The sequence below is a fragment of the Azospirillum sp. Sh1 genome (assembly GCF_008365135.1).
GTDB classification, from domain to species: domain Bacteria; phylum Pseudomonadota; class Alphaproteobacteria; order Azospirillales; family Azospirillaceae; genus Azospirillum; species Azospirillum oryzae.
In genome coordinates this window covers 1-56,392 of record NZ_VTTK01000044.1, presented here as the reverse complement: position 1 = coordinate 56,392, position 56,392 = coordinate 1, and the positions used below count along the sequence as shown (strand labels likewise).

Here is a 56,392-nt window from a genome sequence, read left to right as displayed (position 1 = left end):
CCACGCCATCGCCGCCATGGCCGGCCTGACCGTCCCGCACGCCACCAAGGTGCTGATCGCCGAGGTCACCGACATCGCCGACAGCGAACCCTTCGCCCACGAAAAGCTCTCCCCCACCCTGGCGCTCTACCGCGCCAAGGATTTCCTCGAGGCCTGCGACAAGGCTGCCGCCCTGGTCGCTCTCGGCGGCATCGGCCACACCTCCGCCCTCTACACCGACCAGGACCAGCAGGCCGACCGCATCCGCCATTTCGGCGACAGGATGAAGACCGCCCGCATCCTGATCAACACGCCGTCGTCCCATGGCGGCATCGGTGACCTCTACAACTTCCGCCTCGCGCCGTCGCTGACGCTGGGCTGCGGGTCGTGGGGCGGCAACTCGATCTCCGAGAATGTCGGGCCGCAGCACCTGATCAACAAGAAGACGGTGGCGAAGAGGGCGGAGAACATGCTGTGGCACAAGCTGCCCAAGTCGATCTATTTCCGCCGCGGCTGCCTGCCCTTCGCCCTTGAGGAACTGCGCGGCAAGAAGCGCTGCCTGATCGTCACCGACCGCTTCCTGTTCGAGAACGGCCATGTCAACGACAGCGTCCGCGTCCTGAAATCGCTGGGGCTGGAGGTGGAGACCTTCTTCGAGGTCAGCGCCGACCCGACGCTGGCGGTGGTGCGCAAGGGCGTGGCGCTGGCCAACGCCTTCCAGCCCGACGTGATCCTGGCGCTGGGCGGCGGCTCGCCGATGGATGCGGCCAAGATCATCTGGGTGATGTACGAGGCGCCGGAGGTGGCGTTCGAGGACCTCGCCCTGCGCTTCATGGACATCCGCAAGCGCATCTACACCTTCCCCAAGCTGGGCGTGAAGGCGCAGCTGGTGGCGGTGCCGACCACGTCCGGCACCGGATCGGAGGTGACGCCCTTCGCGGTGGTGACCGACGAGCGCACCGGCACCAAATACCCGATCGCCGACTATGAGCTGACGCCGACGCTGGCCATTGTGGACGCCAACCTCGTCATGGACATGCCCAAGGGTCTGACGGCGGCCGGCGGCATCGACGCGGTGACCCACGCGCTGGAGGCCTATGTCTCGGTGGTGGCGAACGAGTACAGCGACGGTCAGGCCTTGCAGGCGCTGAAGCTGTTGAAGGAGAACCTGCCCTCGGCCTACCGCAACGGGGCGCAGGACCCGAAGGCGCGGGAGTTGGTGCACAATGCGGCGACGCTGGCCGGCATCGCCTTCGCCAACGCCTTCCTCGGGGTCTGTCATTCGATGGCGCACAAGCTGGGGGCGGAGTTCCACATCCCGCACGGCATCGCCAACGCGCTGCTGATCGCCAACGTGATCCGCTACAACGCGGCGGACATCCCGACCAAGCAGACGGCGTTCAGCCAGTATGACCGTCCCAAGGGCGTGGCGCGCTACGCGCAGATCGCCCGGCATCTGGACCTCGGCGGCAGCCGCGACCATGAGCGGGTGGAGAAGCTGATCCAATGGGTCGAGGAGATGAAGCGGGCGCTGGAGATCCCGGCCTCGATCCAGGCGGCGGGGGTGCCGGAGGCGGCGTTCCTGGCGCGGGTCGATGCGATTGCCGAGGCGGCGTTCGACGACCAGTGCACCGGCGCCAACCCGCGCTATCCGCTGGTCGCCGAGATCAGGCAGCTGCTGGTCGACAGCTATTACGGCCGTGCCTATGTCGAGGCGTCCGCCCAGGACGCGGCGCCGGTCGAGGCAAAGCCTGCCACGAAATCAGCCGCTCGCAAGGACGCGGTGCCGGCCAAGTAAACAACTCCACATGCCAGGACAGAGACCATGAGCAAAGCGATCATGTGGGCCGAAACCGATGCCCGCGGCTTCGAAACCGAATGCCTGTTCAACGAGGACAACCGCAGCTACGAGGTGCTGGTCTGCGCCAAGGGTTTGGGTCTTGACCGCGCGGAGAGCTTCCCGGTGGTCGAGGACCCCGGCCTGGGCATGAGCCCGGCCGACCTGCAGCGGTCGATCCGCACGGCCGACCGGCTGGTGTCGGAGATGGACCGGTCGCTGGGCGACTATTGAGCGACGCGGACCCAGTCGAAGGGCCGCCCGCAGCAGTCCGATGCTGCGGGCGGCCCTTGCGTCTTCAGTGCTTCACCCGCCGCAGGATCAGGGCCAGCGGCACCGCCGAGGCGGAGATCAGCATCAGGGCGAAGAACACGTCGATGTAGGACCAGTAGGCGGTCTGCATCTGCACCTGCTGCCCGATATAGGCGATGGCCCGTTCATGTGCCCCAGCCTGTCCGCCAGCGGTGGAGAAATAGGTCGTCGCCTGCTCCAGTGTGCGCTGATAGGCCGGGTTGGACGGCACGATGGTCTCGACCAGCCGGCTGTGGTGGAACTGCTCGCGCATCGCCAGCACATTCTGGGCGATGGACACGCCGATGGAGCCGCCGACATTGCGCGCGACATTGATGAGGGCGGAGGCTTGGTCCGTCTTGTCGCGCGGGATGCCGTCATAGGACGCCGTGGTGATCGGAATGAAGATCAGCGGCAGGCCGATGCCGATATAGATGCGCGACCACGCGAAGAACCAGAAGGTCGAGTCCGGGTTCAGCCGCGTCAGGTCCCACATCGCCAGCGCGACGATGGTGGCGCCGGTGGCGATCAGGTATTTCGGCTGGACGCGCCCGGACAGCCGGCCGACGACGATCATCATCACCATCGTCACCATGCCGCCCGGCGACAGCGCCAGACCGGCCCAGGTGGCGGTGAAGCCGTAATAGGCCTGCAGAAGCTCCGGCAGGAACTGGGTCGTCGCGATCAGGATGGCGCCGGTCGCCAGCATCACCAGGAAGCAGGACCCGAACTGCCGCGTCGCCACCATCCGCAGGTCGAGCATCGGGTTCTCCCGCGTCATCTCCCACGGGATCATCAGGCAGAAGGCGGCGATGCAGATGATGGTGAAGGTGATGATGAAGCCGGACGCGAACCAGTCGTCGGTCTGCCCGCGGTCGAGGATCACCTCCAGCGAGCCGAGGAAGGTCGCCACCAGCAGGAAGCCGACCACGTCCATGCGGATACCCTGGCGCTTCATCCGCCGGCGCTCCTCGATGGCGGATTTCGGCTCCTGCACCAGGAAGCCGACCAGCGCGAAGGCGAACAGCCCGACCGGTCCGTTGATCAGGAAACACCAATGCCAGGACAGATTGTCGGACAGCCAGCCGCCCAGCGTCGGCCCGACCACCGGCGCCACCACCACGGCGATGCCGAAGATGGCGAAGGCCTGCCCGCGCTTGGCCGGCGGGAAGCTGTCGGCCAGGATCGACTGCGAGATCGGCACCATGCCGCCGCCGGCGAAACCCTGCAATACCCGGAACAGCAGCAGCGATTCCAGATTCCAGGCGAAGCCGCAGGCGATCGAACTGGCGGTGAACAGCCCCAGGCAGGTCAGATAGAAGCGCTTGCGGCCATAGCGTTTGGCGATGAAGCTGCTGGCCGTCAGCACGATGGCGTTGGCCACCAGATAGGAGGTGACGACCCACGACGCCTCGTCGGCGCTGACCGCCAGCGTGCCGGAGATGTAGCGCAAGGCGACATTGGCGATGGTGGTGTCCAGCACCTCCATGAAGGTGGCGATGGAGACCACCACGGCGATCAGCCAGGGATTGCGGCCGCCTGCGGCACTCTGCGACGCATCGAATCCGCCGGCATCGGCACCTTCCGCAGTGGCGCTCATCGCACCGTCACCCGCGGCACCACCGACATGCCGGGGCCGATGGACACGCCGTCCGGCCATTGGTCGACGACGATCTTCACCGGGATGCGCTGCACCACCTTCACATAATTGCCCGTCGCGTTCTGGGCCGGCAGCAGCGAGAAGGCGGTGCCGGAGCCGGGCTGCACGCTGTCGACATGGCCGGTGACCTTGCGGTCGGGATAGGCGTCGATGCGGATGTCCACCGGCTGGCCCGGCCGCATGTCGGTGATCTGGGTTTCCTTGAAGTTGGCGGTGACCCAGATGTCGTCGGGCACGAAGATGGCAAGGCTCTGGCCGGCCTGGGCGAACTGGCCGACCGCCCCGCTCAGCTGCACCACCCGGCCCGGCTGCGCCGCGGTGATGGTGGTGTAGGACAGGTTCAGCTTCGCCTGATCCAGCTGCGCCCTGGCGCGCGCCAGATCGGCCTCGGCACTGGTGCGCTGGGCCTGGAGCGCGCCGACCTGCCGTTCGGCGGCGATCACCGCGGCGTTGGCGCTGGTCAGCTTCGCCTGCTGTTCCTGCAGGTTGGCGGTCGACTGCTGCGCCTGCTGCACCGTTCCGGCGCCGCGGGCCTGAAGGTCGCGATAGCGCGCCGCATCCTCCTTGGCGAAGCCGACCGACGCCTCGGCCTGGGCGACCTCCGCCTTGGCCTGATCGATCTGGGCGCGCTGGGCGGCGATCTGGGCGTCATAGCCGGTGATCGCCGCCTGGGCGGAGTCGATCTGGGCCTGCGCCTGCTCCAGCGCGGTCTGGTAATCGCGCGGGTCGATGCGGAACAGCAGGTCCCCGGTCTTCACATGCTGGTTGTCGCCGATGGCCACCTCCGTCACATATCCGGATACCTTGGGCGCGATGGAGAACTGGCGGGTGTCGATGAAGGCGTCGTCGGTCGATTCATAGGGATGGATGTTGCGCTGCCAATAGATGTAGCCGGCCACCGCCAGCAGGGCGACGACCACCAGCCCGACGATGATCCCCAGCGGATGGCGCCGGATGAATCCGGGCTTCTTGCGGCCGGCTTCTGCCGCCGGCTGTCCGCGTTCGCTGCGGCCGGCATCCTGATCCGCAAGTGTGACGACGTCCCTGTGCTGCTGGTCGTCCGGCATGGTGTGACGCTCCTGACCGAATTGCCGGGCGATCGGTAAAGGCCCGGTCGTTGTCGCGCGGGAGCGGTGCGGCTCCCCAGCGCGAAACACCGCGAACCCCCATCGCGTTGCACCAACGCGGCAGAAAGCCGGCCGAAACAGCCGCAGAACAGCCATGCCAAGGGTGGGTATTCGATCCGGCAAACACCCGGCACGGCGGGGCGGGGCATGAGGCGGCCGGACACCGGGATCGCGGCCTGTGCTTCACCGCCTGAATACAGGAAGCCACCGGTGACGGCTAATCATCAGTCCGCCGGAATACTCCATAAATATATTTTGGAGAATGCCACCGGAGCCGTCCCGATCCAGCCGCTGTTTTCCGCCCCGCCCGCCAGTTCCCTCTGTCACCGTGGTCCCGGCCGTCTGGCAGCACGACATGCGACATTTTGGCGCCCACGGGATCCGGTCTCTGTTCACGTCATGCAGGCCGGCTTTAATATATCTGCATTACTTTTCAGAGAGTTCGGAACAGGCTGCTCGGGAAGAGCCGCCCAAGCCGCCATCGGACCGGGGAACCGACCATGAAGCCCATCGGCAAGCTGTTGGCCTCCAAAGCCGTGGCGATCCTGGGCGGTGCTGCTGGTGCGAACCTGCTGTGGGCACCGCCTGCCCTGGCCGATGCCGGTCACTTCGCCTATTCGACGGACGGCGGCGCCCGGGTCGCCGTCGGGCTGCTGCTGGCGGCGCTGTTCGCCACGCTGATCGCCGAAACCTTCCACAAGACGCTGGCGGCCGGCGCCGTCGTCGCCGTCATGCTGATGGTCTCGGCGGCGACGCCATTGCACATCATGGATTTCGACACGGCGGTGCGCGCGGTCGACTGGAACGTCATCTTCCTGCTGGGCAGCATGATGGCGATCGTGTCGGTCCTGATCGGCACGCGGGTCTTCGACTGGCTGAACGCCCGCATGGTGGCCTGGGCGCGCGGCCGGTCGAAGCTGCTGGCGAACACGGTCATCGTGGCGACGGCGGTGCTGTCGGCCTTCGCCGACAACGTCACCACCGTGCTGTTCATGGCGCCGGTGGTGTCGAAGGCGGCGCGCAGCCTGCGGGTGTCGGTGTGGGCGCTGGCGATGCCGATGGTGATGGCCGCCAACATCGGCGGCACGGCGACGCTGATCGGCGACCCGCCCAACGTCATCGTCGGCGTGGCGGCCGGCCTGCCCTTCATGGACTTCCTCTATTTCCTGGCCGTGCCGGTGATCTTCATGATCGTCGCGCTCTGCGCCTTCAGCGCCTTCTGGTACCGCAAGGATCTGGCCGGCGCCCATGCCCAGACCGACGGCGACGCCGAAACGGTGGAGTTGCAGGACCCGAAGGTGCTGTCCTGGACCCTGGGCGTGGTCGGGCTGACCTTCCTCGGCTTCTTCACCCACAGCATCACCCATCTGCCGGTCGGCGTCGTCGCCTTCGCCGGGGCGGTGCTGACCATGGCCGGGCGGCACATCATCCTGCGGGGCCCCATGGGGCCGAAGAAGGCGGAGCATCTGTTCACCCACGGCTTCGAGCATGGGATCGAGTGGCTGACGCTGGGCTTCTTCGTCTTCCTGTTCATGGCCATCAGCTCGGCCGAGCATACCGGCCTGATCGCCGGTGCGGCGGCGAAGCTGCAGGATCTGGTGCAGGCGGTCTCCGTCGGCTTCGGCATGGGGCTGCAGGCGAAGCTGCTGACCGCGGCGCTGCTGATCCTGGTGTTCAGCGCAGTGGTGTCGGCGGTGGTCGACAACATCCCCTACACCATCGCCGCCGCCGCCATCGTGCGGGTCCTGGCTGCCTCCTTCGCCACGGAGTTCACGGCGGCCGGGCTGGGCGGCGCGGAACTGCAGATGACCACCAACGTGCTGTGGTGGTCGCTGGCGCTGGGCGCCTGCCTGGGCGGCAACGGCACGCTGATCGGCGCCAGCGCCAACGTCACCACCATCGGGCTGCTGGAAAAGGACGGCCACCACATGCCCTTCGTCTCGTTCCTGCGTTTCGGCGTGCCGGTCACCGCCATGACGATCGGCATCGCGGCGCTGTACCTCACCAGCTATGTCTATGGAGGGGCGGTCGAGACCAATCTGGTGGGGGCGATGGTGCTGCTGGCGCTGGGCGTCGCCGCCCTTCTGCGCGGCATGAACTGGCGGCTGCCCAAGACGGCGGATGAAACGGCGGATGGGGCGCTGTCCCCGCCGGCGGGGGAATAGCGCGGGCTGCCCGCCTGCAAGGATGGACGGACAAGGGGCCGGCCCGATCCGACAGGGGGCCGGCCGGCTTTTTCTTCGTTCGGTGACATGACTGCGCGGCAGCAAAAAATTCCCAGCCGGCAAATCCAAAACTGCGCCCAAACGTAGAAGGAAGGCAGCCCCAACCATCGCAATGCGGAGCCCCAGCCCATGACATTTCTGACGGAGACCGGCGCGAGCGGCACCGCCCGGGAGGTTTCTCCCGGCACCATCCCGCGCGGCGCGGTCCCCATCGACGACGAGGCGGCAAGGCTGGAGGCGCTGCGGCGCACGGGGCTGCTGGACAGCGATCCGGAGCCGGCCTTCGACGATCTTGTCTTCTGGGCCTGCGACCATTTCCGCGTGCCCATCGCGCTGGTGTCGCTGCTGGATGCCGACCGCCAGTGGTTCAAGGCCCGCCGCGGTCTGGCCGTGCAGGAGACCCCGCGCGACATCGCCTTCTGCCGCTTCACCATCCGCCAGAGCCTGCCGATGGTGGTGGAGGATGCCGCCGGCGACCCGCGTTTCCAGAACAACCCGCTGGTGCTGGGCGAACCGCACATCCGCTTCTATGCCGGCGCGCCGATCATCAACCGGCAGGGGCTGGCGCTTGGCTCCGTCTGCCTGATCGACACGGTGCCGCGCAGCTTCGGCACGGTGGACCGCATGGTGCTGGCCCAGCTGACGGTGACGGCGCTGGCCGCCATCGAGCGACGCCGGCACGAAAAATTGCAGAGCGAAAATCGGCGGAGTTGAGGACGGCGGGTTGTTTTCATGCTGCGTTGCACCATTCTCACTGGCTCATTGACGGATTTGACGGCAGGATCGTTGCCGGAATTGCCTGAAGACGATAGTGCCCGGAATAGGATGACCATCCCCATGATGCCCGCGTCGGCCTTGCCGCCGATCCCGGCCCGCGAGGACGACCGCCTTGCGGCGTTGCAGCGGTACGAACTGCTCGACACGCCGGCGGAACCGGCCTTCGACCAGATCACCCGCCTGGCGGCCAAGCTGCTGAAGGTGCCGGTCGCGCTGATCTCGCTTGTCGACCGCGACCGGCAATGGTTCAAGTCGCGGATCGGCCTGCCGATGGCGGAGACGCCGCGCAACCACGCCTTCTGCGCCCATGCGCTGGAGTCGGACGCCCTGCTGGTGGTCGCCGACGCCCGGCAGGACGAGCGCTTCGCCAACAACCCGCTTGTCACCGGCGACACCAATTTCCGCTTCTACGCCGGGGCGCCGTTGCGGACGGCCGACGGGCTGGCGCTGGGCACCATCTGCGTGATCGACGACCAGCCGCGCGCCGCCCTGACCCCGGAAGAGGAGGAGGCGCTGCGCGACCTGTCGGCGATGACGATGGCGCATATCGAGGCGCGGCGCGCGGTCGGCTATCTGCATCCCGTCACCTCGCTGTCGAACCGCTTCCGCTTCCTCGCCGATGTCGATGCCATGACGGCCGAACCGGCGGAGTCCACGGAAACGGCGGTGGTGATCGACACCGCGGCGTCCCAGCAATATGCCGAGCTGACCCGCGTGCTGGGGCAGACCTGCGCCGATGCGTTCGAGGTGGATTGCGCCCGCCGCATCCTCGCCTGCCTGCCGGAACGGACGCGGCTCTACCATGTGTCGCCGGCCCGCTTCGCCTTCATCCTGGAGGGCCATGACGCGCCGGACGGCGAGCTTGTTTCCACGCTGGGTCGCATCGGTTCGGCGATCCGCAGCCCCTTCCAGTATCAGGGCGTGCCGATCGCCACCTCAACCGGCATCGGCTTCGTCCACCGGTCGAACAGTCGGCCGGGAGGCGTCGAACTGCTGCGCGCGGCCACCAGCGCCGCCCACCAGTCGCTGGAGGAGCAGAAGCCCTGGTGCGCCTATGACGAGGAACAGGACCGCGCCGCCCATCGCGCCTTCCTGCTGCTGCGCAGCCTGACCGAGGCGATGGGCGCGCAGGACCAGCTGCACATCGCCTATCAGCCCAAGGTCGATCTGCGCACCGACCGCTGCATCGGCGCGGAAGCGCTCCTGCGCTGGACCCATCCGGAGCTGGGGCCGATCTCGCCGGCCGAATTCGTGCCGCTGGCCGAACGCACGGCGCTGGTTCGGCCGCTGACCGAATGGGTGATCGCGGCGGTGCTGGGGCAGGTGGCGCACTGGCGTCGGCGCGGCATCGCCCTGCCGGTGTCGATCAACATCTCGATGCTGGATCTCGGCACCGGCGATTTCGCCGACCGGGTGGCGGCGATGCTGGACCGCCATGGGGTGCGGGCGGACTGGATCGATTTCGAGGTGACGGAAAGCGCCCTGATGACCGACCGGGCGGAGGTCGACCGCCAGCTCCGCCGGCTGCGCCACCTGGGCATCGCCGTCGAGATCGACGATTTCGGCACGGGGCAGAGCGCCCTGTCCTACCTGAAGGACATCCCGGCGACGGCGGTGAAGATCGACCAGCGCTTCATCCGCTCCATCGCCGTGGAGCGCAGCGACCAGATCATGGTGCGCTCGACCATCGAGCTTGCTCATGACCTGGGCTATCTCGTCATCGCCGAGGGGGTGGAAACCGACGAGGCTTACGACTGGCTGCGCCTGCACGGCTGCGATTTCGGCCAGGGCTATCTGATTTCCCGTCCGCTGGCACCGACGGCGTTCGAGGACTGGCTGGCGGCGGGCGCCTTCCGCCCCGCCGCCATGTCGGCCTGACCTACTTCGCCGCGACGCAGGCGGCGATGGAGGCCCGTTCGATCTCGGCATAGAGGTCGAACGGGTTCAGCACCGGGGCGCCGAGATCCGCTTCGAAGCGCTGCTGGTTCGGGCTGGCGGTGAAGTCCTGCTGCGCATCGTCGCCCAGGTTGGACTGGAAGATTCCGGCGGCGCTGACCGGCAGGAAATCCTCGTAGACCACCGGGTCGAAGCGGACGAGGCCGCGTCCGATCGACGTTTCCAGATCGGTGCCCGGCGCCGGCGGGTTGCTGCGGCCGGCCTCGGTCAGCGAATAGGTGAAATAGCCGAGCCCGTCGCGGCGGATTTCGTCCCAACTGTCGGGGAAGGGAGCGAACACCTCCTGCAGCGCCGCCATATACTGCGCGGCGTTGGAGCCGTCGGCGGCCGGGGCGACGAGGCGGCGGGAATCCTGCAGCAGCGTGTCGTACAGCGCCCGCCCCTTCGGCGTCAGGGCGATGCCGCGCTGTTCGATCTCGCCGAAGCGGGCGGTGTGGACACCCGAACGCCAGCCGCCGCCATCACCGTCGCGGAAATCGACCGGCTCGCTGAGCGCCTTGAAGGAGGTCTGGCGCAGCAGGATCGGGCAGCGGCGGGTCGGCGGACCTTCCACCACCGCCTTCGGCGCGATGCCCTTTTCCGGCATCATCCGCTGGACCGCGTCGATGTCCAGCGTGCGCGGCGTTAGGTGGTTGATGTGCGGCCCCTTGAAGGAGACCACGTCGGCGATCAGCCGGTGGGCGTCGTGCAGGCGGTTGTAGAGATCCAGCGGCACGTTGGCCCGGCTGTGCCAGCGGAAGGTCTCCAGCGCCTCGGCGACGAAGCGGTCGGCATCCTCCTCGTCAAGCCCGCCCTCGGTCTCGGCCTTTTCGATCAGGGCGAGGCAGCCGGGGGTGAAGATGTTGCGGCCCGCCAGCACCTGCTCCGCCTCCCGCCGCAGATCGGCATCGGCGATCAGGTCGAGCCGCAGCAGGGAGGTGAAGACGCGGAAAGGGTTGCGGCTCAGCGCCTCCCCATCCACCGGGCGGAAGGCGGTGGAATGGACGGGGACGCCGGCCTCCGACAGGTCGTAATAGCCGACCGGCCGCATGCCCATCACCGCGAACAGCCGGCGCATGGTCGACAGCTCCTGCGCAGTGCCGAGGCGGATGGCGCCGTGGCGCTCCTCCGTGATGCGGGCAAGGCCGCCGGCAGCCTCCAGCCGGTGGCGTTCGGCCGGGTCGGCGGCCAGCACCGCCGCGTTCACCTCCTCCACCAGTTCGACGAGCGTCTGATAGGCCGGAACCTCGGTCCGATACATCTCCGACATGGCGGTGGAGAACAGGGTGCGGATCGCATCGGCACTGGTGATCGTCTGGACGCTCATTCCAAATCTCGCTCGCATTGGCTTACCGGACCTGTGCGGTCCCTTCCAAGCCTCTGCTATAGCAACGATTTACCGCGCTGGATTGCGATTGTTTTTCCCGACTTCATGACCAAAGCTCATGACCCTGCAGTGCTGCGGCAGTCCGCCGTCTCCGCCAGGATCCAGTCGCGGAAGGCGGCGAGCGGCGGATAGCCCGCCCGTTCCGCCGGCCAGACGACGTAATAGGCGTTCTCGCTCTCCATCGGCAGGTCGAGCGCCGGCACCAGCTGTCCCGACCGCAATTCCTCCTCGATCAGGAACAACGGCAGCAGGGCGACGCCCAGCCCGGCGATGGCCGCCTGGGACGCCGTGGCAAACTGGTCGAACAGCATGCCGTGCACGCCGTCGGCGGGGGTACCGTGCAGGGTCAGCCAGCGCTCCCACGCGTCGGGGCGGCTGGTCAGGTGCAGCAGCGGGGCGAGCCGCAGGTCGGCCGGCTTCCGGAAGTCGAAGCGGTCGCGCAAGCTCCGGCTGCAGGCGGGGATGACGGTCTCGCGGCGCAGCAGTGCCATCTCCCCGCCGGGCCAGTCCGGCCGGCCGAAGTGGATCGCCGCATCCACCGGGTCCAGCCGGAAATCGAAGGGCGCCATGCGCGTCACCAGATTGATTGTGATGCCGGGATTGTCGGCCAGGAAGTTCGGCAGGCGCGGCGCCAGCCAGCGTGTGCCGAAGGTCGGCAGGATGGCGATGCTGAGCGTGCCGCCGAACGGGTTGGCGCGCAGGTTCAGCGACGCGGTGCTGATCTTGCGCAGGGCATCGCGGACCTCGCGCACGTAATACTCGCCGCCGGCGGTCAGGCGGATGGTCTGCCGTTCGCGGTGGAACAGCTCGACCTCCAGCAGGTCCTCCAGCGCCTTGATCTGGCGGCTGACCGCGCTCTGGGTCAGGGACAGTTCCCTGGCCGCCGCGGTGATGCTGCCGGTGCGCGCCGCCGCCTCGAACGCCGAGAGCAGGGCAAGGGAGGGAAGGAAGCGGCGCGGGCTCTGCATCTCAGTCTCGGGGCATCTCAGTCTCGGGGCATCTCATTCCTGGGCGGAATGACTGGTTGAGCAAACATCACTTGGCCGAAGGAGGTAGACAAGTCAATCTTCCCAACTGTCATGGGGCTGCGGTGGCCCGCGCCGCCCATGGATGCGGTGGGGACGGTGTTTCCCGCCCGGAATGACGGGCGCACAAAAGCAAAAGCAACTCGCACAAAGAGGACCACAGGGGATGCAGAACGATCCACGGTCGCACGGGCTTTGGGAACGCACCGCACCGGCGGCACCGCCGACCACGGCGCTGGCCGGCAGCGTCCGGGCCGACGTGGTCATCGTCGGCGCCGGCTACACCGGCCTGTCTGCCGCGCTGCATCTGGCCGAAAGCGGTGTCGACGCCGTGGTGGTGGAGGCGGTGGAGATCGGCTTCGGCGGCGCCGGCCGCAATGTCGGGCTGGTCAATGCCGGCATGTGGGTGATGCCGGACCAGCTGGTCGCCACCCTGGGCCCGGTCTATGGCGAGCGGCTGATCGAACTGTTGGGCAATGCGCCCCGCACCGTCTTCGACCTCATCACCAAGCACGGCATCGCCTGCGAGGACGAACGCGCCGGCACGCTCCATTGCGGCGTCGGCGCGGCGGGCCTGCGCGAGCTGGAGCAGCGGGCGGCGATCTGGCAGAAGCGCGGCGCCCCCGTCCGTTTGCTGGACGCGAAGGAAACGGCGGAGAAGGTCGGCACCGGGGCCTACACCGGCTCGCTGCTGGATCTCCGTGCCGGCACCATCCAGCCGCTGGCCTATGCGCGCGGGCTGGCGACGGCGGCGATCGCGGCGGGTGCCCGCATCTTCACCGGCAGCCCCGTCCAATCGGCAAGCCGGACCGGGGCCAAGTGGGAGGTGAAGACGCCGAACGGGTCGGTCAGCGCCGACTGGGTGCTGGTCGCCACCGACGCCTACAGCACCGGCCCATGGGCGCAACTGCGCACCGAACAGGTCCACCTGCCATATTTCAATCTGGCGACGGAGCCGCTGTCCGACGCCATGCGGAAGGCCATCCTGCCGGAGCGCCAGGGGGTGTGGGACACCAAATCGGTGCTGAGTTCCTACCGCTTCGACCGGCAGGGCCGGCTGGTGTTCGGCAGCGTCGGCGCGCTGCGCGGGACCGGGACGGCGGTGCACCGGGCCTGGGCGCAGCGGTCGCTGGCGGCGTTGTTCCCGCAGCTCGGGCCCGTGCGGTTCGAGGCGGAATGGTACGGCCAGATCGGCATGACCAGCGACAACCTGCCCCGTTTCCACCGGCTGGACCGCAACGTCATCGCCTTCAGCGGCTACAACGGCCGCGGCATCGCCCCCGGCACGGTGCTCGGCCGCTGTTTGGCCGAGCACATCACCGGCAAGCTGCCGGAGGCGGAGATGCCACTTCCCAACACGCCGCCCGAAACGGTATCGGGCCGCGCCATGCGGGAAGCCGTCTATGAGTATGGCGCGCAGGCGACCCATCTGGTCGGGGCGAGGCTGCCGGGGCGGATCTGAACGCCGGAAACCCGCCCCGGCATTTGGATCAGAGCCCCCAGGCGCCGCTTTCCGCCGCGTCGACGACCTGGATATTGTTCTCCACCGCCTTGACGCCGGGGACGCTTTCCGCCGCGACGCGGACGGCGTCGCGCTGGGATCCGCTGCTGGCGAAGCCCCACAGCTGGACCACCCCGTTGCGGACGACGATGGCGTCGTGCGAGCGCGAATCCCAGGACAGCTCCTTGACGGCGGCGGCGACCCGCTCCTTCAGCGCGCGGTCGTCGGGGGCGGCGGGCGGGGTGTCCGGCGCGACGCTGGCCAGCGCGCGCAGCAGGTTGGCGCGGCTGACGATGCCGACCAGGGCGCCCTGGCGCACCACCGGCACGCGCTTGATCCGGCGGGTTTCCATCAGCCGGACGACGTCCTCCGGCGTGGCGTTCTCGTCCACCGTGGTGACGTGGCTGGTCATCACGTCGGCGACCTTGCGGGCGTGGGACTTGATGAAGTCCTCCGCCGGCAGGGTGCCGCCGGACACCATGCCAAGCCACCAGGAGCGATGACGCTCCGTCCCCAGCTCCACCCGGCGCAGCAGGTCGCCTTCGCTGATGATCCCCACCACCTTGCCGGCCGCATCGACCACGGGCATGCCGCTGATGTTGTTTTCCAGCATCTTGCGGGCGGCATCGGCGATGGTCGCATCCGGGCCGATGGTGATGACGCGCGGCGTCATAAGATCGACTGCCTTCATCGTTTCTCTCCCCTTCGAAGTCGTTGGCCGTGATGTCGTTTGACAAGCACAGCCTAGGAGATCGACAGATGAGACCGATTGATCTGCAGCAATTCGCCACCCAGCTTTCCGCATGGTGGAAAATACGTCGAACTTATCCGCAATTTCAGGCAGTTGCCGGAGATGCGGGAACTCTTGAAATGGCGGTTCCTTACTCCACATCGACCGGCCCGCCCACTTGCGACCAGAAGCCTCCGATCCGTTATTCGCTGATTTCCGCCACCAGCGTGCCGATCGGGTCCGCAGGCGTGTTGGTGGGCGCATCGGCCGGCGGCGGCGGATAGCGGTAGAAGGCATGGCCGCCGATGGAGGTGGTGTGCAGCCGCGCCTCCGCCCAATCCGGCTTGTGGCGGCGGAGCGCCACCTGCGTCGGCGGGCTGTAGAACAGCGACGCGCGGGCGGTGGGATCGGGCAGGTCGTCGTCGTTGAGATTCCAGGCCAGGCCCCGCGCGATGTGCAGCGCCTCCTGGTCGGCGGCGAGGCGGGGCTTCGGCCAGGACGGCATGCCGCCGGCCCGGATGACACCGGCTTGCCGGCGGATCTCCGCCAGGATGCGCCGCGCCTCCACACGCGGATCGGCGGCGAGTTTCGCCTGTTCGGCGGCCTTCTCCCGCTGGTTGGCCCGCTGCTTCGCCGATTTGCCGTGCTTCTCCCGCGTCTTCGGCTCGACGGGTTGCACGGCGAAGGGTTCGAACTGGCCGGCGGCGACGATGACCCGGCAGGGCAGCGACGGCTCATCGGCCGAAGCGGCGCGGTTGGCGACCACCCACATCACGGCCGCCATGGCGTCGGCCCCCTCCCCGCGCGCTTCGGCCCAGCCGGCCAGCGCCAGACAGCGGCGCTCCCGTTCGGCCTGCCAGGGCGTCAGCATATAGACCGACGTGCCGATGATGACCGGCTGCTTTGCGCCGCCCCGCTTCGGGACGCTCCCTTTCAGGTCACCGACGAACCGCGCGCACCCGCTGTCGCCCGGCCGGCAGGCGGCATCGCCGGCATCGATGACCTGCGCGCCGGCCGAGGCGGGCAGCAGGACGGTCGCGAGCATCAGGGCTGGAAGGAGATTGCGCATCCCGGTCTCTCCGGCTTCGGAAGGGGACTTCCTTCGACAGGAGGGCGGACGGCAAGTTCCCTGACTCGTCCACCTCTCAGACAGCGTAAGCCTGAGGGCGGAGGATGTACGCCGTTCGGGTCCGGGAAGGGTCCGCCCCCCTGCCGTTCACGCCGGAGAGCGGCCGGACCCTTCCGGCTTTCCGCCGTCACCGGTCCAATCGTCGGTCAGATACTCCTGCGAGCGGCTGATCTCCTCGACCTCGGCGCGCGAGGGCGGCTTCGGCACCTGGGCCTGACCGGACTTGCGGTCTTCGGTGCGGTCGGGGGTGGATTCGGGGGTGCTGGGCATGGATGCCTCCTTGTCGGTCTGGGTGGAGACCCAGCAAACAGGAGGTGGAGGGCAAAATTGCGCCGTTCTGGATTGCGGCGGCACGGCACTGTCGAGCGATCGCGTCGCATCGTTGATGGGGAAGGCCATGGCCTCACCCACGACTTCCGCCACGCGGTGATCGTCCGCATGAATGAGGAGCATACCGTGGCCGACCTGAAAAAATTGAGACCGATCTGGAGATCGGCGACCATGCGCGCGTCTTGCCTGACCACGTGTGCGTGGCTGGACGACGACGTGCTAAGCCCGATGAACCTACCGTTTGGCTAGGCTTCCAGACCAGCTTCCTGCGTAGGCTGAGTCGACGAAGAGGTCGCTGCGAGAGTTGGCACCAGGATATTCGGCGGCGTGCATTCGAGATGACGCGGAGTATGAGGACTTCGCCCTAATTGTCGAAGCCCTCACGCTCAAGCATTTCAGCTTTTGGACGTGGCTGAACATAACGTCAGCGGTGCTAATGCCAATAGATGTTATGATAACAAAAATATCTAAAGCATCACTTTAGAAAATTCCTGAAGACTTCTTCCGCATATCTATTACGCCGTTTAATGCCACAGAAAGATCTGCTGTCCAGTTGGAGGAGTATAGCGCCGGAAATTGAGGAACCAACTGCATAATCGCAATCAGACTAGGTGCGAAGGGGCGCGATTGAAGAGCATACGTAGGTATATACAGAAAGCTATGCCATTGCCTCTCCGATGGCTCCATACAAACAGCAAGAACATCAAACTCGCTAAAGCTATATGGACGGGTAGAAACGCCCTCACCGCTTCGGCCATTACGTGTTCTTTGAACCTCCACTACAAAATGGTCTTTCTGCCCACCTCGCAGAGGGCTCCGCATCAATGGAACACCTCGCTCTCTGCGCTGCATCTTAACTTGAACTCGAATTTGATGCAGTCCCTGGACCATAAGAACATCATATGCCTCGTCGCCAGCCGGGTCGTATGCCGACCAGCCGGGAGTGTTAGGAGCAATTTCGGTGGCAAAGACTGTTTCAGCAATGACGCCGCGCACTCCCCGCTTTGTTAAATCGCTACCACGGCTAATAGCATCGAGAATTCTTTCAGCTCTAATACCAAATTCCTGCTCCAGTTTATGGAACGATATATTTTCTCTCAGGTGATCGAACAATTTCCTCTTTTCATCCGCATCACAAATGGAAATCTTGCGGATAATATCTCTAATATTATCGTTCATGCCTTGGCCTGCCTGCCTTCATGGGTTCGTAATGTAGCACATCTGCGCGGGCAACAAGGAGCCGACCGGCAACCGCGGTAGTCCGAAGGCGGCCAGCTTGAACTAGCTTCGAGATAGCTTGTCGGCTCACGCCACGGATCCGAGCGGCTTCGGCTTGAGAAATCCAATCGGTCGGCACAAAATCGGTTGACATTGTCAACCCGCCCCTCTATCGTTCCCGCTAGTGTACAGTTGCTATACACCTTCATTGCGTTTACCACGGCTTGCCTGCCGATGTAAGACGCTTCGAAGTTGCGATAGGTTTGTCCAAGGATTGCGAAGGAGCAAATAGACGGTGCTTGGAACGGAACGGAAAGTTGGAACAGGTGGTCGGTTGCTCCCCTGGACTCCGGCATATCAAACGGCATTCGGAGAGGCACATGTCGTGGATAGCATCGATGCCTTGAAGCTGTTGCCTGACAACTCCGTCAATTTGACCCTCACATCGCCCCCGTACGCTCTTCACTTCAAGAAGGCGTATGGAAATGCTTCAAAAGAAAATTACGCCGATTGGTTCATACCTTTTGCCAAAGAAATATTTCGAGTCCTTACAGATAATGGAAGCTTTGTGCTTAACATTGGCGGAAGCTATAATCCAAAAGTTCCGACAAGATCCTTGTATCATTACAAACTACTCATCCGCCTTGTCGACGAAGTTGGATTTCACTTGGCTCAGGAATGCTACTGGTATAATCCAGCAAAGATGCCCCTGCCAGCCGAATGGGTAACTGTGCGAAAAATTCGGATCAAAGACTCTGTCGAACATGTTTGGTGGCTATCTAAAACCCCCTGGCCGAAAGCGTCGAACCAGAAGGTTCTCAAAGACTCCCTAAGCCCGGATATGCATAGGCTGAACGCCCGCGGCCTCAAAGAAACAACCAGGCCAGGCGGTTACAAAATAAATGAAAGCTGGGCTCAAATCAAAAAGAAAGGCGCTATACCATCGAATTTTGTCCAAGCAGAATTTTTCGAGGAAGCATACATCTCTCCAGAAAATGTTTTAATTATGGGAAACAATGCAGCAAACGATCAGTATACAACGAAGTGCAAGGAGCAGGGTGTAACGATACACCCAGCACGCTTTCCGCGGCAACTGCCAGAATTCTTTATTAAGATGCTAACGGACGAAAACGACCTCGTTCTTGATCCATTCTCTGGATCAAATACAACTGGAGCAGTAGCGGAGTCCCTCTCACGCCGGTGGATTGCCTTTGATGAGGTTGAGGAATACGTAGCAGGCAGTAGATTCCGTTTCGGTATCGAGTAGGCAGGAAATTATCAAGAGCGAAGACGTCTAATACTTATCGATGTCTTCGCTAAATTTAGTGAAGATCGCTTTTTCTCGAACTGAGATCTCCCTCCGCAGCGGAGCCAAAATGATCCGGCCCCTCACCCCCTCCGCACCGCCTCGATCGCCGCCACGTCGATCTTCGTCATCCCCATCATCGCCTCGAACGCGCGCTTGGCCTCGTCCCCACCCGCCGCCAGCGCATCGGTCAGCACGCGCGGCGTGATCTGCCAGGAGATGCCCCAGCGGTCCTTGCACCAGCCGCAGGCGCTCTCCTGGCCGCCGTTACCGACGATGGCGGTCCAATAGCGGTCGGTCTCTTCCTGGTCGTCGGTGGCGATCTGGAACGAGAAGGCCTCGCTGTGGGTGAAGGCCGGGCCGCCGTTCAGGCCGAGGCAGGGGATGCCGGCGACGGTGAACTCGACCGTCAGGACGTCGCCCGCCTTGCCGGACGGGTAGTCGGCCGGGGCGCGGTGGACGGCGTGCACAACGCTGTCGGGGAAGGTCTCGGCGTAGAAGCGGGCGGCGGACTCGGCGTCCTTGTCGTACCAGAGGCAGATCGTGGTCTTGGCGACGGCCATGGCTTGTCCTTTCGCGCTGGAATCCTCCCGATCCGACACCATACCGTGTTCAATAGGGCTTCACCACCACCAGCGTGACGATGGCGATGACCCCGGCGATCACCGCCAGCGGGGAGAAGCGCAGCAGCGGGGAAACCGGGCGGACACCCGAAGCCGGCGCAGGTTCGGCCAGCCGGCGCAGCGCGGCGGCGAGCTTGCCGTGCAGGGCGGACAGGGCGATGACGATGACGACCTTCGCCACCAGCCACGGCTCGAAGCCCCAGCCGCCGACCACCACCAGCGTGGGCCCGAGAATCCAGGCGAGCCCCATCGCCGGCGAGGTCACGCGGCGGTCCCAACGCAAGGCCGCGCGCAGGATACGGGTCGGTCCCGGCTCGGCGGCGGTCATGGGGTCGAGGGCGCTGATCAGGATGGCGGCGACGGACATGCCCGCGATCCACACCGTCACCGCGGCGACGTGCAGACCGATCAGCCAGATATACACAACGACCGCCCCCCAATAGCCCCACGCAAGCCTCTTGCGGGCGTCAGGCGCCCACTTGGAGGATGATCTTACCGCGACCGTGGCCGGAATCGAGCCGTTCATGCGCCTTGCCGACCTGCTCCAGCGGCAGGACTTCGTCGACGATCACCCTGGCCTGCCCGCGCTCGAACAACGGCGCCATCTCGCGCAGGCGGGCGCCCTCGCGGGTCAGGAAGGTGCCGTAGAGGGTCTGGTTCTTCACATAGAGCGCGTCGAGGTCGCCGGTCGGCGGCAGGATGGTGGCGATACGGCCGAAGGGGCGGGTAACCTGCGTGCTCATCGGCACATTGCCGCCGGCGGTGTCGAAGGAGGCATCCACCCCCGCCCCGCCCGCCTCGCGCAGGATCTGGTCCATCACGTCGGTGTCGCGGTAATCGAGCGTCACGTCGGCGCCGAGATCGCGCATCGCCTCGTGGTTGGCCTTGCTGGCGGTGGCGAGCACGCGGGCGCCGGCCGCCTTGGCGAACTGGATGGCGAAGCTGCCGACGCCGCCGGCCCCGCCATGGATCAGCACCGTCTCGCCCGGCCGCACCGCCAGACGGCGGACGATGGCCTCCCACGCCGTGCCGCCGGCCAACGGGATGCCCGCCGCCTCGACATGGCTGAGGCCGGGCGGCTTGTGCGCGACGATGGACGCGGCGGTGACGGTGTATTCGGCATAGCTGCCGTTGGGATTGCCGAAGATCTCCGGCGTGTAGAACACCTCGTCGCCGGCCTTGAAGCCGGTCACGCCGGGGCCGACCTCCTCCACCACGCCGGAGACGTCATAGCCCAGCACCGCCGGGAAGGGGATGCCGGCCCAGCTTCCGGCCTGCCGGATCTTGGCGTCCACCGGGTTGGTGCCGGACGCGACCACCCGCACCAGCAACTCGCCCGGCCCCGCGACCGGACGCGGCCGGTCCTGGAGTTCGAACACGTCGGGACCGCCGAACCGCGAAATCACCATCGCACGCATGCCGTCATCCTCCGTTCCGGGCGTTGCCTCTCAGGCCGAAGCGTCGCAAGCAGGCTTCCGCCTGTCCAGCGGGGGAAAGGGGAATGCACGGCGTGGCTTTGGTCGCGGCCGGGACTGCGCGATGCTTGCGGATCCTCGCCACGCGCCCCCCTCACCCTAACCCTCTCCCCGGGGGGGAGAGGGGATTTTCCTTGGGGAGAGGGGACTTTCCCGTCGGAGTGTCAGCCGATGCGGAACTCCTCGCGGTGGATCGCCGTCATCGCCAGCCCCTCCACCCCAATGGCGCCGCGATACATGCCGGAACAGTTGAAGGGCAGAGCCACCCGGCCGTCGCGGTCGATGGCGATCAGGCCGCCGGAGCCGCCGATCACGCCCAGCTCGTCCACCACGTCGCCGGCGGCGCGCTCCAGGCTCTGGCCGGCCCAGCGCATGCGGGCGTCGATCTCGTGGGCGGTGCAGCGGCGGATGAAATGCTCGCCGTGGCCGGTGGCGGAGACGGCGCAGGTGATGTTGTCGGCGAAGGTGCCGGCGCCGATCACCGGGCTGTCGCCGACGCGGCCCTTGGCCTTGGCGGTCATGCCGCCGGTGGAGGTGGCGGCGGCGAGGTTGCCGTCGCAGTCGCGGGCGACGGCGCCCACCGTGCCGTGGCGGCGCTGCTCATCCCCGTCATCCGGGACGCCGGAGCGGCGGCGTTCAAGTTCGGCCTGCAGGGCGTCCCAGCGCGGCTGGGTGAAGAAATAGGAGGCTTCCTCCATCGCCAGACCCTGGCGGCGGCAGAGATCGAGCGCGCCCTCGCCGATCAGCAGGACGTGTTCGCTGTGCTCCATCACCGCGCGGGCGGCGAGGATGGGGTTGCGCGGGCCGAACAGGCCGGCCACCGCACCGGCGGAGCGGTCGCGGCCGTCCATGATGGCGGCGTCCATCTCCTGCACGCCCTCGGCGGTGAATACGGCGCCGCGGCCGGCGTTGAACAGCGGCTCGTCCTCCAGGGCCATCACCGCGGCGGTGACGGCGTCGAGCGCGCCGCCGCCATCGGCCAGCACCGCGTGCCCGGCGGCCAGCGCCCGGCGCAGGCCGGCGTGATAGCCCTCGGTCAGGGCCGGGGTCAGGGCGCTGCGCTTGATGGTGCCGGCGCCGCCATGGACGGCCAGCGCGAAGGGCTGCGGATGGGAAAGGGTCATGGGTGCAGGTCTCAGCGCAGGGTGGCCGACATGGCCGACAATGTGTTGATCCAGCCCAGCACGCCGGCCATGCTGGCGGCCGGCAGGCGGATGGTGACGGGGTCGAGGCGCTCGGACACCGGGATCAGCGACGCCAGATCGGCCAGCGCCGGGCTGTTCATCTCGATCTCCAGTCGATAGGGCGCACCGTCGGTTTGCGGCGGAACGCGGAAGGGCGGGAGGCTCGCGGACCGGCGGACGGCGCGGGTCGCCGCCGCGCGGATGCGGTCGAGGGCGACCGACGGCGCGACGGAGCGGGCGGCGCGCTGGCCGAGCGCCTGCTTGACCACCACGCGTTCCGCTTCGGGGAAAAGCGGCGCCATCTCGGCGGCGAAGCGGTCGTCGCCGCTCAGCAGGATCACCGGCACCCCGATCTCGCCGGCATAGGCGCCGTAATTGCCGGCCTCCCCCAACTCCAGCCCGTTCACCCGGACGCGGCCGAAGGCGAAGCTGTTGGTGGTGTGGGCGAGGATGCCGTACTGGCGCGCGGAGGTGTGGAAGCCGACGCACATCACGCCCGCCGCGTCCGGCTCCAGACCAGCGAACATGCCGATCGGCTTGGGGCGGCCGAGGATCAGTTCGGCGGCCGGGTGCAACTCGTCGGGCAGCAGGTTGACCATCGGGCCATGGCTGTCGTTCACCAGGATTTCGGTGGCGCCGGCCTCAAGCGCGCCTTCGATGGCGGCGTTGACCTCGGCGGTCATCAGGCGGCGGGCACGCTCGTATTCGGGGTTGCCCGGCGTCACCTGCTGCTGGGAGACGACGCCGGCCACCCCTTCGATGTCGGCGGAGATGTAGATCTTCACGGAGTGCTCCCGGAAATCAGCAAGTCTGACAGGCAGGGCCGCGTGGCGCCGTCGCGGCCCACCACCGGCGTGGCGGCGGCCAGCGCGTCGAGAACGGCTTCCTGCGTCGCGTCGGCCATCGCCTCGAACAGGCTGTCGATGCGGCGTTCGTTCAGCATGCGCAGGGGGATGAGGTCGGCCCGCTCGTCATGGTCGATGCGGTTGGCAGTGGTGAAGCCCAGCGCGATGTCGCCGCTGCCGTGGCCCCAGAAGGATCCCACCCGCGCCAGCCCGACCCCGGCGCGGCGGATCACCCGGCGCAGCTGGCGGTGGTCGAGCGGCACGTCGGTGGCGGCGATGACGATGACGGAGCCCTTCTCCGGTGCGTCGTCCTTTTCCGGCACCGCGACGCGGCGGCCGTCGGGCAGCCGCAGCTCTCCCGGCCGGCCGAAATTCGCCAGCACCAGCACGCCCAGATGATGGCGCTTGCCGTCCAGCTTGAGACGGCGCGAGGACGTACCGATGCCGCCCTTGAAGCCGAAGCAGGACATGCCGCGCCCGGCGCCGACCGACCCGACTGCGACTTCCGCCCCGTCAGGTTCGGACAACGCGGCGGCGAGAGCCGCGGCGGCGTGCGCCTCGGTCACCGCCAGCGCCTGGATGTCGTTCAGCAAGCCGTCGTTGCACTCCATCACCAGCGGATTGACCGTGGCGGTGGTGCGGCCGATGTCGGGGTTGGCGGCGATGGCATGGCGGACCAGGGCGGTGGACGCGGTGCCGACCGACAGGGTGTTGGTCAGCAGGATCGGCGTTTCCAACGCGCCCAGCTCCTCCACCTGCATCAGCCCGACACTCTTGCCGAAGCCGTTCAGCACCTCCGCCGCCGCGACCGGCTTGTCGCGGTAGAGGTTGCCGGCATAGGGCAGGATGGCGGTGACGCCGGTCTGGACGGCTCCGTCGTCGAGCGTGACATGGCCGACGCGCACTCCGGCCACGTCGGTGATGGCATTGCGCGGCCCCGGTGTCAGCCGGCCGCAGGCCAGCCCGAAGGCCCGCGCACGCCGTGCACCGTCAGCGCAATTTGGGGTCGAGGGCATCGCGCAGTCCATCGCCGAGCAGGTTGAAGGCCAGCACCGTCAGGAAGATGGCGAGGCCGGGATAGAAGGTGACATGGCTGGCGACGCCGATGTAGCTGCGCCCGTCGGCCAGCATCGCCCCCCATTCCGGGCTGGGCGGCTGGGCGCCGAGGCCGATGAAGCTGAGGCTGGCCGCCGTCAGGATCGAGGTGCCGATGCGCATGGAGACATAGACGATCACGCTGGGCAGCGTGCCGGGCAGGATGTGGCGGACCATCAGCAGCCGGTCGCGCACGCCGATGGCGCGGGCGGCGTCGACATAGACCGCGCGCTTCAGCGACAGCGTGCTGCCGCGCACCAGACGGGCGAAGACCGGCACGCTGAAGATCGCCACCGCATAGATGACGTTCTCGATGCCCGGCCCAAGGATGGCGACGATGCCGATGGCGAGCAGGATGCCGGGGAAGGCCAGCAGCACGTCGCAGATGCGCATGATGAGGCTGTCGATCCAGCCGCCGCGGAAGCCGGCGGTCAGCCCAAGCGCGACGCCGGCCGCGCCGCCCAGCAGCACCGACAGCAGCCCGACCGACAGCGAGATGCGCGCGCCCCACAGGATGCGGCTGAAGATGTCGCGGCCATAGGCGTCGGTGCCGGCCCAATGGTCGGCCGACGGGCCTTCCAGGATGCGGTCGTAATCGAAGGCCGCCGGATCGAACGGCGCGATCCAGGGCGCCGCCGCCGCCGCCAGCGCCAGCGCAGCCAGGCAGATGCCGGCGGCCATCGCGGTGCGGTTGCGCCGGAACTTGCGCCAGAACTCGCGCAGCGGCGAACGGACGGCTTCATGGGTTGCGGCGGCCACGCCGGTTGCGTCTGTCGTGGTCATGAGTAGCGAATCTCGGGGTTGGCGAGGGCGTACAGCACGTCGACCAGCAGGTTGATGATGATGAACTCCAGCGAGAACAGCAGGATCTCCGCCTGGATGACGGTGTAGTCGCGGTAATTGACGCTATCCACCAGCAGCCGGCCCAGCCCCGGCCAGGAGAACACCGTCTCCACCACGATCGACCCGCCGAGCAGGAAGCCGAACTGCAGCCCGACCATGGTGATGATCGGGATCAGCGCGTTGCGCAGCGTGTGCTTCCACACCACCAGCCGCGCCGGCACGCCCTTGGCCCGCGCGGTGCGGACGTAATCCTCTCGGGCGATCTCGATGAAGGCGGAGCGGGTGAAGCGCGCCATCACCGCGGCGACACCGAGGCCGAGCGTCAGCGACGGCATGACGAAATGCTGCCACGTCCCGTATCCGCTGGTCGGCAGCCAGCCGAGCTTGACCGAGAACAGGTCGATCATCAGCAGGCCGAGCCAGAAGGAGGGGAAGGCGATGCCCGACACCGCGACGATCATGCCGGCATGGTCCTGCCAGCGCCCGCGCTTCGTCGCCGACGCCACGCCGATCAGCAACCCGGCCAGCGTCGCCCAGATCATGGCGACGACGGTGAGGTAGAGGGTCGGCATGAAGCGTTCGCCGATCTCCTGCGACACCGGCCGCTTGGACTTCATCGACCGCCCGAACTCGCCCTGCACCGCGTTGCCGAGGAAGCGGCCATATTGCACCCACAACGGCTTATCGAGGCCGAGATCCTGGCGCACCAGTTCGATGTCCCGCTGCGTCGCATCCGGCCCGGCGACCAGCCGCGCCGGATCGCCCGGCAACAGATGGACGAAGCCGAAGACGAAGACTGAGATCACCAGCAGAACCGGCAGGATGCCGGCGAGGCGGCCGACGAGATATTTCAGCATGGGGCAGAGGTCCTGGTGAAGGGCCTGGAGGTGCGGACGAAAAGTCCCCTCTCCCCCCTGGGGAGAGGGTTAGGGTGAGGGGGCAGCACGGGCGTCAGCCCGTGCCAGGGGATGGCGAAGGGGCAGTATGCCCCTTCGCGGCGCGCAATCGCGCGCCGGCCCCCTCACCCTCCCCACCGCTACGCGGCGGGTCCCCTCCCTCTCCCCGGGGGAGAGAGGGCGATTTTTCACATCACTGCAGATCGGCCTCTTCCATCTGCAGACCGCCGTCGGCGACATAGTAGAAGCCGGTCAGCTTCTTCGACTTGCCGGCCAGCAGGTTCTCGACGCCGAGGAAGATCCACGGCGCGTCCTTCCAGATCTGCTCCTGGGCGACGCGATAGGCCTCGGCGCGCTTGGCGGTGTCGGCGGTGCCGATGCCGGTCTCGATGGCGGCGTCCACCGTGTCGTTCTTATAGTAGGCGACGTTGAAGAACTTCGGCGGGAAGCCCTTGCCCCACAGCAGCGGGCGCAGGCCCCAGTCGGCGTCGCCGGTCGAGGCCGACCAGCCGCCATACTGCATCTGCACCGTGGCGTCCTCCGGCTTCTCGACGCCCCAGACGCGGGCGGTCTCGACGCCGGCCTCCAGCGGGGTGACGGTCAGCTTGACGCCGATCTGCGACAGCTGCTGCTGGACGAACTGCATGCCGCGGATGAAGTTGGTGCTGTTGCGGCCGAACATCTCGGCCTCGAAGCCGTTCGGATAGCCGGCTTCGGCCAGCAGAGCCTTCGCCTTGGCCAGATCGTAGGTGTACTGGTTCGGCTGGGTGACGTGGAAGCCCAGCTTGGACGGGATCGCCGAATCCAGCGGGCCGGCATAGCCGCGATAGACCACCTTGGCGTAGGCGTTCTTGTCGATGGCGTAGTTCAGCGCCTGACGGACCCGCGGGTCGTTGAACGGCTTCTTCATGGTGTTCATCGCCACATAGCGGGCGATGATCGACGGGGCGTCGATGATCTCCAGCTGGGTGTTGGCCTCGACCATCTTCACCATTTCGGGCGGCAGCGGATAGATGAACTGCGCCTCGTTGGTCTGCAGCATGGCGATGCGGCTGCCGTTCTCCGGCACGCTCTTCAGCGTGACATGGTCGATCTTCGGCAGGCCCTGCTTCCAATACTTGTCGTTCTTCTCGACCTTCAGCGTGTCGGCTTCCCAGCTGACGAACTTGTAGGGGCCGGTGCCGACCGGGTGGCGGCCGATCTCCTTGCCATAGGTCTCCAGCGCCTTCGGGCTGTGGATCATGGCGCCGGGATGGGCGAGGTTGTTGTTCAGCGCGCCGAAGGGCTGCGACAGCTTCAACTTGACGGTATAGTCGTCGACCACCACCGTTTCGGCCAGCATCGCCAGCAGGCTCTGGCGCTTCAGCCGGTTGGCCGGGTTGGACAGGCGGTCGAAGTTGGTCTTCACCGCCTGGGCGTTGAAGGGCGAACCGTCATGGAAGGTGACGCCCTTGCGCAGGCGGTAGGTGTATTCGGTGGCGTCGTCGTTGACCTCGAAGCTCTCGGCCAGCAGCGGCACCAGCTTCATGTCCTTGTCGAAGCCGAACAGGCCCTGCATCATCGTGCGGCTGGCCGACTGCGACAGCGTGTCGTTGATGTCGGCCGGGTCCAGCGTGGTGATGTTGTCGGGGATGCCGACGACGAGATCCTTCGCGGCGAAGGCCGGACCGGCCAGCGCGGTGCCGGCGAGCAGGCCGGCCAGCAGGGGAAGAGCGAAACGCTTCACGTGAGTACTCCCTGTTTTTTGTTTCAAAAGTCGCCGCCGACGGCGTGGCGCGCGACGAAATGGTCGTCACCGACCGGCACCAGCGGCTGGACCAGCGGCTCGTCGCCGAGGTTGCGGATGGGGCTGGGGATCTCGCCGGTCAGCAGCCGCAGGTCGCGGGTGCGGCGGCTGGGATCGGCGATCGGCACCGCCGCCATCAAGCGACGGGTGTAGGGATGCTGCGGATTCTCGAACACGGCGCGGCGGGGGCCCAGTTCGACGATCTGGCCGAGATACATCACCGCGACGCGGTGGCTGACCCGCTCCACCACCGCCATGTCGTGGCTGATGAACAGGTAGGACAGGCCGCGCCTGGCCTGGAGTTCCATCAGAAGGTTGACGATCTGCGCCTGGATCGACACGTCGAGCGCCGCCACCGCCTCGTCGGCGATGATCAGCTTGGGATCGCAGGCGATGGCGCGGGCGATGCAGATGCGCTGGCGCTGACCGCCTGAGAATTCATGCGGGTAGCGCCGGGCATGTTCCGGCTTCAGGCCCACCTGGGTCAGCAGCTCCGCCACCCGCTCCTCGATGGCGCGGCGGCGCGACACGCCGGGCTTCGCGGTCGGCACATAGTCGTGGACCAGCATCGGTTCGGCGACGCTGAAGCCGACGGTCATGCGCGGGTTCAGCGAGGCGAAGGGATCCTGGAAGATGTACTGGATCTTTTCCTTCAGCTTGGCCTGACCGTTGGAATCCAACGTCGCGGTGTCGACGCCGTCGAAGCGGATGGTTCCGGAGGTGGCCGATTGCAGCCCCATGATGGTGCGGCCGGTGGTCGACTTGCCGCAGCCGGACTCGCCGACCAGCGCCAGCGTCTCGCCCGGACGGACGGCGAAGCTGACCTTCTCCACCGCATGCACGCGGGCTTTGAGCGATCCGAAGATGCCCTTGCGCACATCGAAGCGGGTGGTGAGGTCGCGCACCTCCAGCAACGGCGCGTCGGCGGCGCGCACCGTGTCCTGCACCGGCGGGGCCGGCGGAGTGGCGTCTGCCTTGGCCTCGTCGACCACCAGCAGGGGAAAGCGGATCGGCAAATCCTGGCCGCGCAGCGCGCCCAGCTTCGGAACCGCCGACAGCAGCGCCTTGGTGTAGGGGTGCTGCGGCGCCTGGAAGATGCGCTCGACAGGCCCCTCCTCCACCTTGCGGCCGCGCCACATCACGACGACGCGGTCGGCCACCTCCGCCACCACGCCCATGTCGTGGGTGATGAAGATGACGCCCATCCCCATCTCGTCCTGCAGCAGGCGGATCAGCCGCAGGATCTGCGCCTGGATGGTGACGTCCAGCGCCGTGGTCGGTTCGTCGGCGATCAGCAGAGACGGGCGGCAGGACAGAGCCATCGCGATCATCACGCGCTGGCGCATGCCGCCCGACAGCTGGTGCGGATGGCGGTCAAGCAGGCGGGCCGGTTCGGGAATGCGAACCTTCTCCAGCATGCGTAGCGCCTCCGCCCGCGCCGCCTTGCGGTCGAGACCCTGGTGCAGCATCACCGCCTCGGCGATCTGGTCGCCGATGGTGAAGACCGGGTTCAACGACGTCATCGGCTCCTGAAAGACCATTGCGATGTCGTTGCCGCGCATGTCGGTCAACGCCTCGGCCGGCGGCGTGGCGAGATCGCGTTCGCGCCCGTCACGCCCCTTGAAGCGGATGCGCCCGCCGACGATGCGGCCGCCGGCATAATCGACCAGCCGCATCAGCGACAGCGAGGTCACCGACTTGCCGGAGCCGGATTCACCAACGATGGCGACCGTCTCGCCCGGCGCCACGGTGAAGCTGACGTCGTCGACCACGCGCACGGGACCATGCTCGCCGTCGAAGGCGACGCTCAGCCCCTCTACGGAAAGCAGGGCCGGCGCGGTGTCGACGGCTTTTGCGGCAGCCGCAGCGGTGCTCATCGGCCCAGCTTCTCGGCGAACAGCGCGAAGACGCGGCGCCACACCATGCCCGGAGCACCGCTGCCGACCGGCTTGCCGTTCAGGCTGGTGACCGGGGTGATTTCCTTGGTGGTGCTGGCGATCCAGATCTCGTCGGCGGTCTCAAGCTCCGCTGCCGGGATGTCGCGCTCCTCCAGCCGCAAGCCGGCCTCGGCGGCCAGCCGCAGGACGACGATGCGGGTGATGCCCTCCAGGATGCGGTTGTCCTTGAGCGGCGTGGCGACGACGCCGTCCTTTACCACGAAGATGTTGGTGGCGGCGCCCTCCGTCACCATGCCGTCGCGCAGTTGCAGCGCATCGACCACCCCGGCATCGGTCGCCGCCTGCTGCGCCAGCACGCTGCCCAGCAGCGCCACCGTCTTCAGGTCGCAGCGGCCCCAGCGGATGTCGGGGATGGTGATGGCGGCGACGCCCTGGTCGCGCCACGCCGCGGGCGGGCGCTTCAGCGGGCTGGCCATGCCGAACACCGACGGGGTCACCCCGGCCGGAAACGCATGGCCACGGCTGGATGCCGCGCCGCGGGTGACCTGCAGGTAAACGGTCAGGTCGCCGTCGATGCCGGACTCCGCCGCCAGCCGCTCCATGATGCCCAGCCAGTCGCCGGCCGACAGGGCGCAGTCGATGCGCAGTTCCGACAGCCCGCGTTGCAGGCGGGCGATGTGCGCCTCCGGCTCGAACAGGCGGCCGTTGTAGGCGGCGGTCACCTCATAGAGGCCGTCGGCAAACAGGAAACCGCGGTCCAGCGGCGACACATGGACCTCGTCCAGCGGCAGGTAACGCCCGTTCCAATAGGAGATCGTCATCGCTTTCCAGCTTCTTTGGCGCGTGGAGGGGAAGTGCCGTTCACTCGGGCTACCGGTTCGATTTCGGCACGATGTGGAGGTAGGGCAGGATGCGTTCGGCCATGTCGGCGGCCTGATGGACGCTGTCGGGACCGGAGCGCGACAGCGCGGTGCCCAGCGCCACGATCAGCGCCATCAGACCGGTGGGGGAGCTGTGGCGCACGCCATGGTCGGCCCCGGCCAGCAGGGTCACGTCGGCCAGCGGCACGATCGGGCTGTCCGGCGCGTCGGTCAGCGCGATGGCCTTCGCCCCGCGCTCCCGGCACAGCTGCAGATGTTCGATGGTCCGGCGCGAATAGCGCGGCGAGGTGATGGCGATCACCAGATCGCCGGGCTTCATCGTCATCAGCCGGCGGATGGTGCGCTCGGTGCCCGCGAACTCGATGGCTTCGTGGACATTGTCGACATAGGGCTCCAGCACATCGGTCAGGAACAGGGCGAGATAGGCGCTGTCGCCCAGGCCCAGAGCCACGACGCGGCCGGCTTCGCGGATCAGGCGGATCGCCGCCTCGCACTGTTCCGGCTGCAGCAGATCCATGGTGCGGGTGATGTTGACGGCGTCGCTGGCCAGCGATTCCCGCATGATCTCGGCATTCGAGGTGTCACGCTGCACCGCGACGCGCAGCTTCTCCACCGGCGCGAAAGTGGATTCGAAGGCGCGCAGCAGATCCTCGCGGAATTCCGGAAAGCCGTCATAGCCGAGGAAGCGGGCATAGCGGTTGACCGACGCCACCGACACCTCCGCCGCGGCGGCCAACTCGCCGATCTTCAGGGTCGCGGTGCGGAAGGGATAGGCCAGTGCCCAGGCCCCGACCTTGGCGAGAGCCGCCGGAAGCTGCTGCTGGCAGTTCTGCATGCGGATCAGCAGCGATCCCGTCTGAATGGGTGGCTCCATCCCCCGCTCCCCCTTCGCAGCGTCAGCGCGGCCTCTATGTCGATAGAGTTACAGGAATGGCATATTTCTGTAAATCCATTTTCACATAGTGGCGTATGCGGTGGGCCGGAGTCCGGGTGGGGATCCCCTCTCCCCCCTGGGGAGAGGGTTAGGGTGAGGGGGTCGCGCGGCGTGGCTTGAGCAGGAGAGAATGCGCTCCGGGATCCTCAAAAATCCTCGCAATGCATCCCCCTCACCCCGACCCTCTCCCCGGGGGGGAGAGGGGGATTGCCCCTTACCGCGAGCTGTCGCGAAGGAGATGATCCGACTGGTTCAGCCACTCCTCCAGCTTCTGCGGCCGGCCCGCTCGGGCCGGAGCCGAGACGGCGTCGGGCTCCGCGGCCGACGGGGCCTCCGCCGATTGCGGCGGGCGGTCCAGCGGCGCGCCGGCACTGACTTTGCCGCCGGCGTCGATCCGCGCCCGATAGCGGTGGCCGTCCGTGGAGACGAACTCGCCCGGCCCGGTCGGGCGGTTGCGGTGGAACCGGCCGACATATCTGTTCCCGCTGGGGAAGGTAAGCGTGCCGAAGCCGGTGCGGCGGTCATCCTTCCACTCCCCCTCATACACGCGCCCGTCGGGCCAGACATGGGTCGCCTGCCCCGAGACCAGCCCGTCACGGAAGTTTCCGTCGAGGCGGCGTCCATCGCGCCAAGTGACGCGCGCCTGCCCTTCCAGCCGCCCGTCAATCAGCGTGCCCTCCACCTGCCCGTCATAGCGGCCGTCGTAGGACCAGCTCAGCACGCCGGGACCATTGCCCCAGCCGTTCGGGCAGGCCCCGGACCAGCGGATGGTCTTGCGCCGGTCGGGATACTGGTCCCACACCTGGCAGTCGGCCCCCTGAACCGTCACCGCGAGTTCCGCCAGGGCGGAGGCCGGCAGCATCGACGACAGGACGGCGGCGAGACAGGGCAGCAGAAGGGCGGCACGGGCGGGCATGGAGGCCACCTTTCGCGCGGGAGGTTGGGGCTGCACCCTCCAACCGCCCCGTCCGGATTCGGTTCCGGCCCCGCCCTTTCGCAACGTCCCTAACGTGTTCCTTATCGTTTGTTAACGATGTTTGCCGCAATCATCGCGCATTGTCGGAATCGCGCATCATGAAGGGTAGCAATGGCTCAGAAGGTTCGTGAGGATTACCGGACCCTCACCGGCCCGGAAAAGGCCGCCATCATGATGCTGGCACTGGGCGAGGAGCATTCGTCCAAGCTGTTCTCGCTGATGGACGACGAGGAGATCAAGGAGCTGTCCCAGGTGATGGCCAACCTGGGCACGGTGTCCGCCAACCTGATCGAGCGCCTGTTCGTCGAGTTCGCCGAGCAGATGTCGTCGAGCGGCACCGTGGTCGGCTCCTTCGATTCGACCGAGCGGCTGCTGTTGAAGACCCTGCCGAAGGACAAGGTCGACCAGATCATGGAGGACATCCGTGGTCCGGCCGGCCGCACCATGTGGGACAAGCTGACCAACGTCAACGAGTCGGTGCTGTCCAACTATCTGAAGAACGAATACCCGCAGACCGTCGCCGTCGTCCTGTCCAAGATCCGCTCCGACCACGCCGGCCGCGTGTTGGCGCAGTTGCCGGAAAGCTTCGCGATGGAGGTCATCATGCGCATGCTGCGCATGGAGGCGGTGCAGAAGGAGGTTCTGGACGATGTCGAGCGCACCCTGCGCACCGAGTTCATGACCAACCTTGCCCGCACCAGCCGGCGCGACAGCCACGAGATGCTGGCGGAGATCTTCAACGGACTGGACCGCACCACCGAGCATCGCTTCATGGCGGCGCTGGAGGAACGCAACCGCGACAGCGCCGAGCGCATCAAGTCGCTGATGTTCACCTTCGAGGATCTGTCGAAGCTCGATCCCACCGGCGTCCAGACGATGCTGCGCACCGTGGACAAGCAGAAGCTGGGCACCGCGCTGAAGGGTGCGTCGGAGTCGCTGAAGGACCTGTTCTTCTCCAACATGTCCGAGCGTGCGGCGAAGATCCTGCGCGAGGACATGGCGGCGATGGGTCCGGTGCGCGTCCGCGACGTGGACGAGGCGCAGATGTACATGGTGCAGCTGGCGAAGGACCTTGCCGCCCGCGGCGAACTGGTCCTGGCCGAAGGCAGCGGCGAGAACGAGCTGATCTACTGACCGGCATCTACTGACCGGCATCTACTGACCGGCGGGGGCTTTCTCGCCGATAAGCTGCGGACAGGGCTGAATTTTTCCGCCTCCCTCACAGGACGTTTGACGGACGGCGCGGAACGGTGAACCTTTGGATTCCGAGAAAGGGCGGGATCGGGGGAGCCACCGTTCCGGGACACAACCGTTTCAGGATCACGGCTTCCGCTCCCGCCCGACCGGCCGCAAGGCCGGCGGCTGCCGTTTCGGCCAACAATCAGGGAGCTTCCGAACATCATGACCGCTGACACGCTGCAATCCCGTCTCACCCGCCGGATCGCCGGTCCGGTCGTCGCCGGACTGCTGGGTCTGGGCGTCGTCGCCGCCGGGCCGCTGGCCGCCGCGGCCGAGACCTGGGATATGCCGACCCCCTATCCGGACACGAACCTGCACACCATCGTGGTGAAGCAGTTCGCCGACGACGTGAAGGCGGCCACCAACGGCAAGATCAGCATCACCGTCCACACCAACGGCTCGCTGATCCGCCATCCCGAGATCAAACGCGCGGTCCAGTCCGGTCAGGCCCAGCTGGGCGAGGTGCTGATCAGCTCCTGGGCGAACGAGGATCCGCTCTACGGTCTCGATTCCGTGCCCTTCCTCGCCACCGACTTCAAGGCGGCGCACAAGCTGTACGACGTCTCCAAGCCCTTCCTCGAGAAGAAGCTGGAGCGCCAGCGCCTGAAGCTGCTCTATTCGATCCCGTGGCCGCCGCAGGGCCTGTATGTGAAGGACGAGATCCAGTCGGTCGAGGGGCTGAAGGGCCAGAAGTTCCGCGCCTACAACCCGGCGACCACCCGCATCGCCGAGCTGTCCGGCGCCATCCCGGTGAAGATCGAGGCGGCGGAGGTCGCGCAGGCCTTCGGCACCGGCATCGTCACCGCCATGATCACCTCGGCCGCCACCGGCGTCGACACCAAGGCCTGGGACTTCGTGAAGGTCTATTACGACGTCCAGGCCTGGCTGCCGCGCAACATGGTGTTCATCAACTCCGAAGTCTGGAAGGGTCTGGACGCCAACACCCAGAAGGCGGTCCAGGACGCCGCGGCGAAGGCCGAGGCCAAGGGCTGGGCCGAGTGGGAGAAGAAGACGGCCGAGCTGAACAAGACCATGTCGGACAACGGCATGAAGGTGCTGCCGCCGTCCGACAAGCTGAAAGAAGGCCTCTCCGCCATCGGCAAGACGATGACCGAAGAATGGATCAAGGCCGCCGGCGCCGACGGCGAAGCCATCATCGCCGCCTATCGCAAGTAAGGCTCCCGAGTTGGGAGATGAGTACCCGGCCGGCGGCCAGCAGCACGGCGGCCGGCCGGGTATTTCCATTCCCGACGCCCCTTCGTCACGACCGACCGCAGGAGGTGGTTGCGCCATGCGCACCGCACTGTCCATTCTTTACCGAACCGCCGAGATCCTGGGCGCGGTTTCGCTCGCCGCCATCGCCGTCCTGATCGTGACCCAGGTGGCGAGCCGCCTGTTCGACCGCATGGTGCCGGGCGCCGACGAGCTGGCGGGCTATTGCATGGCCGCGTCCTTCTTCCTCATGCTGGGCCCGGCGCTGCGCCGCGGCGCCCATATCCGCGTCGGCGTGCTGGTGGAGCGGCTCCGCGGCGGGCCGCGCCGGGCGCTGGAACTGCTGTGCCTGGGCTTCGCCGCCGCGCTCAGCGCCTATTTCGCCTGGTACTGGGTGCGCATGACCTATGATTCCTACGATTTCGGCGATCTCAGCCAGGGCGTGCTGCCGATCCCGCTGTGGATCCCGCAGGCGCTGATGGCGGCGGGTCTGGTGGTGCTGGTCATCGCGTTGATCGACGACCTGCTGGCCGTGCTGCAGGGGCGCGACGCCTCCTACCAGCACGCCGGCATGCAGAGCGAGGGCTGAGCGATGGACGAGACGACCGCATCCATCGTCGTCGTGGTGACGATGTTCCTGATGCTGGGGGCCGGCGTGTGGGTGGCGCTGGCGCTGGCCGGCGTCGGCTTCGTCGCCATGGCGCTGTTCACCGCACGGCCGGTGGGCATGGTGATGGCGACCAACATCTGGGGGGCCAGCACCTCCTGGACGCTGACGGCATTGCCGCTGTTCATCTGGATGGGCGAGATCCTGTTCCGCACACGCATCTCGTCCGACATGTTCAAGGGGCTGGCGCCCTGGACCGGCTGGCTGCCCGGCCGGCTGATGCATGTGAACATCATCGGCTGCTCGATCTTCGCCGCGGTGTCCGGCTCGTCGGCCGCCACCGCCGCCACAATCGGCCGCATGACCATTCCGGAGCTGAACCGGCGCGGCTACGATCCGATGATGACCTTGGGGTCACTGGCCGGGGCCGGCACGCTGGGGCTGCTGATTCCGCCGTCGATCATCATGATCGTCTATGGCGTGGCCGCCGACGTGTCGATCGCCCGGCTGTTCATCGCCGGCGTCATCCCCGGCATCGTGCTGACCGGCCTGTTCATGCTCTATGTCGGCGGCTGGTCTCTGGTGAACCCCGGCCGGGTGCCGCCGCCGGAGGCGTCGCAGAGTCTGCCTGAGAAGATCCGCGACACCGGAGCGCTGATCCCGGTCATGCTGCTGATCGCGGCGGTGCTGGGCTCCATCTATGTCGGCATCGCCACCCCGACGGAGGCGGCCGGCATCGGCGTGCTGGGCTCCCTGGTGCTGGCGCTGGTGACCGGCACGCTGAACTGGACGACCTTCCGCGACAGCCTGTTCGGCGCCGCCCACACCTCCTGCATGATCGGCTTCATCCTGGCCGGCGCTGCCTTCCTGACGGTGGCGATGGGCTATACCGGCATCCCGCGCCTGCTGGCGGAATGGATCACCACCATGCAGCTGTCGCCGGCGGCGCTGCTTGTGGCGCTGACCTTCTTCTTCATCGTGATGGGCTGCTTCCTCGACGGCATCTCCATGGTGGTGCTGACGACCTCGGTCATCCTGCCGATGGTGCAGCAGGCGGGGATCGACCTTCTGTGGTTCGGCATCTACATCATCATCGTGGTGGAGATGGCGCAGATTACCCCGCCGGTGGGCTTCAACCTGTTCGTGCTGCAGTCGATGACCGGCAAGGACATCTTCACCATCGGCAAGGCCAGCCTGCCCTTCTTCCTGCTGATGGTGGTGATGGTGGTCCTGCTGTGGGTGTTCCCCGGGCTGGTCACCTGGCTGCCGTCGAAAATGATCGGATGAGGAGCGACAGCGTGGAGGTCCGCTTCACCAGTTGCGGCGACACCGCCTTCAACGTCGAGTTCGGCGAGACCATCGACCGGGCGACCAACGCCCGCGTCATGGCCCTGCACGCCCGGCTGAAGGCCGCACCGCCGCCGGGACTGGTGGAGACGGTGCCGACCTTCCGCTCGCTGCTGGTGGTCTATGATTCCGTCACCTCCAGCCGGCGGGAGATGCAGGCGGCGGTCGAGGGGGCGCTGGCCGGCAGCGAGGCCGCCCCGGCGGAGGGCCGGCTGTGGCGCCTGCCCGTCTGCTACGATCCCGACCTCGGCCCCGATCTGGCGGAGTTGGCGGACTCGTTGGGCCTGACGGCGGAGCGGGTGGCGGAGTTGCACGGCTCGGTGGAGTATTTCGTCTACATGCTGGGCTTCATGCCGGGCTTCGGCTACATGGGCGATCTGCCGGCCGAACTGGACCGGCCGCGCCGGACGGAGCCGCGGGTGCGGGTGCCGGCCGGCTCCGTCGCCATCGCCGGCCGGCTGACCACCGTCTATCCCTGGGAAAGCCCCGGCGGCTGGCATCTGATCGGCCGCTGCCCGGTGCCGCTCTATGACGGCGACCGGCCCGACCCGGTGCTGCTGGCAGCCGGCGACCGGGTGCGCTTCGAGGCGGTGGACCGCGCCACCTTCGACCGGATCGCTGAGGCGGCAAGCGCCGGACGCTTCGACCCCGCCAGCCTGAGGGCCGCGTGATGAGCGCCTGTCTCACAGTGGTTCGGCCGGGCCTGTTCGCGACGATCCAGGATCTGGGCCGCTTCGGCTTCCAGGAGCTGGGCATGCCGGTTGCCGGCGCGCTCGACCCGGTGGCGCTGCGGCTGGCCAATGCGCTGGTCGGCAATCCGCAGGGAACCGCGGGGCTGGAGATCGCCCTGCTCGGCCCTGCCCTGCGGGTGGATGCGCCCGCCGTCCGCGTCGCCGCCGTCGGACCGCTGGCCCTGATGCTGGAGCGCGAGGGGGACGCCCCGCAACCGCTGGCCCCCCACCGCAGCCACACCCTGCGGCAGGGCGACGTGCTGCGACTGGGCGCGGTGGACGGGGCGTCCGTCGCCTGTCTGGCAGTGGCCGGCGGCTTCGCGCTGGCGCCGGTGATGGGCAGCCTGTCCACCTACGTGCGCGCCGGCATCGGTCCGCTCGGCGGGCGGCCGCTGGCTGAGGGCGACCGCCTGCCGCTGACCCGCGACAGCGCCCCGGACGGTTCCGACGTCGAACTGCCGCAGCCGCCCGACTATGGCGCCGGGCCGCTGCGCGTCGTGTTTGGGCCGCAGGAGGACCGCTTCACCGACGCCGCGATCGACATTTTCCTGTCGGCGACCTACCGCGTCGGCAAACAGGCCGACCGCATGGGCCTGCGGCTGGAGGGTCCGGCGCTGGCGCATCGGGGAAGCGCCGACATCCCGTCGGACGGGCTGGTCACCGGCTCCATCCAGGTGCCGGGCAACGGGCAGCCGATCCTGCTGCTGAACGACCACCAGACTGCCGGCGGCTATGCCAAGATCGCCACGGTGATCTCCGCCGACCTGCCCCGCGCCGGCCGCCTGCGCCCCGGCGACAGCCTGTCCTTCCAGGCCGTGACGGTGGAGGAGGCCGAAGCGATCCGCCGCCGCCAGGAACAGGCCATCGCCGGCTGGGTTCGCGCCATCCGCCCGGTGCGCCCCACCGGCGGCATCGACCTGGAGGCGCTCTATGCCGAGAACCTGATCTCCGGCACCGTCGACATCGTGAACGGCGGCAGCGACATCCCCCTGCTGTGACGCCTCCTGCTGTGACGGCACCCGCCGGAATCGGGTCAGACCCCGACGATCTGCAAGCCGCCGCTGGGCAGGGTGAAGGGCTGCGAGCTGGCGAGTTCCCTCACCACGCCGCTGTCCACATCCAGGCGGAACAGGGCGCCGGCCTGGGTGGAGTCCGTCGCGCTGAAATACAGCTGGTCGCCGACCGCATCCACGCTGGTGGGCTGCGTCCAGGTCGTACGGTTGGTCTTGTCGGTGACCATCCGCGTGCCGGCCTCGGTGCCGTCGGTTCGCCACAGGGCGTTGCCATGCACGGTATCATCGGCGGTGAAGAACAGCCTGTGATCGGCGACGGTCAGGTTTCCGATCGCGGCGCTGGCGCCGCCGGGCGCGATGTCCTTGACAATGTGCGTTCCCTGCTCCGTCCCGTCCGAGATCCAGAGTTCGAAACCGTTCTGCTGGGTGCTGGCATTGAAAACGACCTTGTCGCCGACGGCAAGGAACTGATTGGGAACGGAAAATCCCGTTGATGGAAAATCCTTGACCAGAACCGTGCCTTCCGGCGTGCCGTCACTCTTCCACAGATTAGGGCCCCGATTGAAGAACAGCGTATCTCCCGCCTCGACCAGAGAAACCGTGTGTCCGCTCCTTATATCCTCACCAAGACCTTCCAGCAGCTTGACCGTCCCCCCCTCCGTCCCATCGGTCACCCACAGCTGGCCGTAAGAGCCGGTGCCGTCCCAGGCCGACAGGAACAGCCGGTCGTCGGCGGCTGTGAAATGGTCGGGAAAAATAGGCAACGGGACCGGGATCGGCGGATCGACCGCTCCGGGATAGAAGTCCTTCACCAGAATGGTTCCGGCCGCCGTTCCATCCGACCGCCACAGCGCGTTGCCGTGCTCCATGTCGGTGGCGGAGAAGAACAGCTCGTCCCCCACCGCCGTCAGATTACCCGGAGGGCGACCGGCCCGCGTGTCACCGATGTCCTTGACCATGTGCGTCCCGGCGGCGGTGCCGTCGCTGACCCACAGCTCGGTCCCGTGCCGGCCGTCGTCCGCCTGGAAGAACAGCTTGCCGTCCGCAACGGTCAGCGCCGTCGGCGAGGAGCCCGTCGCCCCCGGTTGGATGTCGGCCAGCATGCGCGTCCCGCCCGGCGTTCCGTCGGTCGTCCACACTTCGCGGCCATGCACGCCGTCATCCGCGCTGAAATACGCACGCTTGCCCATTTGGACCAAACCCTGCGGGTCCGACGAGGCCGCGCCCGGGGCGATGTCCCGCAGAAGGAAAGTCCGGCGTCCGTCCGTTCCCCACAGCTCGTCGCCATGACCGGTGTCCACCGCCGCGAAGACGGCATCGGCCCTGGCATGGCTGGTCTTGAGCCGCAGATTGTCGGCGGTCAGGTCGTCCCGCGACAGCCCCATCAGCTTGACCCCGTCGCGCGGCCCGAAATCGAGAACCAGCCCGTCGCGATCCTGATGGGAATGGGCCAGCACATCCTCAAGGCTACCGATCCCGCCCCAGCCCTGCAGGTCCAGCAGGTCGCCGCCCGCACCGCCCTGGAAATCGCCGATGCAGTCCCACCCGTCACCGGGCTTGAGGACGAAGCGGTCGCTGCCGCCATCGCCTTCCATATAGTCGTTGCCGCGGTTGCCGATGATGGTGTCGTCGCCGCTGCCGCCGAACAGAAGATCGCGATGCGCGCCGCCTGTGATCCGCCGGCCGGACACGCCGTGATTCTGCGCCTGATCCCGTCCCATGACTGCGCACTCCCGATGGTGCCGACGCGGACGGCGTCGGAAGGGTGCCATCATCATAAGATTCTTATATACGTACCCGGCATGTGCACACAGTCAGTGATCCATCGCGCCGGGCCTCTACCCCGGTTCGGCCCGTGATATCCCGCCATCGTCCGAAAGAAAGTGCGGCGGATGCTTCAATCCGCGGCCGGCGCCGGCTCTTTCACGCTGCTTTCGCGATGGCGGCAGACCCGGTCCCGGCCGCTCTGCTTGGCGCGGTAGAGCGCCATGTCGGCCGCCTTGATCATGGCGTCGGCCCGGCCGATGTCGGGGGTCAGGGTCGACAGGCCGATGCTGACGGTCACATGCAGGATCGCGCCGTCGTTCTGCGGGATGCTCAGGTCGCGGACGGCGCAGCGCAGGCGTTCGGCGAGTTGGAAGGCCCCGTCGCCCGGCGCGTTGGGAAGCAGGATGGCGAACTCCTCGCCGCCGAAACGGGCCACGAGGTCGCTCTGCCGCACGCTGCGCTGAAGCAGACGGCTGAGCGACACCAGCACGGCGTCGCCGGCATCGTGCCCGCGGCTGTCGTTGACGTCCTTGAAATGGTCGATGTCGAGCATCAGGAGCGACACCGGCGTGTCGTGGCGCAGCGCGCCGGCCACGGCCCGGTCGATGGAGGCGAAGAAGGCCCGGCGGTTCGCCAGCCCGGTCAGCGGATCGCTCAAGGCCGCGTTGCGCAGCATCTGCTCGGTATCGACGCGACGGCGCTCGCGCGCCAGCATCGTGCCCAGCATCAGAATGCCCGCCGCCGTGAACAGCGCGATGGGAATCCCGCCATCGATGAAGATCGGCAGAGCAACCTCCCACGGCAGCACGAAGATGCTGAGGGGATGGACGGACGCAACCGGGCCGAGGATGAACAGCGGTCTTGAATTCCGCCACTCCACGGCAGGCACCAGCCGCCGCAGCAGCAGACCGACGGAACCGGCCACCAGGATCCCGACCACCCCTGGAAGCGTCCCGGCGCCGCCGATCGCGATGCGGGCCGCCGACACCATCCCGGCGGCCAGCATGGCGGCCAGCGGTCCACCGAAGGGAGCAGCCAGCGCGACCGGCACCGCCTTCACGTCCAGATAAACGCCGGGAGAGATGGGAACAGATTGCAGCATGGCGGCCACGCCGCCGATGCCGAACAGCAGCCCCAGGCAAAGCTGCCGGATCCGGGGCCGTTCCTCCATCCGGTACAGGATCGTCCCGTAAACGAGCGTCACCAGCGCCAGCAGCCCGACACCGCCCGCGAGGGCCGTTGCGATCGTCGCCGTGGCGCTGGGTTCCTCCACCTGCCGCCCCCTTCGAACCGCCGGGTTGCCGACCTTCGGGCATCCTTCTTCGTGTGAGTACTCTAATATGCTTAGTGCGAACATCCTAGTGCGATGCACAGGGGTTTGTCGCAAATGCGGCCCATTGTCCGAGGCATTGCCGGACCGGAACCGGTTTTCGGGCGCCGGCTCTCCGCCGAAAGCCGCCGACGCGCCGCCAACAGGCCAAAGACGGCCGACGGAGCGGCCCGTATGGCGCGAAAACGGGCATCGCGCGGCTTGTCAGCCTTCCCCATCACCGACGGGACACAGCGACTCGCCTCTTTCACCGGCGGGAGCCGCCGCCACCGGGTCGAATGCCGGATCGAACGCTTCTGCCGGAATGGGACGGCCGAGGAAAGCTCCCTGCGCGAAGCCGCAACGGACCTCCGCGGCCAGGATCTGCTGCTCTCCCGTCTCGACCCCTTCGGCGATCACCGTCAGGTCCATGCTGCGGGCCAGTGCCACGATGGCGCGTACCGCCTGCTGGTTGGGAGGGTTGCGGATCATGTCCAGCAGGATGCCCTGGTCGATCTTCAGGAATTCCACCGGAAGCCGCCGCAGATGGCCGAGCGACGCATAGCCGGTGCCGAAGCCGCCGACGGAGAACGCAATGCCCAACATCCTGAGCGACTGCATGGTCCGTGTCATCTCCGCCGACGGCGCCAGCATGGCGGCCTCCGGCAGTTCCAGGATCAGCCGGTCCGGCGAGGCCCCATGACGGGCGAGGCAGCCGGTGACCTGATCGCCGAAGCCGGAATGCTTGAGCTGCAGGGTGGACACCGGCACGGTCAGCCGCAGTCCGGCGGCGCCACGGTCGTGCCAGCCCGCCAGTTGCCGGCAGCCGGCATCGAGCAGCCATGTGCCGATCTGCAGGATCAGCCCGTTCGCCTCGGCCAGATGCAGGAAGTCGGTGGGCGGCAGCAGGCCGCGGTCGGGGTGGTTCCAGCGCACCTCCGCCTGCGCGCCGGCAAGCAGGCCGCTGCCGACCTCCACCACCGGCTGAAGGAACAGCGCCAGCTGGCCCTTGGCCACCGCCTCGTGCAGCTGGTTCTCCATCCGCAGATGGTCGAGCGCGTCGGCGTCCATCGCCGGATCATAGAAGGTCCAGTTGGCCGTGCCCTGCCGCTTGGCCTGATACATGGCGACATCGGCGTTCTTCACCAGCAGTTCGGGGTCGGTCCCCTGCTCCGGCGCGAAGGTGACGCCGATGCTGGCCGAGATGTGCAGCGTCTGGCCGGCGATGTGGAAGGGTTCGCCCAGGCTTTCGAGCAAGCGGCGGGCCACCGTTTCCGCCTCCGCCCGGTCGCCGACCTGCGACAGGATGACGGTGAACTCGTCGCCGCCGATCCGGGCGATCGTCTCCGACCCGCGGACGCAAGCCGCCATCCGGTGCGCCGCCTCGCGCAGAAGCACGTCGCCGGTCTGGTGGCCCAGCGTGTCGTTGACCCATTTGAAGCGGTTCAGGTCGATGAACAGCAGCGCCATGCAGGTCCGGTCGCGCGCCGCCCGCCGCAGCGCATGGCGCAGCCGGTCATAGAACAGCGGCCGGTTGGGAAGCCCGGTCAGCGCGTCGTAATTGGCCTGATGCCGGATCGTCTCCTCCGCCCGGCGTCGCGCGGTGACGTCCTGGATGGCGGTGATCAGCCCCAGCACGAGGCCGTCGGCATCGTGGAAGGGCTCCCCGACCTCCTGAAGGTCCAGATGGTCGCCGTCGGGCCGGGCGACGCGGTATTCGATGTCGAACCGTGCGTTCTCGGCCCAGGCCCGGCGGTAGGCGTCCTGCACGTCCGGCCGCTGTTCCGGCACCACCCGGTCGAGAAGCTGCCCGACGGTGAGCGGTTCGGCCCCGCCGCCCAGGCTGATCGGTTTCAGTCCCACCGGTTCCAAGCCCACCGGTTCCAGGCCGACCAGCTCGCGGAAATTGGCCGAGACCTCCAGCAGGTCTTCAGGCAGATGGACGGTGTAGGCCAGCTTGGCGACCCGTTGCGCCTGGGCCAGCCGGGCTTCGCTGAGGCGCAGCGGCTCCTGCCGCTTCAACCGTTGCAGCACGCGCTGGAACAGGAACAGCAGGGCCAGCAGGGCCAGCGCAAAGCCGCCGGCATAGGGCGCCGTCTCGCGGACGAGGGTGCGGCCGGGCTGCTCCGGCGTCCAGGTCAGCACGCCGAACCGCTGCCCGGCGATGCTGTCCAACGGCAGGCTGACGATGTCCGCCGGTCCCGGCCCGCCGGCATCGGCCACGCGCAGATCGGCGATCCGGCGCGAACTTGCCAGCTTCGCCAGCTCCGAGTCGAGCCGGGTCATGAAGACCTGGACCGGCCGGTCGGGGTTCGGCGGCAGGGGATCGTGCCCGTTTTCGTACTCGATCACCCGCGCGCCGAAGACGAAGGGGATTTGCGCGATATGGACGATGCCGTTGACCGGCTTTCCGGCGGCGCGCGCCGCCGCCAGCACCGGCCGCAGATCGGCGGCCTCGCTGGTCGCCTTGTCCAGGTCGTCGCGCAGGGCACCGTCCTTCGACGCATAGATCAGCCCGTCTCGGCCGTTCCAGGCATAGGAGCGGTCGAGCCCCCACAGCCGCTCCGCATAGGGGCCGACATTGGCGTTGGCCCAGACGGGGTCGTAGCCGACGACCAAATGGTCGACGGCATCGTTCCACAGGCTGTATTCCTCGGCCTTCTTTCCCATCGCGGCGCCGAGGTCCGCAACCGCGTCGGCGATCTCGTCCTTCGTCCGCTCCGCCGTGGCCATATCGATCCGACGGGCCGTCTCCAGCGCCATGAACAGCACGAACGCGATGGTCAACACAACCATAGCGGCAAAAAGCAGGCCGGCCATGTTAAGACGGCGAGCATCGCCCGTGGCGTGATCGAAGTTTCCCGAGGTGGATGCAGAGATCATCGCGGCGGTTACCAACTTCCGGACAGTGCAATTATTCTATCCCGACCTCCGTTAATTTTCCGCTTATGAGAACAGTTCGCAATGCAAGCGCACCAATCTTTCGTTCATGCCCAGCTGCCCATGGCCGGCATCCTGCCAATCTTTCGGCGAGTTGCGTCGATACAGACAAACCGCAATTGAAAAAATGCGGACAGGCCGGGGCCGGCGAACCCGGAGGCCTGCGTCGAACGGCTGCGGTTCCGGCGCTCCACACCGGCCAGAGGTCATCGGACCTCATCAAGATGCGGTGGGATGATTATGACGGCTCCGCGATCCAGGTTACCCAGGAAAAGACCGGTACCCGGCTGTGGGTACCGTGTCACGCGGACCTAAAGGTCGAGTTGACGGAGTGGAAGAGAAACGCTACCTCCGTAACAATACTGGTCAACCCCGCTTCCGGAGGGCCCTGGAACAGAATAGGATTTTCCAACGCCGTACATTTGGCCATCGAAGCTCATCCGGAGCTGAAGGGTTTCGTTTTCCATGGCTTGCGCAAAGTCTCTGCCTCGCAGCTGGCACCGGCCGGCCGCTCGGCTCTGGAGACCGCAGCCATCACCATGAACAAGACACTGAAAAACCTCGAAATTTTCACACGTCAGGCGAACCGGCGACAAAGGGCGAACGCCGCCATCGGAATCGGGGGAACCACCGACGGAAAACGTAGGAAAATTGGGCAGGTAACCCGTTGGAAATATTTGTTTATTGCAGATTGAAACAAAAGTTGACTTGGGCTTCCCCGGCGTGCTGTGGCACACCACTCTCGGAATTGCCGATGGTGTGGCGCCCGCTCCGGAAGAAGCGTCGTCCATTCCGGCAGTGATGTCTTAACCTTTCCAGGCTCAAGTACGACGCCTTTTGCGACCGGTTTCCCCTCCACATCAAGGCTCGACCAGGAACACCACCATGGCCCATCGTCCGCTCGCCTGCGTGATCCTCGCCGCCGGCAAGGGCACGCGCATGAAATCCGATCTGCCCAAGGTGCTGCACCGGGTGGCCGGCCGGCCGATGGTCGGGCATGTGCTGGCCGCGGTGAAGACGCTCGACCCCGACCATGTCGTGGTCGTGGTCGGCCCCGGCATGGACAGCGTGGCCGCCGCCGTCGCCCCCTACCCCACCGCGGTCCAACATGAGCAGCGTGGCACCGCCGACGCCGTGCGCGCGGCCTTCGGCCTGCTGGAGGGCTTCACCGGCGATGTCATCGTGCTGTACGGCGACACGCCGCTGGTCACGCCGGACACGCTGCGCGCGCTGGTCCAGGCGCGCCGGCAGGCGAGCGATCCCGCGGTGGTGGTGCTGGGCATGCGGCCCGACGATCCCGGCGCCTATGGCCGGCTGATCCTGAACGCCCGCGGCGGGCTGGAGAAGATCGTCGAGTATCTCGACGCCAGCGAGGAGGAGCGTGCAGTCACCCTGTGCAACGCCGGCCTGATGGCGTTCGACGGCGCCCGCATGTTCGACCTGATCGGCAGCGTCGGCAACGACAACGCCAAGTCCGAATATTACCTGACCGACGTGGTCCAGATCGCGCGCCGCGCCGGCATGGCCTGCGCCGTGGTGGAGGCTGCCCCGGCCGAGGTGGTCGGCGTCAACTCCCGTGCCGAACTGGCCGAGGTGGAGAAGCTGCTGCAGCGCCGCCTGCGCAAGGCGGCGATGGACAATGGCGCCACGCTGATCGACCCCGACAGCACCTTCCTCAGCATCGACACCCGGCTGGGCCGCGACGTGGTGGTCGGTCCCGGCTGCTTCTTCGGCGCCGGCGTCACGGTGGGCGACCGGGTGGAGATCAAGCCCTACTGCCATCTGGAAGGCGTGCGCATCGACAGCGGCGCCGTCATCGGCCCTTACGCCCGCCTGCGTCCGGGTGCGGAGATCGGTCCGGACGTCCACATCGGCAACTTCGTCGAGGTGAAGAACGCGGTGATCGAGGCCGGGGCCAAGGCCAACCACCTGACCTACATCGGCGACGCCCGCGTCGGCGCCAAGGCCAACATCGGCGCCGGCACCATCACCTGCAATTATGATGGTTTCACCAAGAGCCGGACGGATATCGGCGCCGGGGCCTTCATCGGTTCCAACAGCGCGCTGGTCGCCCCGGTCGTCATCGGCGACGGCGCCATCGTCGGCGCCGGCAGCGTGGTGACGATGACGGTGGAGGCCGACGCCCTCGCCGTCGCCCGTGGCAGCCAGAAGCTGTACGCCGGCTGGGCAAAGCGCTTCCGCGAACGGAAGCAAAACGAGAAAGCGAAAAAGGCGTAAGGTCGGTTCGGGTCTTCTCTCCGGTCGGCATCTATTCAGGAGCATCAGGTCCATGTGCGGCATCATCGGCATCAACGGCATCCACGACGCGTCCCCCCGGCTGGTGGAAGGCCTGCGCCGGCTCGAATACCGCGGCTATGACAGCGCGGGCGTCGCCACTCTGGTGAATGGCCACATCGAGCGCCGCCGCGCCGAGGGCAAGCTGGCCAACCTGGACATGAAGCTGCGCGACCAGCCGCTGTCCGGTACGGTCGGCATCGGCCACACCCGCTGGGCGACCCATGGCGGCCCGACGGAGAACAACGCCCACCCCCACGCCACCAAGCGCGTCGCCGTCGTCCACAACGGCATCATCGAGAATTACCAGGAGCTGAAGGACGAGCTGACCGGCCACGGCTACGTCTTCGAAAGCGCCACCGACACCGAGGTGATCGTCCACCTCGTCACCTATTACCTGGACCAGCACGGCATGACGCCGGTCCAGGCGTCGGCCGCCGCCTTCAAGCGCTTCACCGGCGCCTTCGCCCTGGTGCTGATCTTCGCCGGCGAGCATGAGCTGATGGTCGGCGCACGCCACGGCACGCCGCTGGCCGTCGGCTATGGCGACGGCGAGATGTATCTGGCGTCCGACGCCTTCGCCCTGGCGCCGCTGACCAACCGCATCTGCTATCTGGAGGACGGCGACTGGGTCGAGGTCAGCCGCACCGCCGCCATCGTCCACGACGCCACCGATGCGGTGGTCGAACGGCCGGTGAAGACCACCGCGGTGTCCGGCGCCCTGATCGGCAAGGACGGCTACCGCCACTACATGCTCAAGGAAATCTATGAGCAGCCGCAGGTCATCGGCGACACGCTGAACGCCTACATCAATCCGGAAACCGGCACCTTCTCCTTGCCGGACTTCCCCTTCGATCTGGCCGGTGCGTCCAAGCTGACCATTGTCGCCTGCGGCACTGCCTATTATGCCGGTTTCGTCGCCAAATACTGGTTCGAGACGCTGGCCCGCATCCCGGTCGAGGTCGACATCGCCTCGGAGTTCCGCTATCGCGAGGCTCCGCTGCCGCCGGGCGGCATCGCCCTGTTCATCTCGCAGTCGGGCGAGACGCTGGATACGCTGGAGGCGCTACGTTACTGCAAGCGCCAGGGCCAGAAGATCCTGTCGATCGTCAATGCACCGGAAAGCACCATTGCGCGCGAATCCGACGCGGTGCTCTACACTATGGCGGGTCCGGAGATCGGCGTCGCCTCGACCAAGGCTTTCACCACCCAGCTGACCACGCTGGCCTGTCTTGCCGTCACCGTCGGCCGCGCCCGCGGCGCCATCGACCAGGAGCGGATGCAGCAGATCGCCCATGCCCTGCGCGAGGTCCCGGCCCGTGCCGCCGACGTCCTGGCCCATGACGAGCGGCTGAAGGAACTGGCGCAGGAGGTATCGGAGGCCCGCGACGTGCTGTATCTCGGCCGCGGCGCCATGTACCCGCTGGCCCTGGAAGGCGCGCTGAAGCTGAAGGAGATCAGCTACATCCACGCCGAAGGCTACGCCGCTGGCGAATTGAAGCACGGCCCCATCGCGCTGATCGACGACAATGTGCCGGTGATCGTTCTGGTCCCGTCCGACGCGCTGTTCGAGAAGGTGGTGTCGAACGTGCAGGAGGTCTGCGCCCGCTCCGGCAAGGTGTTGTTGCTGGCCGACAAGAAGGGCATCGACAAGCTGAAGGACAAGGTCCGCTGGTCGGTCGAACTCCCGGCCTGCGACCCGCTGGTGGCGCCGCTGCTGTACGCCATCCCGGTGCAGCTGCTTGCCTATCACACGGCGGTGCTGAAGGGGACTGATGTGGACCAGCCGCGGAATTTGGCAAAGAGCGTGACTGTGGAGTAAATGAAAACCTTGATAGTGCACCTCGCAATAAAAGGTGCACTATCAAACACGACATAGAACACGATTATCAAGTTTTTTCTTCACCAACTTTCCGCCTATAAACGGAAACTTCTCGTTCTATTCTTTCAATCCCGACTCTTCCAATTTCCCTAAGTTCCTTTGATAAAATATAATCGCCCCATATCTCGGATATAATCTCTTCGCAGATACCGATTGGAGAACGAACCGTATCAACCAACTCAATAAGATTGCTTTTTCCTGCACTGTGATAGCGTGGGTGAAAGACATCACATACGGAAAGAATTGCGTCATCCATTTCAAATTCAGAGTGATACTCCCGTTCATGAACATCATCCAAACTACTTTCATAGGAAAGAGCATCCTTATCACAAAATATCAATTCTACAGTATCTGAAACCATTTCCTTGAAACTCTCAACATTGAAGTAATCGTATTTACCTTCAACGAAAAATACCGTATTAATTTCCCCGCCACATGATATAATTGAACTTCCAGCTGTAAGGCCACTGGGAGAGAGGCCACTGGTAGCTATTGCTATATCCTGCTCTGATGCCCATTGAGCCAACGCATCAGGCGGCATCATTGGGGCCGCATCATTGCGCGAAGCGGTATTTGTGTATCCTTTAAGAAGACCAACAATGCCATAGACGCGGCATGCAGAAAGCCCCCCAACGGAGATTATCCCATGAAAATCGGTTGGATCACTTCCAATGTTGATACATGCACGCCCATAAATTGTCCCGTCACTATCAGATATTGGCCGCAACAGACGCGACATTTCTGAAATATCTTCACGCTCCTTTAACGTTGCTGGGACGATGTCACACAATATCCTTTCCAAAAATTCGTTTCCGTCAATCCGCAACCAATCATTGGCTGCAACGCACAAAGCGTTGGAACCATCAGATTTTGAGAAAACCAGATTGGCATCAATAGCGGGAGCCAAATGGGCCAAGAGCGTCACAGGATCGGCAAGCGTCGTATTGCGGAAGAAATCCTCGCCCCGATACAATATTCCGCCTTCTCCATCAGGCCTTTTGCTTAATAGCACCCGAACCCGCGTTCCAGTCTCCTCCATTCGCTCGCTCTCGGCCGGCGCACGCAAAATGGGCCGCATCTCGACACCGCCACGAAATTCCAGCGTCCGGGTTTGGTCGAACCCGGCGTCATAGCGCCGCGACGTCACCGTCACCCGGTCGCCCAGCATGAACACCGAATAAAAACCGATGCCAAAACGACCGGTCGCCTCCATACCGGCCGCCGCAAGACCGGGGAACTCCTCCGCAGCCATGGAGCTGCGCCAGAAAGACTTTCCGAAGTCCAACAGCGGCCCCGTCATCACGCGAGGCGACATACCGATGCCGTCATCCAGCACCTCCAGCCACGTTCCCTCGGCGGTCTCGTCGAAGCGCACGGTGATGGTGCCCCAACTCTCGGGCTTTTTTTGCAATATGCGCCGGGCGCGGATCGCATCGCAGGCGTTCTGTAACAGTTCGCGCAACGGCACGGTCGGATCATCGCCATAAAGTTGCGCCCCGCCCAAGGTGCGGACCAGCGCCGGAACGTCGGAAATCGTCACCCGCGCGTCCACCGGCTGCCACCCCTTGACCCGGACTAGTTTGGCTAGACGTTCGGGGGATCCGGCCCCCTCTACTTCCCGTGCCTGAAGACGCGGACGGCTGGTGTCGGCTAACAGGATATCGACGGCGCGCAGTTCCTCCTGAACCATACTCAGGCTTTCGTGGCACAGCCACCATGCGTCGGCGTGTTCCAAAGTGAAGCCGGCTCCGCTGGATGTGTAGGTCAGCCGGTCACTTTTGACACGCGGCTGGGCCAGCTTTGTTTGGAACGTCCAATGGCGGGCCGATTCACCGGTGGGACGGGTGATCGCCATCAGGAAACGGGGAGCGCGGTCGGAACTGAGATGGGCAGCGTCGGCCACCCGCAGCAGACCGGCGACCTTGACCGGATCGACCGTCCAGTCATCGGGCAGGCGGCGCGCGGCGTTCAACGGCTCCCCCAATTCACCTTCCAAGCGCGACACCGGCCACCAATGGCTGTGCGCGATCTGGCCGATGATCTCGCCATAGAATTCGCGCAACTCCCCGTCGTCGATCAGATATTCGTCGCCCCCCTCAGCTTTCCATCCAGCGGTGGCGATGGCCTGGGCCTGGATGGCGTGCCGCACCCGCAGCACGGCTGGCAGGGCCTGCTTCTCGATCTCCGCCTCAGCCACGCCATCGGCCTTCAGACGCGCCATCATGTCCCGCCACTGGTCGGTCAGGCGCAAGCCCTCCATGCCATTGGGATAGGCGGCGAGGCTCATCGCGGCGTCGTGCAGCAGGATTGCCCCACCCAACACGAACGCCTCCGCCGGGGTAAAATTCTTCGGGTTGAGGTAATCCTCGCCGGCTATCATCGATGCCATGCTCCAAAGGGCATCAAGATGGCTGACGTCGTGAACGGTCAGGCCAGGGATGTCTCCCGGAATCTGGGCCACGAGAACGGCCGCCTTTGCCCGCATTCCGAGGAAGGCTTCACGCAATAGCCGCCGTGCGTCGGATTGCGGATCATTCGGACGCTCCTTGAGGGAAGCGATCCACAACGGACTGTCGGGAAACGGCGGGAGCGCGGCCATGATGCAGTCTTAAAGTGGCAAAGGGTTTTCAGATTATAGCCCAGCGCAACACACATCAACCATCGGACACCGCCGTCATGGCCGAACAGGTAGCCGGCCAAACCCGAGGCATGGTCGCCACGTCCGACGGCGGCGGACACACGCCCCAGATCACGCAGGAAAAAGCTGTTCATTAGATCGGGTTCGATCGCGTCGCAATCGGTCAGCGTCAACGCAGGTGCATCGCCCGATGCACAGGCCCCCTCCCCCTCCGGCACCAGGATTTCACGTTCGGCGAGGTAGTCGGTGATGCGCGTCGCCACCCGTTCCTCGACCGCACCGAAATCGCCGAAGCGCAACTCCCCCTTGGCCGCGGCGATCTCGTTCATCGCCCACGGCACCGCCGACACGGCCGGCACGCCGAAGGGATGGCCGTCGGCGGTGACGCACAGGCAGACCAGCGACGCCTCGCCACCCCGCGGACGCTCCTCGTCATCGTCCACGCCCAGCCGTTCACGCAGTTCCTCGACCACCTTCTCCATCTCGAACAGGCCGATATGGACCTGGAAGCGCCATCGCCGGTCGCGTGTTTCGGCATAGGTGGCGCGCATCCGTTCATGCCAGGGCAGCGTCGTCTCGTCCGCCGCCGTCCAGGCGTGATCCCTGCGGTCGTTCTTCGGCGGAGCCGCCGGAGACAACGCTTCGACGGCCTGCCAGTAATCGAGGATCGTCAGCGCGGTGTTCGTACGGTCGGGCGCCATCGGCGGGAGGATTGTCGCAGAAAATCAATCTATAGCAGGCGGCGGGGCACCGATACCACCGGTTCCGGGCGAAGGGCGGGAATGCACCACCGCGTTCTGATTGATCGCAAACGCCCGGCCCCCTTGCCGGCGCCCGATCGGATGCCGACCTGCATGGCGAGCTGGCCGGCGTCCTGGGTGTCTGCGAGGACGCCGCCCGGGAAGGTCGGGATGCACATCGCCGACCTCTGCGTTCCTTGGTCCATGCCGGTTCACCGGTCGGGCGGCCTGGGCTGCTCGGTCGAGCCGCGCAGATCGCGCTTCAGGATCTTGCCGATGATCGACGTCGGCAGGGCCGATCGGAATTCGATCGTCGACGGCCGCTCGAAACGGGACAGGCGGGGAACAAGAAAGCTGTGCAGGTCCCCCGACGACAGCCCGGCGCCGGGCTTCACGACGATGAATGCCTTGACGATTTGGCCGCGCACCGGATCCGGTTCGCCGATGACGGCGACATCGCTCACCGCCGGGTGTTCGCGGATAGCCGCTTCGACGACGCGCGGATACACATGCTGCCCGCCGGCAATGATGAGATCCTTCAGCCGATCGACGATGTGGAGATAGCCGTCCTCGTCGAGAAAGCCGATGTCGCCCGTGTGGAGGTGTCCGCCGGCCATCGCCGTCGCGGTCGCATCGTCGTCGCCCCAATAGCCGGCCATGAGTTGAGGACCCCTGACACACACCTCCCCGACCCTGCCGACCGGCTGCGGCGTCGTGCCGTCTTCCACGGATACGATCTCGACGATGGTCCCCGGCAGTGGCAGCCCGGCCGAACCCGGTTTGGTGGCACCTTCGTAGGGGGTGCAGGTGACGACGGGTGAGGCCTCCGTCAGGCCGTACCCCTCGACCAGCCTGCTGCCGGTCATCGCATGGAAGCGCTCCTGCAGCAGCGGCGGCAGGCTGTCGCCGCCCGAGATGCACAGCCGCAGCGACGAGAGATCATGGAGGGCGGCGGTGGGGCAGTCGATGAGCGCCTGGAAAAGCCGGGGAACGCCGGTCATCATGGTCGGGCGTTTGTTCTGGATGGTGGCAAGAATCTCCCGCACGTCGATGCGCGGCAGCAACACCAGCTCGGCGCCGAGCGCGATGCCGAAGTTCATCACCGCGGTCATGCCGAAGACATGGAACAGCGGCAACACGGCAAGCAGGCGCTCCTGTTCCGCGGCACTTCCGGTGAGCCAGTCCCGGCACTGGCAGGCATTCACGCAGAGGCCGGCATGGGTGAGGACCGTCCCCTTGGGCAGTCCGGTGGTGCCGCCGGTGTATTGGATGACGGCCGGTGCATGCTGCGGATCGATGGCGACCGGAACACAGCGGCCGTCGTTGGCGAGCAGACTGGAAAAGGAGAGATGGCGTCCGTCTGCCGGAAAGTCCGCGATGTCCCCCCGGTGGAACAGGGGATACAGCCAGTTCTTCGGGAAGGGCAGGCTTTCCGCCAGGGAGGCGACGATGATCCGGCGCAGCCGGCCCGGCCACCCGACCGCCGACAGCGTGGTCTGGAACCTTGGCAGATCGAGCGTGATCAGGATTTCGGCGGCGGAGTCGGCGATCTGCCGCTCAAGCTCCAACTCGGCGTTCAGCGGGTTGGCGTTCACCACCGTCCCGCCGGCCTTGAGGATGGCATAGAAGGCGATGACGAAATAGGGACAGTTGGGCAGCAGAAGCATGACCCGTGTCCCCTCGCCGACACCCAGCCCCTGCAGCCCCTTGGCGGTTCTTTCGACCAGATCGAGGGTTTCACCGAAGGAATGGCGACGCCCGAGGAAATCCATGCAGGGCCGGTCCCGGTGGGTCGCGGCAGCCTCCTCGAGCAGTGCTGGCAGGGGCCGTGCCGGCGGCGGGCGACGCCAATCCAATCCGGGAGGATAGCTGCGCTCCCAGGGGTAGGTGTTCCCCTGCGCGCCCGCCGAGGCGTCGGCGATGGACCTGATCATGACGTCGGTTCCGATCACGGGTGTGCCGGACGCAGTCTATCGGACCTGCCGGGATCGCCTCTTGATGCAGGTTAACGCCGTTGCCCTGTCACCATCCCCCGAAGGATGGATGATGCAGACCGGCGTGAAATCTCAATGCGTGCCGAGAATGCGCAGCGGGGGTTTGGCAGAAGCCTTCGACCCATCTGGCACAGTCTCCGCGCCCTGTTTGCTTTCTCCATCAGGGTCTCCCTCCCCGCCCTCCGATTCAGGCAGCGGCTTCGGCAGTTCGTCCGCGGTCAGGGTTTCACGCTCCAGCAGGCTTCTTGCCCCTTGCTCCAGCACGGCGTGGTTCCTGCGCAGAATGTTGGAGGCCCTTGAGGCGGCGGCCTCGACCAGGGTGCGGACCGCCGCATCGATGCGGCTGGCCGACGCTTCACCGTAATGCCGGGGTTGCCAGAAGGCGCCCTGGGGTTGACCGAGAAGATGGCCCGGCTCGGTGTCGTAGCAGACCGCCCCCAGCGTTTCGTCCATGCCGTACCGCATCACCATGCCCCTGGCGATGTCCGTGACCTTCGCCAGATCGTCGGCTCCGCCCGTCGACACCTCGCCGAACACGATCTGCTCCGCCGCCCGGCCGGCCATCAGGACGGTCATCTTGTCTTCCAGTTCGTGGCGGCCCATCAGGAAGCGATCCTCCGTGGGACGCTGGATGGTGTAGCCGAGCGCCCCGATGCCGCGCGGGATGATCGAGACCTTCTGGACGGGATCGGTGCCCGGGATCGCCATGGCGACCAGGGCGTGTCCCATCTCGTGATGGGCGACGATGGATCGTTCGTGCAGGCTGAGAATGCGGGATTTCTTCTCCAATCCGGCGACGATCCGTTCGATGGCGGCCTCGAAATCCTCCGTCGACACGGCGTCGGCATCCCGCCTCGTGGCGATCATCGCCGCCTCGTTGACCAGATTGGCGAGGTCGGCGCCGGTGAAGCCGGGGGTCAGAGCCGCGAGGTGGGTGAGGTCCACGCCCGGGTCGAGAGGGACCCGTCTGGTGTGGATCGCCAGGATTTGCGCGCGTCCGGATTTTTCCGGCCGATCGACCAGGATCTGCCGGTCGAACCGCCCCGCGCGGAGCAGGGCCGGATCGAGGATTTCCGGGCGATTGGTTGCCGCCAGCAAAACCAGCCCGGCACTGGGGTCGAAGCCGTCCAGTTCGGCCAGAAGCTGGTTGAGCGTCTGTTCCTTCTCGTCGTGCCCGCCCAGCATCGGCATTGATCCGCGCGCACGGCCGAGCGCGTCGAGTTCGTCGATGAAGATGATGGCCGGCGTTCGCGCCCGTGCGAGCGTGAACAGGTCCCGCACCCGCGCCGCCCCGACCCCGACAAACATCTCGACGAATTCCGATCCGTTGGTCGAAATGAAGGGAACCTTGGCTTCGCCGGCGACGGCCCTGGCCAGCAGCGTCTTGCCGGTTCCAGGCGGACCCACCAGCAGAATCCCCTTGGGCACATGGACGCCCAGGCGCGAAAACTCCTGCGGATTCTGCAGGAACTCCACGACCTCCCGCAATTCCTCCTTCGCCTCGTCGACACCGGCCACATCGTCGAACCTGATGGAGACATCGGTCTCGGCGAACAGCTTGGCCTTGCTGCGGCCGATCGACAGCAGACCTCCGCCCGCCCGCATGCCGGACATCCCGGCCAGGCTCCACACTGCGAACAGGATCAGGAGCCAACCGAACCAACTGGCGATGCCCGATGCCCAGCCGGACCCGCCGATGCCGCTGAAAGGGATGTGACGGGCCGAGAGGTCGCGGGCGATGTCGGGCGCGACACGGACGGTCTCGAACGTCCGCGACCCGTTGGGCAGAGGTTCGCTCAGCGTACCGGTCAGGGTGGTTTCGCCGACCATGACCTGCTCGATCTTGCCGCGATCCAGCAGATCCTGGAACTGGCTGTAGGGTATCGTTTGCGCCTGATGAACGCCGGGGAGCGCCCACAGCAGGAACAGCCCGACCCCGATCGACAAGGCAAGGGAAAGCCACAACAGCAGGTCGGCGCCGCGGTCGCTGTCCTTCCTGTCGTCCATGACACCTCCCGCTGCGGCCGGAGCCGCCCGTATGCCTTGCCCGATACCCTGAAGGCTGCAGGGGAGTCCGCGTCCTGTCCTTTACTCAGGTTAAGGCCGGCATCGTGAAGCCGTGGATCAATGGCGGCATTCTCCCGATGCGCATGCACGGATGCCGTTCAGGGAGTCCGCCACAGGAGTTCGGACCGCCATGGCCAAACCTGCTCCTCCCCAACCAGTCCCGTCCGTCGAACCGGTGATCGAGCTGAACATCGGATTGCAGAAGCTGTGCTTTCTGATCGTCAAGGCCCGGGAATTCGACGCCAAGGTGGAACCGTCCGATCTGGATGAGGGCTCCAACCCAAGCGACGACGGCATGCGGGCGGTGCTGGAGGATTACGCCGACGATCCGACCCTGGCGGAACTGAAGGACGCCATCGACGGCCTCGACGACGACGAGGTGGTCGATGTGATCGCGCTGGTCTGGCTGGGGCGCGGCGATTTCTCGGCGGACGAATGGGCCGAGGCGCAGGCGCTGGCCCGGGAACGCCATACGGCCCATTCCGCGGATTACCTCATCGGCATCCCCAACCTGGGAGACTGCCTGGAGGAGGGTGCCGCCCAGCTCGGCTATTCCTGCGAGGAATTCGAAATCGACCGCCTTTAATACCGACTCTCCTATGAAATGACCTTCTGGAGCCAAGGCGGGAAGCAGAGGGATTTGATGCGGCCGGTTTCGGCGACGAGCGCGTTCCAGGCGTCGCAGCAAGCGTCGATGATGGCGTCCTGATCGGGAAAG

Annotated in this window: 45 protein-coding genes; 17 read left to right on the top strand and 28 right to left on the bottom strand. The window is 66.4% G+C overall.

Annotated elements, in window-relative coordinates:
• Window positions 1-1,777 (top strand): iron-containing alcohol dehydrogenase (locus tag FZ029_RS28875; RefSeq protein ID WP_149273253.1); only part of this gene is annotated, 1,777 nt, incomplete at its 5' end.
• Between the two features lie 27 nt (window positions 1,778-1,804).
• Window positions 1,805-2,050, top strand: coding sequence for a hypothetical protein (locus tag FZ029_RS28870; RefSeq protein WP_085084545.1), 246 nt, complete (start codon window positions 1,805-1,807; stop codon window positions 2,048-2,050).
• 64 nt (window positions 2,051-2,114) lie between these two features.
• Here FZ029_RS28870 and FZ029_RS28865 read toward each other — a convergent pair whose 3' ends face one another.
• Window positions 2,115-3,707, bottom strand: a complete 1,593-nt coding sequence (locus tag FZ029_RS28865) for a DHA2 family efflux MFS transporter permease subunit (protein ID WP_149273251.1) — start codon at window positions 3,705-3,707, stop codon at window positions 2,115-2,117.
• Window positions 3,704-4,834, bottom strand: a complete 1,131-nt coding sequence (locus FZ029_RS28860) for an HlyD family secretion protein (protein WP_149273249.1) — start codon at window positions 4,832-4,834, stop codon at window positions 3,704-3,706. Before FZ029_RS28860 ends, FZ029_RS28865 begins: the two co-directional genes overlap by 4 nt.
• 560 nt (window positions 4,835-5,394) lie before the next feature.
• Here FZ029_RS28860 and FZ029_RS28855 point away from each other — a divergent pair.
• The 3 genes from FZ029_RS28855 (at window position 5,395) to FZ029_RS28845 (ending at window position 9,774) form a co-directional block, all read left to right on the top strand.
• The gene (locus FZ029_RS28855) at window positions 5,395-7,059 is read left to right on the top strand and encodes an SLC13 family permease (protein ID WP_149273247.1); all 1,665 of its coding nucleotides are present in this window, start codon (window positions 5,395-5,397) and stop codon (window positions 7,057-7,059) included.
• A 189-nt stretch (window positions 7,060-7,248) separates the two neighbouring features.
• Entirely contained in the window at window positions 7,249-7,833 is a 585-nt protein-coding gene (locus tag FZ029_RS28850) for a GAF domain-containing protein (RefSeq protein WP_149273245.1), read from the top strand.
• Window positions 7,834-7,956: 123 nt separating this feature from the next.
• A complete protein-coding gene (locus FZ029_RS28845; RefSeq protein WP_247892549.1) occupies window positions 7,957-9,774 on the top strand; it encodes a sensor domain-containing phosphodiesterase in 1,818 nt (605 codons plus the stop codon).
• 1 nt (window position 9,775) lies between these two features.
• Here FZ029_RS28845 and FZ029_RS28840 read toward each other — a convergent pair whose 3' ends face one another.
• Together FZ029_RS28840 and FZ029_RS28835 are read right to left on the bottom strand one after the other, a co-directional pair.
• A complete protein-coding gene (locus tag FZ029_RS28840) occupies window positions 9,776-11,158 on the bottom strand; it encodes a VOC family protein (protein ID WP_149273241.1) in 1,383 nt (460 codons plus the stop codon).
• A 116-nt stretch (window positions 11,159-11,274) separates the two neighbouring features.
• The gene (locus tag FZ029_RS28835) at window positions 11,275-12,186 is read right to left on the bottom strand and encodes a LysR family transcriptional regulator (RefSeq protein WP_149273240.1); all 912 of its coding nucleotides are present in this window, start codon (window positions 12,184-12,186) and stop codon (window positions 11,275-11,277) included.
• Window positions 12,187-12,409: 223 nt separating this feature from the next.
• Between FZ029_RS28835 and FZ029_RS28830 the strand changes: the two genes are divergently transcribed.
• Window positions 12,410-13,705, top strand: coding sequence for an FAD-binding oxidoreductase (locus FZ029_RS28830; protein ID WP_149273238.1), 1,296 nt, complete (start codon window positions 12,410-12,412; stop codon window positions 13,703-13,705).
• 28 nt (window positions 13,706-13,733) lie between these two features.
• On the opposite strand, the gene FZ029_RS28825 is transcribed toward FZ029_RS28830, so the two are convergent.
• From FZ029_RS28825 to FZ029_RS28810, 4 genes are all read right to left on the bottom strand, one after another.
• Window positions 13,734-14,435, bottom strand: coding sequence for a CBS domain-containing protein (locus FZ029_RS28825; RefSeq protein WP_149273236.1), 702 nt, complete (start codon window positions 14,433-14,435; stop codon window positions 13,734-13,736).
• A gap of 241 nt (window positions 14,436-14,676) precedes the next feature.
• Window positions 14,677-15,543, bottom strand: coding sequence for a cell wall hydrolase (locus tag FZ029_RS28820; RefSeq protein ID WP_149273234.1), 867 nt, complete (start codon window positions 15,541-15,543; stop codon window positions 14,677-14,679).
• Between the two features lie 147 nt (window positions 15,544-15,690).
• Window positions 15,691-15,873, bottom strand: a complete 183-nt coding sequence (locus tag FZ029_RS33240) for a hypothetical protein (RefSeq protein ID WP_188052105.1) — start codon at window positions 15,871-15,873, stop codon at window positions 15,691-15,693.
• Between the two features lie 540 nt (window positions 15,874-16,413).
• A complete protein-coding gene (locus FZ029_RS28810; protein ID WP_149273230.1) occupies window positions 16,414-17,112 on the bottom strand; it encodes a hypothetical protein in 699 nt (232 codons plus the stop codon).
• Between the two features lie 424 nt (window positions 17,113-17,536).
• Between FZ029_RS28810 and FZ029_RS28805 the strand changes: the two genes are divergently transcribed.
• On the top strand, window positions 17,537-18,418 hold the full coding sequence (locus tag FZ029_RS28805; RefSeq protein ID WP_211104251.1) for a site-specific DNA-methyltransferase: 882 nt from the start codon (window positions 17,537-17,539) through the stop codon (window positions 18,416-18,418).
• Between the two features lie 122 nt (window positions 18,419-18,540).
• Here the strand turns inward: FZ029_RS28805 and FZ029_RS28800 are convergent, their stop codons facing one another.
• The 13 genes from FZ029_RS28800 to FZ029_RS28735 form a co-directional block, all read right to left on the bottom strand.
• Window positions 18,541-19,020: a VOC family protein gene (locus tag FZ029_RS28800; protein ID WP_149273226.1), complete on the bottom strand. Its 480-nt coding sequence runs from the start codon at window positions 19,018-19,020 to the stop codon at window positions 18,541-18,543.
• A gap of 49 nt (window positions 19,021-19,069) precedes the next feature.
• Entirely contained in the window at window positions 19,070-19,504 is a 435-nt protein-coding gene (locus FZ029_RS28795; protein ID WP_247892548.1) for a CopD family protein, read from the bottom strand.
• Between the two features lie 43 nt (window positions 19,505-19,547).
• Complete coding sequence (locus FZ029_RS28790; protein ID WP_149273222.1) at window positions 19,548-20,498, bottom strand: zinc-dependent alcohol dehydrogenase family protein; 951 nt, start codon at window positions 20,496-20,498, stop codon at window positions 19,548-19,550.
• Between the two features lie 221 nt (window positions 20,499-20,719).
• Window positions 20,720-21,679, bottom strand: coding sequence for an isoaspartyl peptidase/L-asparaginase (locus FZ029_RS28785; protein ID WP_149273220.1), 960 nt, complete (start codon window positions 21,677-21,679; stop codon window positions 20,720-20,722).
• Between the two features lie 11 nt (window positions 21,680-21,690).
• Complete coding sequence (locus FZ029_RS28780; protein ID WP_149273218.1) at window positions 21,691-22,524, bottom strand: M55 family metallopeptidase; 834 nt, start codon at window positions 22,522-22,524, stop codon at window positions 21,691-21,693.
• Complete coding sequence (locus FZ029_RS28775; protein WP_149273216.1) at window positions 22,521-23,600, bottom strand: P1 family peptidase; 1,080 nt, start codon at window positions 23,598-23,600, stop codon at window positions 22,521-22,523. The genes FZ029_RS28780 and FZ029_RS28775 overlap by 4 nt, the downstream gene beginning before the upstream one ends.
• Window positions 23,575-24,462 (bottom strand): ABC transporter permease subunit, encoded by an 888-nt coding sequence (locus FZ029_RS28770; RefSeq protein WP_149273214.1) that lies wholly within the window; start codon window positions 24,460-24,462, stop codon window positions 23,575-23,577. The genes FZ029_RS28775 and FZ029_RS28770 overlap by 26 nt, the downstream gene beginning before the upstream one ends.
• Window positions 24,459-25,379, bottom strand: coding sequence for a glutathione ABC transporter permease GsiC (gene gsiC / locus FZ029_RS28765; protein WP_149273212.1), 921 nt, complete (start codon window positions 25,377-25,379; stop codon window positions 24,459-24,461). The genes FZ029_RS28770 and gsiC overlap by 4 nt, the downstream gene beginning before the upstream one ends.
• A 232-nt stretch (window positions 25,380-25,611) precedes the next feature.
• Window positions 25,612-27,144, bottom strand: a complete 1,533-nt coding sequence (locus FZ029_RS28760; protein WP_149273210.1) for a glutathione ABC transporter substrate-binding protein — start codon at window positions 27,142-27,144, stop codon at window positions 25,612-25,614.
• Window positions 27,145-27,167: 23 nt separating this feature from the next.
• Complete coding sequence (locus tag FZ029_RS28755; protein WP_149273208.1) at window positions 27,168-29,081, bottom strand: dipeptide ABC transporter ATP-binding protein; 1,914 nt, start codon at window positions 29,079-29,081, stop codon at window positions 27,168-27,170.
• Window positions 29,078-29,923: a D-amino acid aminotransferase gene (locus FZ029_RS28750; RefSeq protein ID WP_149273206.1), complete on the bottom strand. Its 846-nt coding sequence runs from the start codon at window positions 29,921-29,923 to the stop codon at window positions 29,078-29,080. Before FZ029_RS28750 ends, FZ029_RS28755 begins: the two co-directional genes overlap by 4 nt.
• A gap of 49 nt (window positions 29,924-29,972) precedes the next feature.
• The gene (locus FZ029_RS28745; protein ID WP_149273204.1) at window positions 29,973-30,857 is read right to left on the bottom strand and encodes a MurR/RpiR family transcriptional regulator; all 885 of its coding nucleotides are present in this window, start codon (window positions 30,855-30,857) and stop codon (window positions 29,973-29,975) included.
• A 274-nt stretch (window positions 30,858-31,131) separates the two neighbouring features.
• On the bottom strand, window positions 31,132-31,833 hold the full coding sequence (locus FZ029_RS28735) for a hypothetical protein (protein ID WP_149273202.1): 702 nt from the start codon (window positions 31,831-31,833) through the stop codon (window positions 31,132-31,134).
• Between the two features lie 171 nt (window positions 31,834-32,004).
• Here FZ029_RS28735 and fliG point away from each other — a divergent pair, with 171 nt between their 5' ends.
• From fliG to FZ029_RS28705, 6 genes are all read left to right on the top strand, one after another.
• On the top strand, window positions 32,005-33,027 hold the full coding sequence (fliG, locus tag FZ029_RS28730; protein ID WP_085084489.1) for a flagellar motor switch protein FliG: 1,023 nt from the start codon (window positions 32,005-32,007) through the stop codon (window positions 33,025-33,027).
• Between the two features lie 267 nt (window positions 33,028-33,294).
• Entirely contained in the window at window positions 33,295-34,308 is a 1,014-nt protein-coding gene (locus FZ029_RS28725) for a TRAP transporter substrate-binding protein (protein ID WP_149273200.1), read from the top strand.
• Between the two features lie 115 nt (window positions 34,309-34,423).
• Complete coding sequence (locus FZ029_RS28720; RefSeq protein ID WP_149273198.1) at window positions 34,424-34,933, top strand: TRAP transporter small permease; 510 nt, start codon at window positions 34,424-34,426, stop codon at window positions 34,931-34,933.
• A gap of 3 nt (window positions 34,934-34,936) precedes the next feature.
• The gene (locus FZ029_RS28715; RefSeq protein WP_149273196.1) at window positions 34,937-36,238 is read left to right on the top strand and encodes a TRAP transporter large permease subunit; all 1,302 of its coding nucleotides are present in this window, start codon (window positions 34,937-34,939) and stop codon (window positions 36,236-36,238) included.
• Window positions 36,235-36,969 carry a 5-oxoprolinase subunit PxpB gene (gene pxpB, locus FZ029_RS28710; protein ID WP_149273194.1) on the top strand — a complete coding sequence of 245 codons (735 nt, stop codon included), beginning with the start codon at window positions 36,235-36,237 and terminating at the stop codon, window positions 36,967-36,969. Before FZ029_RS28715 ends, pxpB begins: the two co-directional genes overlap by 4 nt.
• Window positions 36,969-38,027 (top strand): biotin-dependent carboxyltransferase family protein, encoded by a 1,059-nt coding sequence (locus FZ029_RS28705; protein ID WP_149273192.1) that lies wholly within the window; start codon window positions 36,969-36,971, stop codon window positions 38,025-38,027. The genes pxpB and FZ029_RS28705 overlap by 1 nt, the downstream gene beginning before the upstream one ends.
• A 35-nt stretch (window positions 38,028-38,062) precedes the next feature.
• Here FZ029_RS28705 and FZ029_RS28700 read toward each other — a convergent pair whose 3' ends face one another.
• From FZ029_RS28700 to FZ029_RS28690, 3 genes are all read right to left on the bottom strand, one after another.
• Window positions 38,063-39,763 carry an ELWxxDGT repeat protein gene (locus FZ029_RS28700; RefSeq protein ID WP_188052104.1) on the bottom strand — a complete coding sequence of 567 codons (1,701 nt, stop codon included), beginning with the start codon at window positions 39,761-39,763 and terminating at the stop codon, window positions 38,063-38,065.
• A gap of 176 nt (window positions 39,764-39,939) precedes the next feature.
• Window positions 39,940-41,082 carry a diguanylate cyclase gene (locus FZ029_RS28695; RefSeq protein WP_149273190.1) on the bottom strand — a complete coding sequence of 381 codons (1,143 nt, stop codon included), beginning with the start codon at window positions 41,080-41,082 and terminating at the stop codon, window positions 39,940-39,942.
• A gap of 261 nt (window positions 41,083-41,343) precedes the next feature.
• Window positions 41,344-43,905 carry an EAL domain-containing protein gene (locus tag FZ029_RS28690; RefSeq protein WP_188052103.1) on the bottom strand — a complete coding sequence of 854 codons (2,562 nt, stop codon included), beginning with the start codon at window positions 43,903-43,905 and terminating at the stop codon, window positions 41,344-41,346.
• Between the two features lie 83 nt (window positions 43,906-43,988).
• Here FZ029_RS28690 and FZ029_RS34065 point away from each other — a divergent pair, with 83 nt between their 5' ends.
• From FZ029_RS34065 to glmS, 3 genes are all read left to right on the top strand, one after another.
• The gene (locus FZ029_RS34065; RefSeq protein ID WP_348771140.1) at window positions 43,989-44,753 is read left to right on the top strand and encodes a tyrosine-type recombinase/integrase; all 765 of its coding nucleotides are present in this window, start codon (window positions 43,989-43,991) and stop codon (window positions 44,751-44,753) included.
• Between the two features lie 190 nt (window positions 44,754-44,943).
• Window positions 44,944-46,296: a bifunctional UDP-N-acetylglucosamine diphosphorylase/glucosamine-1-phosphate N-acetyltransferase GlmU gene (gene glmU / locus FZ029_RS28680; protein WP_149273186.1), complete on the top strand. Its 1,353-nt coding sequence runs from the start codon at window positions 44,944-44,946 to the stop codon at window positions 46,294-46,296.
• Window positions 46,297-46,348: 52 nt separating this feature from the next.
• Window positions 46,349-48,175: a glutamine--fructose-6-phosphate transaminase (isomerizing) gene (glmS, locus tag FZ029_RS28675; protein WP_149273184.1), complete on the top strand. Its 1,827-nt coding sequence runs from the start codon at window positions 46,349-46,351 to the stop codon at window positions 48,173-48,175.
• A 67-nt stretch (window positions 48,176-48,242) separates the two neighbouring features.
• Here the strand turns inward: glmS and FZ029_RS33420 are convergent, their stop codons facing one another.
• The 4 genes from FZ029_RS33420 to ftsH form a co-directional block, all read right to left on the bottom strand.
• Entirely contained in the window at window positions 48,243-49,925 is a 1,683-nt protein-coding gene (locus FZ029_RS33420; protein WP_211104252.1) for an ATP-binding protein, read from the bottom strand.
• A 737-nt stretch (window positions 49,926-50,662) separates the two neighbouring features.
• Window positions 50,663-51,574 (bottom strand): hypothetical protein, encoded by a 912-nt coding sequence (locus FZ029_RS33415; RefSeq protein WP_211104250.1) that lies wholly within the window; start codon window positions 51,572-51,574, stop codon window positions 50,663-50,665.
• 251 nt (window positions 51,575-51,825) lie between these two features.
• Window positions 51,826-53,547, bottom strand: coding sequence for a long-chain fatty acid--CoA ligase (locus FZ029_RS28660; RefSeq protein ID WP_149273181.1), 1,722 nt, complete (start codon window positions 53,545-53,547; stop codon window positions 51,826-51,828).
• A gap of 132 nt (window positions 53,548-53,679) precedes the next feature.
• Window positions 53,680-55,614 carry an ATP-dependent zinc metalloprotease FtsH gene (gene ftsH, locus FZ029_RS28655; RefSeq protein ID WP_149273179.1) on the bottom strand — a complete coding sequence of 645 codons (1,935 nt, stop codon included), beginning with the start codon at window positions 55,612-55,614 and terminating at the stop codon, window positions 53,680-53,682.
• 190 nt (window positions 55,615-55,804) lie between these two features.
• Between ftsH and FZ029_RS28650 the strand changes: the two genes are divergently transcribed.
• On the top strand, window positions 55,805-56,260 hold the full coding sequence (locus tag FZ029_RS28650; protein WP_149273177.1) for a DUF3775 domain-containing protein: 456 nt from the start codon (window positions 55,805-55,807) through the stop codon (window positions 56,258-56,260).
• The last annotated feature ends 132 nt before the right edge of the window (window positions 56,261-56,392 follow it).

Excerpts from the sequence above, each read along its gene's own strand:
- FZ029_RS34065 (WP_348771140.1), top strand. The coding sequence starts at position 43,989 with ATGCAGAGATCATCGCGGCGGTTACCAACTTCCGGACAGTGCAATTAT.
- FZ029_RS28770 (WP_149273214.1), bottom strand. The coding sequence starts at position 24,462 with ATGACCACGACAGACGCAACCGGCGTGGCCGCCGCAACCCATGAAGCC.
- glmS (WP_149273184.1), top strand. The coding sequence starts at position 46,349 with ATGTGCGGCATCATCGGCATCAACGGCATCCACGACGCGTCCCCCCGG.
- FZ029_RS28715 (WP_149273196.1), top strand. The coding sequence starts at position 34,937 with ATGGACGAGACGACCGCATCCATCGTCGTCGTGGTGACGATGTTCCTG.
- FZ029_RS28860 (WP_149273249.1), bottom strand. The coding sequence starts at position 4,834 with ATGCCGGACGACCAGCAGCACAGGGACGTCGTCACACTTGCGGATCAG.
- FZ029_RS28720 (WP_149273198.1), top strand. The coding sequence starts at position 34,424 with ATGCGCACCGCACTGTCCATTCTTTACCGAACCGCCGAGATCCTGGGC.
- FZ029_RS28865 (WP_149273251.1), bottom strand. The coding sequence starts at position 3,707 with ATGAGCGCCACTGCGGAAGGTGCCGATGCCGGCGGATTCGATGCGTCG.
- FZ029_RS28845 (WP_247892549.1), top strand. The coding sequence starts at position 7,957 with ATGATGCCCGCGTCGGCCTTGCCGCCGATCCCGGCCCGCGAGGACGAC.
- FZ029_RS28745 (WP_149273204.1), bottom strand. The coding sequence starts at position 30,857 with ATGGAGCCACCCATTCAGACGGGATCGCTGCTGATCCGCATGCAGAAC.
- FZ029_RS28705 (WP_149273192.1), top strand. The coding sequence starts at position 36,969 with ATGAGCGCCTGTCTCACAGTGGTTCGGCCGGGCCTGTTCGCGACGATC.
- FZ029_RS28840 (WP_149273241.1), bottom strand. The coding sequence starts at position 11,158 with ATGAGCGTCCAGACGATCACCAGTGCCGATGCGATCCGCACCCTGTTC.
- FZ029_RS28785 (WP_149273220.1), bottom strand. The coding sequence starts at position 21,679 with ATGACCCTTTCCCATCCGCAGCCCTTCGCGCTGGCCGTCCATGGCGGC.
- FZ029_RS33240 (WP_188052105.1), bottom strand. The coding sequence starts at position 15,873 with ATGCCCAGCACCCCCGAATCCACCCCCGACCGCACCGAAGACCGCAAG.
- FZ029_RS28650 (WP_149273177.1), top strand. The coding sequence starts at position 55,805 with ATGGCCAAACCTGCTCCTCCCCAACCAGTCCCGTCCGTCGAACCGGTG.
- FZ029_RS33420 (WP_211104252.1), bottom strand. The coding sequence starts at position 49,925 with ATGGTTCAGGAGGAACTGCGCGCCGTCGATATCCTGTTAGCCGACACC.
- FZ029_RS28835 (WP_149273240.1), bottom strand. The coding sequence starts at position 12,186 with ATGCAGAGCCCGCGCCGCTTCCTTCCCTCCCTTGCCCTGCTCTCGGCG.
- ftsH (WP_149273179.1), bottom strand. The coding sequence starts at position 55,614 with ATGGACGACAGGAAGGACAGCGACCGCGGCGCCGACCTGCTGTTGTGG.
- FZ029_RS28790 (WP_149273222.1), bottom strand. The coding sequence starts at position 20,498 with ATGCGTGCGATGGTGATTTCGCGGTTCGGCGGTCCCGACGTGTTCGAA.
- FZ029_RS28750 (WP_149273206.1), bottom strand. The coding sequence starts at position 29,923 with ATGACGATCTCCTATTGGAACGGGCGTTACCTGCCGCTGGACGAGGTC.
- pxpB (WP_149273194.1), top strand. The coding sequence starts at position 36,235 with ATGAGGAGCGACAGCGTGGAGGTCCGCTTCACCAGTTGCGGCGACACC.
- FZ029_RS28775 (WP_149273216.1), bottom strand. The coding sequence starts at position 23,600 with ATGCCCTCGACCCCAAATTGCGCTGACGGTGCACGGCGTGCGCGGGCC.
- FZ029_RS28825 (WP_149273236.1), bottom strand. The coding sequence starts at position 14,435 with ATGAAGGCAGTCGATCTTATGACGCCGCGCGTCATCACCATCGGCCCG.
- FZ029_RS33415 (WP_211104250.1), bottom strand. The coding sequence starts at position 51,574 with ATGGCGCCCGACCGTACGAACACCGCGCTGACGATCCTCGATTACTGG.
- FZ029_RS28850 (WP_149273245.1), top strand. The coding sequence starts at position 7,249 with ATGACATTTCTGACGGAGACCGGCGCGAGCGGCACCGCCCGGGAGGTT.
- glmU (WP_149273186.1), top strand. The coding sequence starts at position 44,944 with ATGGCCCATCGTCCGCTCGCCTGCGTGATCCTCGCCGCCGGCAAGGGC.
- FZ029_RS28810 (WP_149273230.1), bottom strand. The coding sequence starts at position 17,112 with ATGAACGATAATATTAGAGATATTATCCGCAAGATTTCCATTTGTGAT.
- FZ029_RS28660 (WP_149273181.1), bottom strand. The coding sequence starts at position 53,547 with ATGATCAGGTCCATCGCCGACGCCTCGGCGGGCGCGCAGGGGAACACC.
- FZ029_RS28855 (WP_149273247.1), top strand. The coding sequence starts at position 5,395 with ATGAAGCCCATCGGCAAGCTGTTGGCCTCCAAAGCCGTGGCGATCCTG.
- gsiC (WP_149273212.1), bottom strand. The coding sequence starts at position 25,379 with ATGCTGAAATATCTCGTCGGCCGCCTCGCCGGCATCCTGCCGGTTCTG.
- FZ029_RS28700 (WP_188052104.1), bottom strand. The coding sequence starts at position 39,763 with ATGGGACGGGATCAGGCGCAGAATCACGGCGTGTCCGGCCGGCGGATC.
- fliG (WP_085084489.1), top strand. The coding sequence starts at position 32,005 with ATGGCTCAGAAGGTTCGTGAGGATTACCGGACCCTCACCGGCCCGGAA.
- FZ029_RS28820 (WP_149273234.1), bottom strand. The coding sequence starts at position 15,543 with ATGCGCAATCTCCTTCCAGCCCTGATGCTCGCGACCGTCCTGCTGCCC.
- FZ029_RS28870 (WP_085084545.1), top strand. The coding sequence starts at position 1,805 with ATGAGCAAAGCGATCATGTGGGCCGAAACCGATGCCCGCGGCTTCGAA.
- FZ029_RS28735 (WP_149273202.1), bottom strand. The coding sequence starts at position 31,833 with ATGCCCGCCCGTGCCGCCCTTCTGCTGCCCTGTCTCGCCGCCGTCCTG.
- FZ029_RS28725 (WP_149273200.1), top strand. The coding sequence starts at position 33,295 with ATGACCGCTGACACGCTGCAATCCCGTCTCACCCGCCGGATCGCCGGT.
- FZ029_RS28830 (WP_149273238.1), top strand. The coding sequence starts at position 12,410 with ATGCAGAACGATCCACGGTCGCACGGGCTTTGGGAACGCACCGCACCG.
- FZ029_RS28755 (WP_149273208.1), bottom strand. The coding sequence starts at position 29,081 with ATGAGCACCGCTGCGGCTGCCGCAAAAGCCGTCGACACCGCGCCGGCC.
- FZ029_RS28800 (WP_149273226.1), bottom strand. The coding sequence starts at position 19,020 with ATGGCCGTCGCCAAGACCACGATCTGCCTCTGGTACGACAAGGACGCC.